General features: G+C 66.6%; 50 protein-coding genes (2 of these 50 running past the window's edge). 22 read left to right on the top strand and 28 right to left on the bottom strand.

Going from position 1 to position 55,972, the window contains the following annotated elements:
* From H681_RS25020 to H681_RS25010, 3 genes are all read left to right on the top strand, one after another.
* Positions 1-798, top strand: partial view of a LysR family transcriptional regulator gene (locus tag H681_RS25020; protein ID WP_015479694.1) — the 3' portion only. 138 nt of this gene lie to the left of the window's left edge; only the last 798 of its 936 coding nucleotides appear in the window; its start codon lies off the left edge, out of view; it ends in the stop codon at positions 796-798.
* Positions 799-991: 193 nt separating this feature from the next.
* Positions 992-1,186 (top strand): hypothetical protein, encoded by a 195-nt coding sequence (locus H681_RS25015; RefSeq protein WP_015479693.1) that lies wholly within the window; start codon positions 992-994, stop codon positions 1,184-1,186.
* Positions 1,187-1,558: 372 nt separating this feature from the next.
* Positions 1,559-2,563, top strand: coding sequence for a hypothetical protein (locus H681_RS25010; protein WP_015479692.1), 1,005 nt, complete (start codon positions 1,559-1,561; stop codon positions 2,561-2,563).
* On the opposite strand, the gene H681_RS25005 is transcribed toward H681_RS25010, so the two are convergent.
* Both H681_RS25005 and H681_RS25000 read right to left on the bottom strand, forming a co-directional pair.
* Positions 2,545-3,879: a sigma-54-dependent transcriptional regulator gene (locus H681_RS25005; RefSeq protein WP_015479691.1), complete on the bottom strand. Its 1,335-nt coding sequence runs from the start codon at positions 3,877-3,879 to the stop codon at positions 2,545-2,547. The genes H681_RS25010 and H681_RS25005 overlap by 19 nt on opposite strands.
* Positions 3,876-5,639: a sensor histidine kinase gene (locus H681_RS25000; RefSeq protein WP_015479690.1), complete on the bottom strand. Its 1,764-nt coding sequence runs from the start codon at positions 5,637-5,639 to the stop codon at positions 3,876-3,878. Before H681_RS25000 ends, H681_RS25005 begins: the two co-directional genes overlap by 4 nt.
* 104 nt (positions 5,640-5,743) lie before the next feature.
* Here H681_RS25000 and H681_RS24995 point away from each other — a divergent pair, with 104 nt between their 5' ends.
* Both H681_RS24995 and H681_RS24990 read left to right on the top strand, forming a co-directional pair.
* On the top strand, positions 5,744-6,622 hold the full coding sequence (locus tag H681_RS24995; protein ID WP_015479689.1) for an alpha/beta fold hydrolase: 879 nt from the start codon (positions 5,744-5,746) through the stop codon (positions 6,620-6,622).
* Positions 6,619-6,972, top strand: a complete 354-nt coding sequence (locus H681_RS24990) for a DUF7079 family protein (RefSeq protein ID WP_015479688.1) — start codon at positions 6,619-6,621, stop codon at positions 6,970-6,972. The genes H681_RS24995 and H681_RS24990 overlap by 4 nt, the downstream gene beginning before the upstream one ends.
* On the opposite strand, the gene H681_RS24985 is transcribed toward H681_RS24990, so the two are convergent.
* Positions 6,969-7,418 carry a DUF3301 domain-containing protein gene (locus tag H681_RS24985; RefSeq protein WP_041712774.1) on the bottom strand — a complete coding sequence of 150 codons (450 nt, stop codon included), beginning with the start codon at positions 7,416-7,418 and terminating at the stop codon, positions 6,969-6,971. The two genes, H681_RS24990 and H681_RS24985, sit on opposite strands and share 4 nt — an antisense overlap.
* Before the next feature lie 148 nt (positions 7,419-7,566).
* On the opposite strand from H681_RS24985, the gene pdxY reads away from it, so the two are divergent.
* Positions 7,567-8,436 carry a pyridoxal kinase PdxY gene (gene pdxY / locus H681_RS24980; RefSeq protein WP_015479686.1) on the top strand — a complete coding sequence of 290 codons (870 nt, stop codon included), beginning with the start codon at positions 7,567-7,569 and terminating at the stop codon, positions 8,434-8,436.
* A 154-nt stretch (positions 8,437-8,590) separates the two neighbouring features.
* Here the strand turns inward: pdxY and ybaL are convergent, their stop codons facing one another.
* The 5 genes from ybaL to H681_RS24955 all read right to left on the bottom strand — a co-directional run bounded on the left by ybaL (position 8,591) and on the right by H681_RS24955 (position 15,142).
* Positions 8,591-10,294 (bottom strand): YbaL family putative K(+) efflux transporter, encoded by a 1,704-nt coding sequence (ybaL, locus tag H681_RS24975; RefSeq protein WP_015479685.1) that lies wholly within the window; start codon positions 10,292-10,294, stop codon positions 8,591-8,593.
* A gap of 205 nt (positions 10,295-10,499) precedes the next feature.
* Positions 10,500-10,979 (bottom strand): acyl-CoA thioesterase, encoded by a 480-nt coding sequence (locus H681_RS24970; protein WP_015479684.1) that lies wholly within the window; start codon positions 10,977-10,979, stop codon positions 10,500-10,502.
* 160 nt (positions 10,980-11,139) lie between these two features.
* Entirely contained in the window at positions 11,140-11,898 is a 759-nt protein-coding gene (locus H681_RS24965) for an SDR family NAD(P)-dependent oxidoreductase (protein WP_015479683.1), read from the bottom strand.
* A 342-nt stretch (positions 11,899-12,240) separates the two neighbouring features.
* A complete protein-coding gene (locus H681_RS24960) occupies positions 12,241-13,608 on the bottom strand; it encodes a glutamine synthetase family protein (RefSeq protein ID WP_015479682.1) in 1,368 nt (455 codons plus the stop codon).
* A 139-nt stretch (positions 13,609-13,747) separates the two neighbouring features.
* A complete protein-coding gene (locus H681_RS24955; protein ID WP_015479681.1) occupies positions 13,748-15,142 on the bottom strand; it encodes an aspartate aminotransferase family protein in 1,395 nt (464 codons plus the stop codon).
* 127 nt (positions 15,143-15,269) lie between these two features.
* On the opposite strand from H681_RS24955, the gene H681_RS24950 reads away from it, so the two are divergent.
* Positions 15,270-16,055 (top strand): SDR family NAD(P)-dependent oxidoreductase, encoded by a 786-nt coding sequence (locus tag H681_RS24950; RefSeq protein ID WP_015479680.1) that lies wholly within the window; start codon positions 15,270-15,272, stop codon positions 16,053-16,055.
* A gap of 65 nt (positions 16,056-16,120) precedes the next feature.
* The gene (locus tag H681_RS24945; protein ID WP_015479679.1) at positions 16,121-16,786 is read left to right on the top strand and encodes a GntR family transcriptional regulator; all 666 of its coding nucleotides are present in this window, start codon (positions 16,121-16,123) and stop codon (positions 16,784-16,786) included.
* Positions 16,787-16,872: 86 nt separating this feature from the next.
* On the opposite strand, the gene H681_RS24940 is transcribed toward H681_RS24945, so the two are convergent.
* The 3 genes from H681_RS24940 to H681_RS24930 form a co-directional block, all read right to left on the bottom strand.
* The gene (locus H681_RS24940) at positions 16,873-17,085 is read right to left on the bottom strand and encodes a YgdI/YgdR family lipoprotein (RefSeq protein WP_015479678.1); all 213 of its coding nucleotides are present in this window, start codon (positions 17,083-17,085) and stop codon (positions 16,873-16,875) included.
* Between the two features lie 107 nt (positions 17,086-17,192).
* Complete coding sequence (locus H681_RS24935; RefSeq protein WP_015479677.1) at positions 17,193-17,594, bottom strand: SMI1/KNR4 family protein; 402 nt, start codon at positions 17,592-17,594, stop codon at positions 17,193-17,195.
* Between the two features lie 194 nt (positions 17,595-17,788).
* Positions 17,789-18,670: a Tim44 domain-containing protein gene (locus H681_RS24930; protein ID WP_015479676.1), complete on the bottom strand. Its 882-nt coding sequence runs from the start codon at positions 18,668-18,670 to the stop codon at positions 17,789-17,791.
* Positions 18,671-18,912: 242 nt separating this feature from the next.
* On the opposite strand from H681_RS24930, the gene H681_RS24925 reads away from it, so the two are divergent.
* On the top strand, positions 18,913-20,673 hold the full coding sequence (locus H681_RS24925) for a cation:proton antiporter (protein WP_015479675.1): 1,761 nt from the start codon (positions 18,913-18,915) through the stop codon (positions 20,671-20,673).
* Between the two features lie 108 nt (positions 20,674-20,781).
* On the opposite strand, the gene uvrD is transcribed toward H681_RS24925, so the two are convergent.
* Positions 20,782-22,962: a DNA helicase II gene (gene uvrD / locus H681_RS24920; protein WP_015479674.1), complete on the bottom strand. Its 2,181-nt coding sequence runs from the start codon at positions 22,960-22,962 to the stop codon at positions 20,782-20,784.
* A gap of 175 nt (positions 22,963-23,137) precedes the next feature.
* Here uvrD and H681_RS24915 point away from each other — a divergent pair, with 175 nt between their 5' ends.
* Positions 23,138-25,981, top strand: coding sequence for an EAL domain-containing protein (locus H681_RS24915; RefSeq protein WP_015479673.1), 2,844 nt, complete (start codon positions 23,138-23,140; stop codon positions 25,979-25,981).
* An 18-nt stretch (positions 25,982-25,999) separates the two neighbouring features.
* Here H681_RS24915 and H681_RS24910 read toward each other — a convergent pair whose 3' ends face one another.
* The 7 genes from H681_RS24910 to H681_RS24880 all read right to left on the bottom strand — a co-directional run bounded on the left by H681_RS24910 (position 26,000) and on the right by H681_RS24880 (position 34,096).
* Complete coding sequence (locus H681_RS24910) at positions 26,000-26,521, bottom strand: nitrous oxide reductase accessory protein NosL (protein WP_015479672.1); 522 nt, start codon at positions 26,519-26,521, stop codon at positions 26,000-26,002.
* A gap of 30 nt (positions 26,522-26,551) precedes the next feature.
* On the bottom strand, positions 26,552-27,376 hold the full coding sequence (locus H681_RS24905) for an ABC transporter permease (protein ID WP_015479671.1): 825 nt from the start codon (positions 27,374-27,376) through the stop codon (positions 26,552-26,554).
* Positions 27,373-28,287, bottom strand: coding sequence for an ABC transporter ATP-binding protein (locus H681_RS24900; protein ID WP_015479670.1), 915 nt, complete (start codon positions 28,285-28,287; stop codon positions 27,373-27,375). Before H681_RS24900 ends, H681_RS24905 begins: the two co-directional genes overlap by 4 nt.
* Entirely contained in the window at positions 28,284-29,561 is a 1,278-nt protein-coding gene (locus H681_RS24895; protein WP_041712280.1) for a nitrous oxide reductase family maturation protein NosD, read from the bottom strand. The genes H681_RS24900 and H681_RS24895 overlap by 4 nt, the downstream gene beginning before the upstream one ends.
* 59 nt (positions 29,562-29,620) lie before the next feature.
* Positions 29,621-31,531 (bottom strand): TAT-dependent nitrous-oxide reductase, encoded by a 1,911-nt coding sequence (nosZ, locus tag H681_RS24890; RefSeq protein ID WP_015479668.1) that lies wholly within the window; start codon positions 31,529-31,531, stop codon positions 29,621-29,623.
* A gap of 27 nt (positions 31,532-31,558) precedes the next feature.
* A complete protein-coding gene (nosR, locus tag H681_RS24885; RefSeq protein WP_015479667.1) occupies positions 31,559-33,706 on the bottom strand; it encodes a transcriptional regulator NosR in 2,148 nt (715 codons plus the stop codon).
* 75 nt (positions 33,707-33,781) lie between these two features.
* Positions 33,782-34,096 (bottom strand): c-type cytochrome, encoded by a 315-nt coding sequence (locus H681_RS24880; RefSeq protein WP_015479666.1) that lies wholly within the window; start codon positions 34,094-34,096, stop codon positions 33,782-33,784.
* A gap of 200 nt (positions 34,097-34,296) precedes the next feature.
* On the opposite strand from H681_RS24880, the gene H681_RS24875 reads away from it, so the two are divergent.
* The 6 genes from H681_RS24875 (at position 34,297) to H681_RS24850 (ending at position 39,921) form a co-directional block, all read left to right on the top strand.
* Entirely contained in the window at positions 34,297-35,094 is a 798-nt protein-coding gene (locus H681_RS24875; protein WP_015479665.1) for a CbbQ/NirQ/NorQ/GpvN family protein, read from the top strand.
* A complete protein-coding gene (locus H681_RS24870; protein ID WP_015479664.1) occupies positions 35,078-35,671 on the top strand; it encodes a cytochrome c oxidase subunit 3 in 594 nt (197 codons plus the stop codon). The genes H681_RS24875 and H681_RS24870 overlap by 17 nt, the downstream gene beginning before the upstream one ends.
* A complete protein-coding gene (locus H681_RS24865; RefSeq protein WP_041712278.1) occupies positions 35,668-35,916 on the top strand; it encodes a cytochrome C oxidase subunit IV family protein in 249 nt (82 codons plus the stop codon). The genes H681_RS24870 and H681_RS24865 overlap by 4 nt, the downstream gene beginning before the upstream one ends.
* A 114-nt stretch (positions 35,917-36,030) precedes the next feature.
* A complete protein-coding gene (locus H681_RS24860; protein WP_015479662.1) occupies positions 36,031-36,471 on the top strand; it encodes a c-type cytochrome in 441 nt (146 codons plus the stop codon).
* Positions 36,471-37,898, top strand: a complete 1,428-nt coding sequence (locus H681_RS24855; protein WP_167650148.1) for a cbb3-type cytochrome c oxidase subunit I — start codon at positions 36,471-36,473, stop codon at positions 37,896-37,898. The genes H681_RS24860 and H681_RS24855 overlap by 1 nt, the downstream gene beginning before the upstream one ends.
* A gap of 175 nt (positions 37,899-38,073) precedes the next feature.
* Positions 38,074-39,921: a nitric oxide reductase activation protein NorD gene (locus H681_RS24850; protein WP_015479660.1), complete on the top strand. Its 1,848-nt coding sequence runs from the start codon at positions 38,074-38,076 to the stop codon at positions 39,919-39,921.
* Between the two features lie 115 nt (positions 39,922-40,036).
* Here H681_RS24850 and H681_RS24845 read toward each other — a convergent pair whose 3' ends face one another.
* The 6 genes from H681_RS24845 to nirK form a co-directional block, all read right to left on the bottom strand.
* Complete coding sequence (locus H681_RS24845; RefSeq protein WP_015479659.1) at positions 40,037-40,219, bottom strand: hypothetical protein; 183 nt, start codon at positions 40,217-40,219, stop codon at positions 40,037-40,039.
* A gap of 3 nt (positions 40,220-40,222) precedes the next feature.
* On the bottom strand, positions 40,223-40,906 hold the full coding sequence (locus H681_RS24840) for a Crp/Fnr family transcriptional regulator (RefSeq protein WP_015479658.1): 684 nt from the start codon (positions 40,904-40,906) through the stop codon (positions 40,223-40,225).
* Positions 40,907-41,013: 107 nt separating this feature from the next.
* Positions 41,014-41,685: an iron-sulfur cluster repair protein YtfE gene (gene ytfE, locus H681_RS24835; protein WP_015479657.1), complete on the bottom strand. Its 672-nt coding sequence runs from the start codon at positions 41,683-41,685 to the stop codon at positions 41,014-41,016.
* Between the two features lie 99 nt (positions 41,686-41,784).
* Entirely contained in the window at positions 41,785-42,513 is a 729-nt protein-coding gene (locus H681_RS24830) for a Crp/Fnr family transcriptional regulator (RefSeq protein WP_015479656.1), read from the bottom strand.
* Positions 42,514-42,578: 65 nt separating this feature from the next.
* Positions 42,579-43,394 carry an SUMF1/EgtB/PvdO family nonheme iron enzyme gene (locus H681_RS24825; protein WP_015479655.1) on the bottom strand — a complete coding sequence of 272 codons (816 nt, stop codon included), beginning with the start codon at positions 43,392-43,394 and terminating at the stop codon, positions 42,579-42,581.
* Between the two features lie 66 nt (positions 43,395-43,460).
* The gene (gene nirK / locus H681_RS24820; RefSeq protein ID WP_015479654.1) at positions 43,461-44,615 is read right to left on the bottom strand and encodes a copper-containing nitrite reductase; all 1,155 of its coding nucleotides are present in this window, start codon (positions 44,613-44,615) and stop codon (positions 43,461-43,463) included.
* A 245-nt stretch (positions 44,616-44,860) separates the two neighbouring features.
* Here nirK and H681_RS24815 point away from each other — a divergent pair, with 245 nt between their 5' ends.
* Together H681_RS24815 and H681_RS24810 are read left to right on the top strand one after the other, a co-directional pair.
* On the top strand, positions 44,861-47,032 hold the full coding sequence (locus H681_RS24815; RefSeq protein ID WP_015479653.1) for a hypothetical protein: 2,172 nt from the start codon (positions 44,861-44,863) through the stop codon (positions 47,030-47,032).
* A 4-nt stretch (positions 47,033-47,036) separates the two neighbouring features.
* The gene (locus H681_RS24810) at positions 47,037-47,750 is read left to right on the top strand and encodes a DUF3142 domain-containing protein (protein WP_015479652.1); all 714 of its coding nucleotides are present in this window, start codon (positions 47,037-47,039) and stop codon (positions 47,748-47,750) included.
* Between the two features lie 110 nt (positions 47,751-47,860).
* Here H681_RS24810 and trhP read toward each other — a convergent pair whose 3' ends face one another.
* Positions 47,861-49,267: a prephenate-dependent tRNA uridine(34) hydroxylase TrhP gene (trhP, locus tag H681_RS24805; protein ID WP_015479651.1), complete on the bottom strand. Its 1,407-nt coding sequence runs from the start codon at positions 49,265-49,267 to the stop codon at positions 47,861-47,863.
* Between the two features lie 208 nt (positions 49,268-49,475).
* Positions 49,476-50,948: a glucose-6-phosphate dehydrogenase gene (zwf, locus tag H681_RS24800; RefSeq protein ID WP_015479650.1), complete on the bottom strand. Its 1,473-nt coding sequence runs from the start codon at positions 50,946-50,948 to the stop codon at positions 49,476-49,478.
* Between the two features lie 91 nt (positions 50,949-51,039).
* Here zwf and hexR point away from each other — a divergent pair, with 91 nt between their 5' ends.
* Together hexR and H681_RS24790 are read left to right on the top strand one after the other, a co-directional pair.
* Positions 51,040-51,924, top strand: coding sequence for a transcriptional regulator HexR (gene hexR / locus H681_RS24795; RefSeq protein WP_041712277.1), 885 nt, complete (start codon positions 51,040-51,042; stop codon positions 51,922-51,924).
* A 244-nt stretch (positions 51,925-52,168) separates the two neighbouring features.
* A complete protein-coding gene (locus H681_RS24790; RefSeq protein WP_015479648.1) occupies positions 52,169-52,384 on the top strand; it encodes a PA3496 family putative envelope integrity protein in 216 nt (71 codons plus the stop codon).
* Here the strand turns inward: H681_RS24790 and H681_RS24785 are convergent.
* Positions 52,338-53,273 carry a LysR family transcriptional regulator gene (locus H681_RS24785; protein WP_086009636.1) on the bottom strand — a complete coding sequence of 312 codons (936 nt, stop codon included), beginning with the start codon at positions 53,271-53,273 and terminating at the stop codon, positions 52,338-52,340. The two genes, H681_RS24790 and H681_RS24785, sit on opposite strands and share 47 nt — an antisense overlap.
* A gap of 228 nt (positions 53,274-53,501) precedes the next feature.
* Between H681_RS24785 and H681_RS24780 the strand changes: the two genes are divergently transcribed.
* Together H681_RS24780 and oadA are read left to right on the top strand one after the other, a co-directional pair.
* The gene (locus H681_RS24780; protein ID WP_015479646.1) at positions 53,502-54,917 is read left to right on the top strand and encodes an acetyl-CoA carboxylase biotin carboxylase subunit; all 1,416 of its coding nucleotides are present in this window, start codon (positions 53,502-53,504) and stop codon (positions 54,915-54,917) included.
* A gap of 11 nt (positions 54,918-54,928) precedes the next feature.
* Positions 54,929-55,972: the 5' portion of a sodium-extruding oxaloacetate decarboxylase subunit alpha gene (oadA, locus tag H681_RS24775; RefSeq protein WP_015479645.1), read on the top strand. Its footprint extends 771 nt past the window's final position; 1,044 of the gene's 1,815 nt are visible here — the first part of the coding sequence; it begins with the start codon at positions 54,929-54,931; its stop codon lies off the right edge, out of view.

Below are 55,972 nucleotides of genomic sequence, written 5' to 3'. Positions count from 1 at the left end.
CGTCTGTTGCACCGCACCACAAGGCGCCTGGCGCTGACCGAAACCGGCGAGCGCTACCTGCTGCGCTGCCGGGAAATCCTCGCCGATGTCGACGAAGCCCAGGCCGAAGCCAGCGGCGCGCACCTCAATCCGCGCGGCCGCCTGCGTGTGCACTCGCTCACCGGCCTCGGCCAGCAGCACCTGATCCCGCTGATCTCGCGCTACTGCGAGTCCTTCCCCGAGGTCTACATCGAGCTGACCCTGGCCCAGCGCCAGCCGGACATCCTCGAGGAAGGCCAGGACGTGGTGATCACCCGCGACCGCGAGCTACCCGACTCCGAGTTCGTCGCCCAGACCCTGGGCACCATCTACAGCGTGCTCTGCGCCAGCCCCGAGTACCTCAAGCGGCGCGGCACCCCGACCAGCGTCGCCGACCTGCACCAGCACCAGTGCCTGCGCCTGCAGGACCCGACCTTCCCCGAGGGCTGGGCCTTCGAGGAGGGCAACGAGGAAAGCGTGATCCGCCCGCGCGATACCTTCATGGTCAACGTCGCCGAGGCGCTGACCGGCGCCGCCGCCGCCGGCATGGGCATCTGCCTGCTGCCCAGCTACGTCGCCGCGCCCGCCCTGCGCAAGCGTTCGCTGGTGCGGGTGCTGCCCCGGCACAGCCTGCACGTGCGGCAGATCTATGCGCTGTACCCGTCGCGGCGCTTTCTCGATGCGAAGATCCGTACCTGGGTGGAGTTCCTCAAGGCGGAGCTGCCCAGGGTCTTCCAGGACGACGAAGCAGCGCTCAACGATCCCGTCAACTGGGCATAAGGCCATCTCTGACGTTGGGCGCTGGCGTGGCGGATCGTCGCAGCCGCTCTATATCGGTGTTCTCGGACGATCGGCGCGGATTGTTGCTTTTTAGGCAATGCTTTGTTGGTTAGCTAGCTATTTTTCGCCCGACTGTTGCGCCGTAACCTTTCTCCAACCCCGACCAATCGGGTGTTCAGAAAGGATCACCGTCATGTCCCGTTCGTTTTATATTGCTGCCCTGCTGTCCGTTTGCTCGCTGTCCTTCACCCAGCTGAGCTTCGCCGAAGAATCGCGCCTGATGACCGACAAGATGGTCAAGGCCAACGAAGCAGCGATTGCCCAGCAGCAGGCCCAGTCCGCCGAACAGACCGCCAAGGCCACTGCCGACAGCGACGCCGATTCCTGATCGGCCACTTCCCCCGGGAAGCCCGGTGCGTGAGCCGGACTTCTCAATGCCTTGCGCCGCATACGAGATGCGGCGTTTTTTTGCCTGCGGAATACGTCTATTACAGAAGTTGTAACAGTCTTTCCTTGGCATTGGCCTGTATTCCTGTCTGATAGGTCAATATACTTGACTCAACAGCGCTTCCTTCGGGGCTGCTGTTCCCGGCCAATGCCGGCAATCTTCCCGACGCCGATATGTGATTGCTCCGAATCGACGTCTGTCTCAAGGCCGCTGTTTTCAGCGGTCTTTTTTTATGCCTGGCAGATATCGGTGGGCCGGGCTGATAGGCTTGGGTATTCCGCGCCAACGGCCGGATTCGACAAGGATGCCGAGATGGCCACCGATAACCCCTTCGCCACACCCCATGCTCCCCTGACTGCTCCCACTGCCGTTGCGACGCCGGCCGGCAGCCAGCCTCTGCTGTTCGTCGCCGCGATGATAGTGGCGGCGGCGCTGGTGTTCTTCGGCAGCAATGCCGTGCAGTGGATCGGCGACCTGGGCAATTACCGCGAGCGCCTGCCGCAGTATCTGCCGACGATGCTGGCCAACTGGCTTGGCGGGCTGCTCTTCTATTCGGCGGCGGTCCTGTTGCTGGTCCATTACCAGCGTGAGCGCCACGGCATTGCGCGATTCCAGCCGCTGGCCGGGCTGTTGGTGGGCTTCGGCGCGGCCTATCTGATCACCACCCTGGTCGTCGGCACGGCGGTGTCCTACCTGAGCGTGTCCTTCTACCAGTGGGCTTTCGAGCAGGACACCCGGACCCTGTGGATGGTCTTCTACGGCCAGGCCAGCTCGCTGATCAACCTGACCCTGGGTTGCCTGTTGCCGCTCTGGCTGGTGCTGCGTCTCGCACGCCCGCGCTCCGAGCGGTTGGCGCCGGGACAAACCCTCGCCCTGTCCTCCTGGCAGGTGTCGCTGGGCGTGGCGCTCGGCTTCACCGCGATGACCTACAAGCTGCTCGCCGGGCTCAGCTATGGCGCGCTCTATCTGTATAGCGGCGCGGATGGTTGGCAATCGGTGCTCATGCTGTCGAGCTGCGTATTGCCCTTCGCCATCGTCATGACGGCTGTGCGGACGCGCCTGCCGTCGCAGGTTTCACGCTTCGCCGCCGGCCGGGTGCTGGCCTGCGCGCTGGTGCTGCTGGCGATGTGGGCGATAGCGATCGTGCTGGTTTCGGTCCTGGTGGCGCTCGCCGCCTACAGCTCGCTGAACGCCAGCAGCCTGCCGCTTTACCTGCTGCCGCCGGCGATCCTGCTGCTGGTGCTGCTCTGGCCGCTGGCACGCTGGTGCGCCGGCTGGTTCTTCGCCGAGCAGCCGGCTCAGTCCTCGCCCAGGTAATCCCCACGGCTCAGCCCGTGGCGCTGCATCTTCTCGTTGAGGGTGCGGCGTGGCAGGCCGAGCAGTTCCATCACCGCCTTGATGTCGCCCTTGCACTGGCCCAGCGCCTGGCGGATGCACTGCGCCTCGTAGGCTTCCATGCGTTCGAACAGGCCGTTGCCGGCGGGCTCGACGGGCGTGTCATCGCGGTCCAGGCCCAGTACGTGGCGTTCGGCGGCGTTGGCCAGTTCGCGCACGTTGCCCGGCCAGTCGTGGGCGAGCAGACGGGCCAGTTCGGTGGCGGAGAGCGGCGCGGCCTCGCGGGCGAATTTCTCGCTGGCCAGTAGCGCGTAGTGCTCGAACAGCAGCGGGATGTCTTCGCGGCGTTCGCGCAGTGGCGGCAGGCGCAGCTCGGCGACGTTCAGGCGGTACACCAGGTCCTCGCGGAAGCGTCCGGCGCGGGCTTCTTCGAGCAGGTCCGGCTTGGTCGCGGCGATCACCCGCAAATCGACCTTGATGCTCTGGTTGGAGCCCAGGCGCTCCAGCTGCTGTTCCTGCAGCACGCGCAGCAGCTTCACCTGCTGGGCCAGCGGCATGCTCTCGATCTCGTCGAGGAACAGGCTGCCGCCGTTGGAATGCTCCAGCTTGCCGATGCGTTTGCCCTGGGCGCCGGTGAAGGCGCCGCTTTCGTGGCCGAACAGCTCGGTTTCGAACAGTTGCTCGGGGATCGCCGCGCAGTTCAGCGCGACGAAGGGCTTGCCGGCGCGCGGACCGAAGTCGTGCAGGCAGCGCGCGACCAGTTCCTTGCCGCTGCCGGTGTCGCCGCGGATCAGCACATTCACCGGCGTGCCGGCCAGCGCCATGATCTGCCGGCGCAGGGACTCCATCGGCCGCGATACGCCGAGCAGGCGCGATTCGATCTGGTCCTTGAGCGCCGCCTGTTCGCGCAACTGGCGGTTCTCCTGCACCAGCCGGCGCTTTTCCAGGGCGCGGCGCAGGCTGTCGAGCAGGCGTTCGGGGGTGAAGGGCTTTTCGATGAAATCGTAGGCGCCCTGGCGCATGGCCTGTACCGCCATCGGCACGTCGCCGTGGCCGGTGACCATGATCACCGGCAGGTCGCGGTCGAGCTGCTGCAGGCGTTCGAGCAGGGCCAGGCCGTCGGTGCCGGGCATGCGCACATCGCTGATGATCACGTCGGGCAGCTCGCGCGCCACGTTTTTCAGGCACTCGTCGGCGCTGCCGCACAGGCGTACGTTGAAGCCGGAGAGTTGCAGCCATTGCTGCACGGCGTCGCGGATGGCGGCTTCGTCGTCGACGAAGAGGATGGTCTGGCTCATGCTCGGTTTTCTTCGGGGGCGGCGGGCAGGCTCAGGCGGAACAGCGCGCCGCCGGAGGGCTGGTTGGCGGCGCTCAGGCGGCCGCCGAGTTCGTGGACGATGCCGTAGGATACCGCCAGCCCGAGCCCCAGTCCTTCGCCGACCGGCTTGGTGGTGAAGAAGGGGTCGAAGACGCTGGCGAGGTTTTCCTCATCGATGCCGGGACCGTTGTCGGCCACCTCCAGGCACCAGTGGTCGCCCTCGCGGCGCAGGCTCAGGGTGATCTGCGCCTGCTCGGTGTCCGCCAGCGCATCCAGGGCGTTGCGCAGCAGGTTGACCAGCACCTGTTCCAGGCGGATCGCATCGCCCAGTATCCAGGCCGGTTCGTCCAGGCGCTGGAGGATGTCTACCTGCTCATCGCGGATGCGCACGGCGAGCAGGCGTAGCGCCTGATCCAGCACGTGGCCGAGTTCGATGCGCTCGCGCAGGCCGCCGGGGGTCTTGCGGGCGAAGGTCTTCAGGTGGCCGGTGAGCGCGGCCATGCGCTCCAGCAGTTCATCCACCCGCAGCAGCGCGGTGCGGGCGTCGTCCTGGCGGCCGGCGTCGAGCAGCAGGCGCACGCTGGCCAGTTGCATGCGCTGGGCGGTGAGCGGCTGGTTGATCTCGTGGGCCAGCGCGGCGGACATCTGCCCCAGCGCCGCCAGCTTGGCGGCCTGCACCAGGCCGTCCTGGGCGGTGCGCAGGGCGGCGGTGCGCTGTTCGACCAGACGCTCCAGTTCTTCCTGGTTGCGCTGGCGCAGGCGCGCGAGGCGGCGGCGTTGCTGCAGCCAGAGCACCAGGAACACCAGCGCCAGCCAGGCGCCGGCGGCGGCCAACCGCGCGCTGGTGACGTCGGATTGCACGCCGTGGGGATTGCGCAGCAGGTGCAGGGTCCACTCGTCTTCCGGCAGCCCGACCGATTGCCAGAGGTAGTCGCCGCTGATGTCCTGGCCGTCGACGCGGACCATGCGCGCGTGCTCGCCGAGGGTTTCCAGCGTCCGGTGCGGCAGCGCGCTGAGCGGCTGCTTGTGGTATTGGCGGGTGTCGGCCATCTCGGCGCGGGCCACGGCGTCCAGCGGCAGCAGTTCGCGGTAGCGCCAGCGCGGGTGGTTGGCGAGGAACACCACGCCCTTGCTGTCGCTCACCAGCACCACGTCCGGGGTCTGGCTCCACTGCCGCTCCAGGTCGGGGAACTCCAGCTTGACCACGATGGCGCCAAGGAAGCGGCCGTCGTCGTCGCGCAGGGCGTTGGACAGGAAGTAGCCGGGAATCCCGCTGGTCACGCCGACCGCGTAGAAACGTCCGGCGCCCTGGGCGATGGTCTGGCGGAAGTAGGGGCGGAAGCCGTAGTTGTGGCCGACGTAGCTGACCGGCAGGTTCCAGTTGCTGGCGGCCACGGCGAGGCCGGTGTGGTCCAGCAGTTCCAGGGTCGAGGAACGTGCCGCGCCGTTGATTTCCTGCAGCTTGAGGTTGAGCCGGTGCTGCAATTCGCCGGTCACCGGGCCTTGCAGGGCACGGCGCAGGTCGGGATCGAGGGCGAGCACCGCCGGAATGCTGCGGAAGCGTTCGATCAGCGTGTGCAGGGAGTTGGCGTAGAGGTCGAGCTGTTCGTCGGCCGCCTGCGCCTCGGCGAGCAATGCGCGGTGCCGCGCCTGCTCGCCCGCCCAGTACGCCGACAGCAGCAGGCCGGCCAGCAGGAGCAGGCTGATCAGGGTGAGACGAAGAGGGCGGGGAAGCGGCATGTTCGAAGCAAGTCGAGCTAGGATCGCGACGATAGCATGTTGTCGCACTGGTTCGGCGCCCGGCCGCCTCGTTACACTGCGGGCGTCCTGACGGAGACGCGCCCATGCAGTTGTTGTCCTGGACCCACGAAGGGTCCGCCGGTTTCACCCTGCGCGGTTGGCGCAGCGAGCCCAGCGGCAAGCCGCTGTTGCACTTTCTTCATGGCAACGGCTTTTGCGGCCGTGCCTATGAGCCGCTGCTCGCGCTGCTGGCGAAGGATTTCGACCTCTGGCTGTGCGATGTCCAGGGGCACGGCGATAGCGACCACGGCGGGCGTTTCCACGGTTGGAACCGCAACGCCGAGATGGCGGTGGAAGCCTTCGAGGCCGGACGCGGGCGGTTCGGCGAGGTATCGCACTACGCCTGCGGCCACAGCTTCGGCGGTGTGCTGACCAGCCTGATCCTGGGGCGCCATCCGCAACTGTTCCGCCGCGCCGTGCTGCTCGATCCGGTGCTGTTCACCCCGGCGATGATCGGCGTGATGGCGCTCTCCGAAGTGCTCGGCCTGCACAAGCGCCGCACGATGGTGCAGAAGGCCCGCGCGCGGCGCAGCCAGTGGCCGGACCGCGAGGCGGCGTATGCCGGCCTGCATGGCCGGGGCATCTTCAAGGGCTGGACCGACGCGGCGCTGTGGGCCTATGTCGAGCAGGCGATGAAGACGGTGGACGGCGGCGTCGAGCTGAAATGCCGGCCCAGCCGCGAGGCGGAGATCTTCGCCTCCTTCCCCAAGCGCCTGTGGTCGTCGCTGAACAAGGTGGTGACACCGACCCAGGTGCTGTTCGGCGAACGCACCTATCCCTTCGTACCCAAGGCCGCGGCGCGCTGGTGCGCGAGCAACCCGGCGGTCAGCGCGCAATGCGTCGATGGCGGGCACTGCTTCATGCAGGAGTTCCCCGATGACAGCGCCGGGCGCGTGTCGCGCTTCCTGCTGGGCCACGAATGAACGACCCGGCCCGCGAGTCCGTCTGGCTGGCGCTGTCCGAGCTCTGGCTGGACACCGAACTGGATGAAGGCGGTCGCGCCGCCATCGCGGGCATCCTGTCGATCAGCGGATTCAGCGTGGACGAGCTGGATGCCATCTATCGCCTGGAAGTGGCACCGGTGGTCTGGTCGAACACCTGGGTGACGGCGGGAGTGTGGGATGGCTTCGATCCGGACTGGCTGTTCGAAGCCTGCCGGCGTAACCAGCAGCGGCGCCATTCGCTCTGGCACCGTGGGCGTTGCCGGTTGCTGCGGCGGGCGATGACGGCGGCGGTGGAGAAGGACTGGCGGAAGATCCGCGCGCAGCTCTAGTCGCTGACTTTCTTGTCCTGGTGCGCGCGGCGCCATTCGTCCAGGCGCACGATCTCGGCCTTGGGACGCGGTGGCGGGGTGTCGTCGAACACCGCGTCGACGATCTCGTCGTCCGCCGGGTTGAAGGTGGCGACCGGTGCAACCGTGGCGCGCGGCTCTGGCTCCATGCGGAAGGGCGCCAGCTCGATGCGGCCCAGGTGCTGGCCGAACATGCGGATGGTGCCGGCGTAACGTTCCTGACCGGTGGCGGTGAACTCGAAACCGTACTCGCGGGCCAGGCGCAGGTGGTTGCGGCCATCCCGGCGCAGGCGAATGCGTTGCAGGGCCACGGCTTCGTCGAGCAGTTCCACGCCCTCGCGCGCGCAGTGCTGCTTGGCCAGGACCAGCGCACGCTCGCGGATGCCGTGGGTGCGCCACCACCAGGCGGCCGCCGCGACAACCAGCATGAAGACGAAAAGATTGCCCAGGTCCACTTCTACTTCCTCGGGGTCGGCGCACCAGCTTACTCACTCCGCCGTCGGGCGGCGAGGGGTGGATGTTCACAGGGTGTGAATTGCGCTCCATACTGCGCCATTACTGTTGCAGGACACCGTTATGCCGCGTACTCCCCACGTTCTCGCCATCCAGTCCCACGTCGTCTTCGGCCACGCCGGCAACAGCGCCGCCGAGTTCCCCATGCGACGCGTCGGGGTGAACGTCTGGCCGCTGAACACCGTGCAGTTCTCCAACCATACCCAGTATGGCCACTGGACCGGCCAGGTGCTGCCGCCGGAGCAGATTCCCGCGCTGGTGGACGGCATCGCCGCGATCGGCGAGCTGGGCAACTGCGACGCGGTGCTCTCGGGCTACCTGGGCAGCGCGGCGCAGGGCCGCTCGATCCTCGAAGTGGTGCGCCGCATCCGCGAGGTCAATCCGCGCGCCGTGTACCTGTGCGACCCGGTGATGGGCCATCCGGAGAAGGGCTGCATCGTTGCCCCGGAAGTCGGCGAATTCCTGCTCCACGAGGCCGCCGCCGTGGCCGATTACCTGTGTCCGAACCAGCTGGAGCTGGACAGCTTCTGCGGCCGCCAGCCGACTTCCCTGGAAGACTGCGCCGAGATGGCCCGTGGCCTGCTGGTGCGCGGTCCGAAGGCGATCCTGGTGAAGCACCTGAACTACCCGGGCAAGCCGGCGGACGCCTTCGAGATGCTGCTGGTGACTCTCGACGAGACCTGGCACCTGCGCCGTCCGCTGCTGGCCTTCCCGCGCCAGCCGGTGGGTGTGGGCGACCTGACCTCCGGGCTGTTCCTCGCTCGCCTGCTGCTGGGCGACGACCTGCGCAGCGCCTTCGAATTCTGCGCGGCGGCCGTGCATGAAGTGCTGCTGGAAACCCAGGCCTGCGGCAGCTACGAGCTGGAACTGGTGCGCGCCCAGGACCGCATCGCCCATCCGCGGGTGAAGTTCGAGGCGGTGAAGCTGGGGTGATTGCGATGCAGCCGTGACGGTTTGTGCCACGGCTGTTCGCGAGCAAGCTCGCTCCTACGAAAAGCGGCTCGGACCTGACCTGTAGGAGCGAGCTTGCTCGCGAACCCGCCCAGGCACGATGACCGGCCTGGGCATCCCTCAGAAGCGTTGTGCCTCAGGCCGACTGCGGCAACTGCTCGTCGCTGACGGTCCCTTCAGTACCCTGACGCTCAACCCGCGCAACCATCCCCCGGGCGATTTCCCGTTCGCCCATGATCACCAGGTTGGCGCCGTTCTGCTCCAGGTAATCCACCTCGGCGTCGAAGTGGGCGCGGGCGATGATCTCCAGGCCCGGGTTGATCGCCCGCGCGTGGCTGGCAATCGTCCCGGCTTCGAAGCCGTTGGGGATGGCGATCAGCAGCCAGCGCGCCGAGGCGATGTTGGCCTGGACCAGCACCTCGGGATTGGCGGCGTTGCCCACCACCACGCAGAGGCCGTACTCGCGCAGTTCGGCGGCTTTTTCGCGCTTGTCCTCGATGACCACCAGCGGCACCTTGTCCTGGCGCAGGCGCTCGCTGACCAGCGCGCCGACCCGGCCGTGGCCGATGAGGATCGCGTGGTCATGCTCCAGCACCGGTGGCGGCAGGTCGGGGGCCTCCACCTGCACCACGCCCGGCTCGCTTTCGGCCTTCTGCGCCTGGCGCGCCTGCAGGCGGTCGATGGCGATGAACAGCAGTGGGTTGACCAGGATCGACAGGATCGCACCGGCCAGCACCAGGTCGCGGCCCGCCTCCGGCAGCAGCTGCAGGCTGACGCCCAGGCCGACCAGGATGAAGGAGAACTCGCCGATCTGCGCCAGGCTCGCGGCGATGGTCAGCGCGGTGCTGTTGGGATGGCCGAACAGCCGCACGATGATGTATGCCGCCACGGATTTGCCGAACACGATCACCAGGAAGGTGGCCAGCACCGGCAGCGGCTCGTGGATCAGGATGGCCGGGTTGAACAGCATGCCGACGGACACGAAGAACAGCACGGCGAAGGCATCGCGCAGCGGCAGCGAGTTCTCCGCCGCCTCGTGGCTGAGCTCGGACTCGTTGAGGATCATCCCGGCGAAGAAGGCGCCGAGGGCGAAGGACACGCCGAAGATCACCGCCGAGCCGTAGGCGATGCCCAGGGCGATGGCCAGTACGGCCAGGGTGAACAGTTCGCGCGAGCCGGTCTTGGCCACGCGCTCCAGGGCCCAGGGCACGATGCGCCGGCCGCCGAGGATCATCACCGCGACGAAGGCGGCGACCTTGCCCAGGGTCAGCAGGATCGGCAGCAGCACGCTGCCTTCGTTACCGTCGGACGTGCCGCCCAGGGAGCCGGCCAGCGCCGGCAGCAGGACCAGGGTGAGGACCATCGCCAGGTCTTCGACGATCAGCCAGCCGATGGCGATGCGGCCGCGTTTGGTGTCGATCAGCTGGCGCTGTTCCAGCGCGCGCAGCAGCACCACGGTACTGGCTACCGACAGCGCCAGGCCGAACACCAGGCCGGCGCCGAGTTGCCAGTCCATCGTCCAGGCCAGGCCCATGCCGAGCAGCGTGGCGACGCCGATCTGCACCACCGCGCCGGGAATGGCGATGGCTTTGACCGACAGCAGGTCCTTCAGCGAGAAGTGCAGGCCGACGCCGAACATCAGCAGGATCACGCCCAGTTCGGCGATCTCGCCGGACAGCGCCTGGTCGGCGACGTAACCGGGGGTGAAGGGGCCGGCCAGCACGCCGGCGAGCAGGTAGCCCACCAGCGGCGAAATGCGCAGGCGGTTGGCCAGGGCACCAAGGACGAAGGCCAGTACGAAGCCGACGGCGAGGGTGGTGAGCAGGGGAGTGTGATGCATGGTCTGGGCTCCGGGCACGCAGGGAGCAACCTGAACCGGTGGTCGCGGGTTGCTCGAAGGTGGATCACGGGGGCAAACCCGCGTACGAAAACTCTAGGCGCTGGAATGGATTCCTACATTGCTTTCACGCAAGAGTAACTGGTTGACGCAACAGATATTTTTCGCGACACACAGATTTTTTATCAAGAAATGTCGCGATTATTTGTCATTCGTCATGAATTGCCTTGTAGCGCTGCTCCAGTTCCTGGCGAATTTGCCTACGCTGCTGTGCCTGGGCGAAGCGACGTTTCTCGTCCTTGGTCTGCGGCTCCAGCGGCGGCACGACGATGGGGTTGCGACCGTCGTCCAGCGCCACCATGGTGAAGAAGCAGCTGTTGGTATGACGCACCGACTTTTCGCGGATGTTCTCGGTGACCACCTTCACGCCGATTTCCATCGAGGTGCGCCCGGTGTAGTTCACCGAGGCGAGGAAGGTGACCAGTTCGCCGACGTGGATCGGCTGGCGGAAGATCACCTGGTCCACCGACAGGGTCACCACGTAGTGGCCGGCGTAGCGGCTGGCGCAGGCATAGGCGACTTCGTCGAGGTACTTGAGCAGGGTGCCGCCGTGGACATTGCCGGAGAAGTTGGCCATGTCGGGGGTCATCAGGACGGTCATGCTGAGCTGGTGGTTGCCGGGTTCCATGCTGTTCTCTGTGGCGGATGGAGAAAGGACCCACTCTGGACGCACCGGGGTGGGGCTGGCGACACAGTTTTTTCTATACCGCTCATTGGCCGTGGACGCCAGTGGGGATCGGCAGATGCAAAACGGGCGGCCACTGGCCGCCCGTTGTGTTGGCGCCGGGTCAGCGTCCGGCGGAGAGGCCGAAGTCGATCGCCAGGTCCGCGCCGGTGATGGCTTCGGATTCCGGCTTGCACAGGTACCAGACCAGTTCGGCGACTTCTTCCGGGCGGATGAAGCGCGATGCCTTGCCCTGTGGATAATCCTTCAGCAGGGCGCGCTTGTAGCTGTCCGGGTTGCCCTGGCCGTAGCGCTCGGCCTGGTAGTCGAGCATCGGCGTGGCGATGTCCGCCGGGGAGATGGCGTTGACCCGCACGCCCGCCTCGGCCAGTTCCAGCGCCAGGGTGCGGGTGAGCATGGTCAGCGCCGCCTTGCTCGCACAGTAGGCCGCGGAGCCGCGATAGGCCTGGCGGCCGGAGTCGCTGGAGATGTTGACGATGCAGCCGTGGTTTTCCTTGAGGTACGGCGTCGCCGCCTGGCACATGTAGAAGGCGGCCTTGAGGTTCACACCCATCACCAGGTCGAAGTCGTCCTCGTTGAAGTCTTCCACCGGGCCTTCGCGCCAGACGCCGGCGGCGTTCACCAGGGCGTCGAGGCGGCCGGTGCGGGCGAGGATGTCGGAAACCAGGCTGTGGCAGTTGTCGGCGCGTCGCAGGTCGCCGACGGCGGTGGCGTCCAGCGGTACCTGGGCATTGAGCGCATGCAGGCCGGCCTTGTCCACGTCGGTCGCGGCGATGCGCCAGTGACTTTGGGCGAAACGTTTGGCGATGGCTTTTCCGAGGCCACCGGCGGCGCCGGTGATCAGTACGACAGGAGTGCTCATTGTCTACGGGTTCTCCCTGCCTGAGAGAGGACGGCGGCCGGCAGGCAGTACCGGCGGCGCCGCTTTGACCACGGAAGGCGCATCCGCGCCCCGTGCAATTACAGACCAAGAAAAGACCAGATTCTTCAGTCTGACAGGGTAAATTTTTCGTAAGGCTGTCGTGTGTCAGTGGGGCGTGGCGAACTGTGCGGTTGGCGGAGGTGGGCAACTCCCCCGCGCGCCGGCTGACCTGTAGGAGCGAGCTTGCTCGCGAACAAGCTCTGACGCGCGCACCTTCGCGAGCAAGCTCGCTCCTACAAAAGCCGCTCGGCCGTGCAGGGTTGTCTGCCCATACGCCTGCGATCACGCGTGATGCAGATACCAGCGCCAGTCCTGCTCGCCGACCTCGCCCATGAACTGGCGGAACTCTTCCCACTTGATCGCCAGGAACACCTTGAGGAACTCCTCGCCCAGCGCCTCGCGGGCCCAGTTGGAGGCCTCCAGCGCGCGCAGCGCGGTGAGCCAGTCGGTGGGCAGGAACTCGGTGGCCTGCTCGTAGCCGTTGCCGACGATGGGCGCGCCCGGGTCGATCCGTTCGCGGATGCCTTCGTGGATCGCCGCGAGGATCGCCGCCGCGGCGAGGTAGGGGTTGGCGTCGGCGCCGCAGATGCGGTGCTCGATGTGCCGGCTCTTGGCCGGGCCGCCGGGCACGCGGAACGACACGGTGCGGTTGTTCACCCCCCAGCTCTTGGCCAGCGGCGCATAGCTGTTGGCCTGGAAACGGCGGAACGAGTTGGCGTTGGGGCAGAAGATCGCCAGGGAATCCAGCAGGCGCGCCATCATGCCGCCGATGGAGTGGCGCAGCAGTTCGGTGCCGTGAATGTCTTCGCTGGCATAGAGGTTGTTGCCCTGCTCGTCGGCGAGGCTGACGTGCAGGTGCATGCCGGAGCCGGCGCGGTCGCCGAACGGCTTGGCCATGAAGCAGGCCTGCAGCCCGTGCCTGTTCGCCACGCCCTTGACCAGGCGCTTGTAGCGCACGCCTTCGTCGATGGCCTGCATGACGTCGAAGCGATGCTCCAGTGTCAGCTCGACCTGGCCCGGCGCGTACTCGGAGATCGCCGTGCGTACCGGCAATCCTTGGACTTCGCAGGCGGCATAGAGGTCGTCGAGGAACGGCTGCAACTGCTCCAGCTCATACACGCCATAGACCTGCGGCGCCTCCGGGCGGATACCGTTCATCTGCAGCGCCGGCTGCGGGCGGCCGTTGGCGTCGCGCTGCTTGTCCAGCAGGTAGAACTCCAGCTCCACCGCCATCACCGGGTGGAAGCCGTCGGCCTTGAGCCGGTCGACCACGCGGGACAGCGCCTGGCGCGGGTCGGCGGGCGTGGCGGGCAGGCCCTGGGTCGGGTGCATGCTGACCTGCAACTGGCCGGTGGGGCTGGCGCGCCAGGGTTGCAGGGTCAGGCTGCCGGGCAGCGGGTAGGTCCAGCAGTCGGCGTCGGCCACTTCCCAGACCAGCCCGGTGCCTTCGACGTCCTCGCCCTGCACGGTCAGCGCGAGGATCGAGCTGGGCAGCGGGCGGCCGTTGTCGTAGATCGCCAGCAGCTCGTCGCGATGCAGCAGCTTGCCGCGCGGGATGCCGTTGGAGTCGATGATGAAGAGTTCGATGCTGCGCACGTCCGGGTGGGCGGCGAGGAAGGCTTCGGCTTCCTGTCGATTGGCGAATTGCATGGTGGTCCTCGGTGGCGCGGTGCGCCGGGAGTATTTGCTCTTCGTAGGAGCGAGCTTGCTCGCGAACGCTCTTCTGCGAGTCCGCTGCTGGGCGGGTTCGCGAGCAAGCTCGCTCCTACCGGGTCAGGTCAGGTGTTGATCAGGCCTCACGCGCCCCGGGAATCGCCAGCAGCTCGCTGATGCCTGCATCGAGGGTCTCGATCAGGCGATCCACGTCCGCCGCGGTGGTGTCCGGGCAGCACAGGGTCATGTTGTGGAACGGCGTGATCAGGATGCCGCGGTTGATCAGGTACAGGTGCAGGGCCATCTGCAGCTCGTCGTGGAAGGCCGCTTCGGCCTCGGCGCCGGTGCGCGGGGAGACGGGGCAGAACTGGAACTCGCTGCGCGCGCCCAGCTCGGTCACCGACCACTTCAGGTCGTGCTTGGCGATCAGCGCGCGGAAGCCGTCGGCCAGGCGCCTGGCCAGCGGCAGCATGTGGTCGTAGGCCGCCTGGGTCATCACCTGTTCCAGGTTGGCGCGCATGCAGTGCATGGCCAGGGCGTTGGCCGAGAGGGTGGTGCCCATGCCGCTGTGGCCGTGGCCGTGGCTGTCTTCCCGGGCGCTCTGGCGCGAGGCGGCCATGCGTTCGGCCATCTCCGCGCTGCAACCGAAGATGCCGCAGGGCACGCCGCCGGCGATCGGCTTGCCGACCACGAAGAAGTCCGGGTCGAGGTTCCACAGCTTCGTGCAGCCACCGATGTCGGTGGAGATGGTGTGGGTTTCGTCGATGATCAGCAGCGCGCCGTACTGGCGGGTCAGCTCGCGGCACTTCTGCATGAAGCCCGGATCGGGCAGGACCATGCCGATGTTGGTCATCGCCGGCTCGCACAGCAGGGCGCAGATGTCGCCCTGGGCCAGCGCGGCCTCCAGCGCCTCGACGTCGTTGAAGGGGATGGAGCGGCTGTGCTGGGTCAGGTCGTAGGCCTGGCCGACCAGGCCGGAGCGGTGCACGGTCTTGCCGTCGCGGTAGCGCACCATCACGTCGTCGACGGTACCGTGGTAGCAGCCGTCGAACACCAGCAGGGTCTTGCGCCTGGTCACCGCGCGGGCCCAGCGCAGCACGTAGCGGTTGGAATCGGTGGCGGTGGCGGTCACCTGCCAGTAGGGCAGGCCGAAGCGCGCGGCGAGCAGTTCGCCGCAGACCACGGCGTCTTCACCCGGCAGCATGGTGGTCAGGCCGCGTGCGCCTTGTTCGGCGAGCGCGCGGGCGATCGGCGCCGGCGAGTGGCCGAACATGCTGCCGGTATCGCCCAGGCAGAAGTCCACGTAGTCATGGCCGTCCACGTCGTAGAAGCGGGCGCCCTGGGCGCGTTCGACGAACAGCGGACAGGGCGTGGACCAGTCGGCCATCCAGTGCATCGGCACACCGGCGTACAGCGACTTGTGCGCACGCTCGGCAAGGGCGACGGACTTGGGATTCTGTTCCAGGAAGCGCTGGCGCTCGCGGGCGGTGAAGAGATCCACGGCCGGTTGGGCGATTCCGCTGGCGGTCATGTTGCACACCTCGTTTGTTTTTTTGCACATCTTCTATTTGTGATCACAAAAAAGTCAATACAGGCAATTTCCAGCCTGATAATCTGCCCTGTAAATAATTCTGTGATCACAAATTGAGGTTATCCACATGGACGAATCCTCCTGGGCCGGACAGGTCGCCCTGGTCAGCGGTGCCGGCGGCGAGTCCGGCATCGGTTTCGCCGTTGCCCGCCGGTTGGCGCTCAACGGTGTGAAACTCCTGCTCAGTGCCAGCAGCGAGCGCGTCCACCAACGGGTGGAAGCGCTGCGCGCCGAGGGCTTCGAGGCGCGGGCGATGCCAGCCGACCTGACCCGCGAGGACGAGGTCCGCGCGCTCGCCGAGTGGGCGCAGGCGCAGTGGGGCCGAGTGGATATCCTGGTGAACAACGCCGGCATGGCTATGCAGGGTAGTCCGGAACCGTTCGCCGAGCTGGCGGACATGGACCTTGCGACCTGGAACCTGTCGCTGGCGCGCAATCTCTCCAGCGCCTTCCTGCTCACCCGCGCGCTGCTGCCGTTGATGCTGGCGCGCGGCTACGGACGCATCGTCAACGTCAGCTCCACCACTGGCACCCGCGGCAGCAATCCGGGCGAGTCCGCCTACAGCGCGGCCAAGGCGGGGATGCTCGGCATGAGTATGGGCCTGGCCCTGGAAGTGGCGCGGCGCGGGGTGACGGTGAACAGCGTGGCACCCGGCTGGATCGCCACCGGCTCCAGCACCGAGGAGGAAAACGCGGCCGGACGGCATACGCCGCTCGGCCGTTCCGGGCGACCGGAGGAGGTGGCGGCCGCCGTCGCCTTCCTCGCGTCTCCCGAAGCCAGCTACATCACCGGCGAAGTGCTGGTGGTGGATGGCGGCAACTGTCTGATCGAAAACAAGGGATACGCACGATGATGCACGACTGCAGCCTGACCTTCGCCCAACTGCCGGCGCCGCCGGCCGGCCGGGAGTGAATCGCGATGGCCGACAACCTTCAGCAACAGCTGTACCAGAACCTGCGCCAGGCCCTGCTGAGCGGGCGCTTCCAGCCCGGCGAGCGGCTGAAGATCCGCGACCTGGCCGAGGAATGGGGCACCAGCCCGATGCCGGTGCGCGCGGCCCTGCAACGGCTGGTGGCCGAGGGGGCGCTGGAGGGCGAGCCGCAGCGCTCGCTGCGGGTACCGGTGATGACCCGCGAACGCTACCTGCAGATCCTGCAGGTGCGGCAATCGCTGGAGGGACTGGCGGTGGAGGATGCGGCCCGGCGCCTGCGTCCGGCGGACATGGACGTGCTGCGCGCCTGTGCCGGGCGCATGGAAAGCGCGCTGAACGCCCGCGACGTCCAGGGTTATCTCGACGCCAACAGTCAGTTCCACCTCACGCTCTACAGCGCTTGCGGCAACCCGACCCTGCTGCGCATGATCGAGGCGCTCTGGCTGCAGGTCGGGCCGTTCTTCAACCGCCTGTTCACCGAGGCCGACCTGTCGCTGCGCCTGAACGATTTCCACGAAGACGCCCTGCACGCCCTGGAGCGTGGCGATGGCGCGAGCGCGCGCAAAGCCATCGAGCAGGACCTGGGCTATTGCGGCCAGTACCTGCTCAATCTGCTCGAACTGGAGAGCGGAGGACGACTGGGGGCGCGCTAGGGCCCGCAGCAAAGCAGATGGGATCGGCCAGGAGCATGGGCGCTGCGCTCATCTCTTCGCCGATCGGCGTCTCACCGTGTCGGCACTCAGGGCGTCTTGATGAAGCGGACGTTGTCCTTCTTGATCAGGATGGTTTCGCCATTGAGTTGCTCGAATTCGTAGTAGTCATTGTATTTGTCGTAATCAGAGTGATCCTTCACCAGGATTTCGCTGCCATCCTGCAGCGTCACCACGGCCTTGTCGGCGCATCCGGCGAGGCCGAGCAGCAACAGGCTGGTGAACAGGGCTTTGAACTTCATAGCGTCTCCACAACAAGGCATCGTGCCTGGCCTGGACAGCAAGGGCCGAAGGTACGGTGAGTTGCCAGTGAGACAAGCGAAGTGTCAGGAAATTCCGAAGCTTCGGTTCAGGTGTCGAGCCATACGTCGCGTGCCCAGGTCCACACCGAGTCCCAGGTTTCCTCGGTGAGTTCGCCGTCGGCCCATAGCACCACTTCGCCATCTTCGCCCACCGCATAGTAGTCGTCACCATCGGCGCAGAGCGGTACCAGCTCGCGCGGCAGGCCCATCGACCAGGCTACGGCGGCCACTTCCGGCAGGTAGGTGTGGCTGTGCGGATCGGTCACCGTGACCGGTTCCAGGCGCCCATAAATCACGTCGCTGACCTTCAGCAGAAATTCGCGAAATTCCGACGGAATGCCTATCAGCAGGGCTTCTTCGATCTCCACCAGCAGTTCTTCGTCCGGCAGTTCCAGCGGGACGGGAACCGGTTCGTTGGCTTCACGGAGCAGCTCGATCACATCTTCCACGGGCGAGGCCTCTCTACGTCTGGATAGTGGCGCGCTTTATACAGTAGTAGCCGGCACTTGGCGCAAGACCACCGCCGTGGCGGCGGCCGGACGGGCGGTTCCGTCGCTACAGCCGGGCAAGAGTGCCCTCACCCCAGCGCCCAGAAACGAAAAGGCCCGGCCAGGGCCGGGCTTTTCCAGTGTCATGCGCAGGATCAGTTCTGACGGATGCCCGCCACCAGCCAGGGCTGGTTCTCACCCTGGGCGCGCTCCATGCGCCAGCTTTCGCTGAAGGGCTCGCCCTGGTCGAAGCGCGAGGACTTCGACACGCCGCTGAAGGTCAGGGTGGCAACGGTCTTCTCGGCCTGGTCGTCGACGCCTTCGAGCTGCACGTCGAGGTTGTCGATGTAGGTGGACTGGTAGCCGTCGCCCAGGTCGGCGCGTTCCTGCTTGAGGAATTGCAGCATCTGCGGGGTGACGAACTCGGCGATCTTGTCCATCTCGTTGGCATCCCAGTGCTGCTGCAGGGACATGAAGTGTTCGCGGGCGGCGCCGACGAAACGGGCTTCGTCGAACCAGCTCGGCGCGTTGATCACCGGACGGGAGTCCATCACCGGGCGCGAGGCACCACCGAAGATCGACGGCGGAGCGGCGGGCGTTTCACGCTGCATCGGCGCATGGCCGGCCATCGCGGGCTGGTGACCCTGCTGCTGGCGGCGACGCGAGGCAATGAAGCGGAAGGCGATGAACGCGATCAGGGCGATGATCAGGATGTCGAGGAACTGCATGCCCTGGAAGCCGTCACCCATGAACATGGAGGCGAGCAGGCCACCGGCGGCGAGGCCGGCCAGCGGGCCGAGCCAGCGCGAGGCACCGCTCTTGGCAGCGGCGCCGGCAGCGCCTGCGGCGGCACCGGTCGCGGCCGGGCCGGTGGCGGTCGGGGAATTCGGGGCGGCGTTGGGTTGCGCCTGGCGGGTCTGGTGGCTCGGCGCCGAGCCCATGCTCTTGCCGCCACCGAAACGCTTGGCGGCATTGACGTCGAGGCTGAGCGTCACGGCGACACAGAAGGCCATGGCAAGGCTGAGAAAGCGCTTCATGGTTGTCATTCTCTTGGTTGGTATACGACGCGCGTCATGTTGCCGAGCATCGCGGTCCACGGCCAGCCGGATTTTGTTTCGCGCTATTGCCCTGCCCTCAGGACAGGGGATTCCCTTTCCAAATCAGTCTGTTACTGATTCTTTCAGAACCGCCATGCGGCGGGGCCCGGTGGTAGGCTTCGCTGAGCGAGGCCGTCAGCCGCGCGTTCCCCCCAGAACCCCACGCGCGAGGACCGCCGACCATGCATGCCATCGATTTCATCCAGGACCTCGCGGTGATCATGCTGATTGCCGGCTTCGTCACCATCCTCTGCCATCGCTTCAAGCAGCCGGTGGTCCTGGGCTACATCATCGCGGGCGTGATCATCGGCCCGCACACCCCGCCGTTCGCCCTGGTGCACGACGAAGAGACGATCAAGACCCTCGCCGAGCTGGGAGTGATCTTCCTGATGTTCTGCCTGGGCCTGGAGTTCTCCCTGCGCAAGCTGTTCCAGGTCGGCGCCACGGCGTTCATCGCCGCGTTCCTGGAAATCACCCTGATGATCTGGGCCGGCTTCGAGATCGGCCGGCTGTTCGACTGGAACACCATGGACTCGCTGTTCCTCGGCGCGATCCTGGCGATGTCCTCCACCACCATCATCATCAAGGTACTGGGCGACCTGAAGATGAAGAACGAGCGCTTCGCCCAGCTGATCTTCGGCGTGCTGATCATCGAGGACATCCTCGGTATCGGCATCATCGCGCTGTTCTCCGGCATCGCCGTGAGCGGCACGGTGGAGGCCGACCAGGTGTTCTCCACGGTCGGCAAGCTCAGCCTGTTCATGGTCGTCGCGCTGGTCGTCGGCATCCTGCTGGTGCCGCGCCTGCTGGCCTACGTGGCGAAGTTCGAAAGCAACGAGATGCTGCTGGTGACGGTGCTCGGCCTGTGCTTCGGCTTCTGCCTGCTGGTGGTGAAGCTGGAATACAGCATGATCCTGGGCGCCTTCCTGATCGGCGCGATCATGGCCGAATCGCGCCAGCTGATCCAGATCGAACGCCTGATGGAGCCGGTACGCGACATGTTCAGCGCGATCTTCTTCGTCGCCATCGGCCTGACCATCGACCCCAGGGTGCTGGTGGACTACGCCGCGCCAATCCTGGTGATCACCCTGGTAGTGGTCGCCGGCAAGCTGGTGTCGTGCGGCGCTGGCGCCTTTATCGCCGGCAACGACGGGCGCACCTCGATGCGCGTGGGCATGGGCCTTTCGCAGATCGGCGAGTTCTCCTTCATCATCGCCGCGCTGGGCATGAGCCTGGGCGTGACCAGCGACTTCCTCTATCCGGTGGTGGTCGGCGTGTCGGCCATCACCACGCTGCTGACGCCCTACCTGATCCGCTCGGCCGACCCGCTGGCGCTGTACCTGGGGCGCAGCCTGCCGTCGCCGATGGTGCGGGTGTTCAGCCTGTACGGCGAATGGCTGCGCAGCATCAAGCCGCGCGGCGACAAGGCGATCCTCGCCGGGATGATCCGCCGCATCCTGCTGCAGGTGGGGGTGAACCTGACCCTGGTGATCGCCATCTTCTTCGGCCTGGCCTACTTCGCCGGGACGATTTCCCAGTGGCTGGCCGATATCGTCGAGCCGGACGCGCTGCACAAGGCGCTGATCTGGGGCGCCGCGCTCTTGCTGTCGCTGCCGTTCCTGATCGCCGCCTACCGCAAGCTCAAGGCGCTGGCGATGCTGCTGGCGGAAATGGGGGTGAAGGCGGAAAGCGCCGGACGCCACACGGCCCGCGTGCGCCGGGTGATTTCCGAGCTGATTCCGCTGCTGTCGCTGGGCGGCATGATGCTGCTGCTGGCGGCGCTCAGTTCGAGCATCCTGCCGCCGGGCGAGCTGCTGGTGGTGGTGGCGCTGATCGCCGCATTGGTGATCGCAGTGTTCTGGCGCTGGTTCATCCGCGTGCACTCGCGGATGCAGGTGGCGCTGATCGAGACCTTCGAGCAGAACGGCGGCGGGCAGCATTGAGCCCCGTACTGATTGGAATGTGCTGTAGGAGCGAGCTTGCTCGCGAACCAGCTTCGCCGCGGAGGTTGGTTCGCGAGCAAGCTCGCTCCTACGAAGAGCAAAGAAGCGTCAGATCGCTTCCAGCTTCGCGTAGCCCATCATCAGCCACTTGCTGCCCTCGCTGTCGAAGTTCACCTGCACCCGGGCCTGGGCGCCGGAGCCTTCGAAGTTGAGGATCACGCCGTCGCCGAACAGCGGGTGGCGCACGGACTGGCCGAGGCTGAACGGGGTGTCGGGCACACCGGCGCCGGCGAACAGGTTGCCGCTGTACTGGTTGCCCGACAGCGGACGGCTCACCGAGTTGGACAGGCGTACTTCCTGGATCAGGCCCGGCGGGATCTCGCGGACGAAGCGCGACACCTTGTTGTAGGTCTCGCTGCCATACAGGCGGCGGGTTTCCGCGTAGGTCATGACCAGGCGCTGCATGGCGCGGGTGATGCCGACGTAGGCCAGGCGGCGTTCTTCCTCGAGGCGGCCGGGTTCTTCCAGGCTCATCTTGTGCGGGAACAGGCCTTCTTCCATGCCGGCGAGGAATACCAGGGGGAACTCCAGGCCCTTGGCGCTGTGCAGCGTCATCAGCTGGACGCTGTCCTCGAAGGCATCGGCCTGGGTGTCGCCGGACTCCAGCGCGGTGTGGTCGAGGAAGGCCACCAGCGGCGGCGTGTCCTCGTCGTCCGGGGTCTCGAAGGCGCGGGCGGCGCTGACCAGTTCCTCCAGGTTTTCCACCCGGGCCTGGCCTTTCTCGCCCTTCTCTTCCTTGTGGTAGGTGATCAGTCCGGACTGCTCGATGACGACCTGGGTCATCTGGTGCAGCGGCATGCCTTCGACCTTCACCGCGAGCAGGTCGACGGTCTCCAGGAAGCCGTTCAGCGCGCTGGCGGCGCGGCCGGCCACGGCCTTGGCGGCGATCACGTCGTTGATCGCGCGCCACATCGAGGTGCCGTTCAGGCGCGCGGCGTTGCGGATCGCCTCGACGGTCTTCTCGCCGATGCCGCGCGGCGGCACGTTGATCACCCGTTCCAGCGCGGCGTCGTCGTCGCGCAGGCGGATCAGGCGCAGGTAGGCCAGGGCGTTCTTGATCTCGGCGCGCTCGAAGAAGCGCTGGCCGCCGTAGATGCGGTAGGGGATCTTCTCCCGCAGCAGCGCCTCTTCCAGCACGCGGGACTGGGCGTTGGAGCGGTAGAGAATGGCGATTTCGCTGCGCTTGAGACCGTCCTTGCGCAGGGCGTCTTCGATCGTTTCGACGATGTAGCGAGCCTCGTCGTGCTCGTTGAAGCCGGCGTAGAGGGTGATCGGGTCGCCGTCGACGCCGTCGGTCCACAGCTCCTTGCCCAGGCGCCCGCTGTTGTTGGCGATCAGCGCGTTGGCGGCCTTCAGGATGGTCGCGGTGGAGCGGTAGTTCTGCTCCAGGCGGATGTCCTGGGCATCGTGGAAGTCGTTGGCGAAGCTCAGGATGTTCTCGATCTTCGCGCCGCGCCAGCCGTAGATCGACTGATCGTCGTCGCCCACCGCCATCAGGCTTTCGCCGCCCTTGGCGAGGAAGCGCAGCCAGGCGTACTGCACGGCGTTGGTGTCCTGGAACTCGTCCACCAGGATGTGGCGGAAGCGCCGCTGGTAGTGCTCCAGCAGGCTCGGACGGTTGCGCCAGAGGTCCAGCGAGCGCAGCAGCAGCTCGGCGAAGTCCACCACGCCGGCACGGGCGCAGGCTTCTTCGTAGGCCTGGTAGATGCTGACCATGGTCGACAGGTACAAGTCGCCGCCGGCCTGGATGTTCTGCGGGCGGTTGCCCTCGTCCTTCTGGCCGTTGATGAACCATTGAGCCTGGCGCGGCGGCCAGCGCTGCTCGTCCAGGCCCAGCTCGCGGACCACGCGCTTGACGATGCGCAGCTGGTCGTCGCTGTCGAGGATCTGGAAGTTCTCCGGCAACCCGGCTTCCTGCCAGTGCGCGCGCAGCAGGCGGTGCGCCAGGCCGTGGAAGGTGCCGACCCACATGCCGGCCGGGTTGATCCCCAGCAACTGCTCGATCCGCGCGCGCATCTCGGCGGCGGCCTTGTTGGTGAAGGTCACCGCCAGGATGCTGTGCGGCGAGGCGCGCTCCACCTGGATCAGCCAGGCGATGCGGTGCACCAGCACGCGGGTCTTGCCGGACCCGGCGCCGGCGAGCACGCGCTGGCGCCCCAGCGGCGCGGCCACGGCCTGGCGCTGCGGGTCATTGAGGGAATTGAGCAGGAGGGAGAGGTCATCGTTCATGGGACGGCATTCTACCGACGGGCGGTTTTCCCCGGCAAACCGGCCCGCCGTCCGGCGTCTTCCCGACGAAAGTTGGGAGGGCAAGCAGCCAATTGCCATCATCCTGCTTGGGTGGGGCAACCTCCTCGGGTATGCTCCGCCGACGCCTAGGCCAGAACCTACAAGAAAAACGCCTATGACTGCTTATGTAGAGCCTTCGGCGATCCCGGTGAGCCATGCCGAGATCCGCCAGCAGTACGCTCACGAAATTGCCGTCGAATGCACCCGCCTGCTCTACCAGGGCTCGCGGGTGCCGACCTTGCTCATGCTACTCAATGGCCTGGCCTGCGCCGGGTTGCTGTGGGACTACGTGCAGCCGGGGCTGCTGGCCGGCTGGCTGGTATGGCTGGTGCTGCTGGCCGTGCTGCGGCTGATCCAGGTGTCCGCCTTCAACGCCGCATCCGCCGAGCGCCAGGCCAGCCCGCACTGGCAGCGCACCTTCCTGTTCGGCGCCGGGGCCTCGGGCCTGACCCTGGCCTTCGCTGCCATCGCCCTGGTGCCGCCGGACGCCTTCCTCCAGCAATCCCTGGTGTTCGGCCTGATCGCCGCCGCGATTCTCTCCGCCAGCGTGGCCTATGCGGTCAGCCTGCCGGCTTTCCTGACCTTCGCCTTGCCCTGCCTGTTCCCGTCCATTGCCTATCTGCTGATCAGCGATAACCCGCTGCAGCAAGGCTGGGGCGTGCTCGGGGTGATCCTGCTGGCGGCGCTGCTGGTGGTGGTCTGGCAGATTCACCGGCTGGTACATGTCGGCCTGCTGCGGCGCTTCCAGGCCCAGGCCCTGGTGGCGCACCTGGAGCGCGCGAAGACGCAAACCGAGGTGCTGAACCAGGACCTGGAGCGCGAAGTCGAGCAGCGCCGCCGCGCTGAACGCGAACTCTGCCGCGCCCGCGACGCCCTGCAGGCGCGGGTGGAGGCGGGCAGCGCGCAGCTCAGCCACACCGAGGCGCGCCTGGCGCTGGCGCTGGAGGCCAGCGAGCTGGGACTGTGGGACTGGAACCTGCTGACCGACGAGGTACACCACTCGCACCTCGAGGAAATCTTCGGGCTGACCCAGGCGGCGGTGAAGAGCGTGCGCAACGACCTGCGCCCGCGCCTGCACCCCGACGACCTGCCGCTGCTGCGCCGGGCGCTGGTCGAGCACCTCAAGGGCCGTACCGACGGCTACCGCATCGAATACCGCGTGCGCCACGCCGACGGCCACTGGGTCTGGGTCGAGGACCGTGGCCGGGCGATGGAGCGCGACGCCCGTGGGCGGGTCACGCGGATGGTCGGTACCCGTTGCGACATTTCTACCCGCAAGCTGCGCGAGGAAGAGCAGCGTCTGGCCGCCACGGTGTTCGAGGCGGCCAGCGAAGGCATCATCATCCTCGACCCGAGCTACCGCCTGATCGCCCTCAACGAGGCCTTCACCCGCCTGACCGGCTATCGCCGCGAGGAGCTGCTGGGGCGCAACGCCAGCCGGCTGATGGACTCGGCGGAAACCCTGCGCCGCTACCAGGCGATCCGCACCGAACTGGAGCGCCAGGGCACCTGGCAGGGCGAACTGATCGAGACGCGCAAGAACGGCGAGCTGTACCCGCAGTGGCTGCAGCTCAACGTGGTGCGCGACGGCCGTGGCCAGGTGACCCACGTGGTCGGCTTCTTCGCCGACCTCACCGCCCGCCGCGACGCCGAGGAGCGCCTGCGCTACCTGTCGCACTACGACGAACTCACCGGGCTGGCCAACCGCACGCTGTTCAAGGAACGCCTGCACGAGGCCAGCCAGCGCGCGCGCCAGGAAGGCCGCACGGCGGCGCTGCTGCTGATCGACCTGGACCGCTTCAAGCTGCTCAACGACAGCCTTGGCCACGAAGTTGCCGACCAGTTGCTGCGGCAGATGGCGCGGCGCATGACCCAGACGGTGCCCGAGGCCGACACCATCGCCCGCCTGTCCGGCAACGAATTCGCCGTGCTGATCGATTCCTATGCCAGCCTGGCGGCGCTGGCGCGGTTGTCCAGCCGCCTGCTGGCCAAGCTGCGCACACCGATGACCGTGGGTGGCCACGAACTGGTGATCAGTGCCTCGGTGGGCATCAGCCTGCTGCCGGACAACGCCTGGGAAATCTCCGCGCTGATGAGCCAGGCGAACATGGCCATGCACCACGCCAAGCACCTGGGCGGCAACACCTTCCAGTTCTTCACCGACAACCTGCAGGCTTGCACCCTGGAGCGCCTGCAGCTGGAAACCCGGCTGCGCAAGGCCATCGACGAAGGCCAGCTGGATGTGCACTACCAGCCCAAGCTGAACCTCGCCAACGAGCGCCTGGACAGCGCCGAGGCGCTGGTGCGCTGGCGCCATCCGGAGCTGGGCATGGTGCCGCCCGGCGATTTCATCGGCCTGGCCGAGGAAACCGGATTGATCGGCGCCATCGGCGAGTTCGTCCTGCGCCGTGCCTGCCAGCAGGCCCGCGCCTGGCAACTCCAGGGCCATGAGCTGAGGGTTTCGGTGAACCTCTCGGTGCACCAGTTGCGTACCGGCAACCTGGTCGAGCTGGTGCGCGCCGTGCTCGACGAAACCGGCCTGCCGCCAAACCTGCTGGAACTGGAGCTGACCGAGAGCCAACTGCTGGACAACGTCGAGAGCGTCACCGTCACCTTCCGCCAGTTGCGCGAGATGGGCGTGAAGCTGGCCATCGACGACTTCGGCACCGGCTATTCCTCGCTCAGCTACCTGAAACGCTTCCCGGTGGACTACGTGAAGATCGACCAGACCTTCATCCGCGACCTGTCCGAGCGCGGCGAAGACGCGGCCATCACCCGCGCGATCATCGCGATGGCGCACAGCCTGGAGCTGAAGGTGGTGGCGGAAGGCGTCGAGCACCCGGAGCAGTTGCGCTTCCTGCGCGCCCACGGCTGCGACGAGATCCAGGGCTACCTGATCAGCCAGCCGCTGCCGGCGGAGGAGTGCCAGGCTCTGCTGGAGGAAAATGGCCGGCGCTGAGTGCGCCGGCCGGAGGGCTCAATGATGCGGGTGGTCGCCGGACGTGCCTTGCAGGACGCTCTGGTCGATCTCGTCGAAGCGCAGTACCCGTCCGCCCTCGGCATTGGCCATGCGCTCGGCGTCCGCGCGTTCGGCGAAGGAGGCGAGGGTGGCGCCCATGGCGCCGGGGCGTTTCACCCCGACCACGTAGAAGGCCGTAGTGGCGTCGATCAGGTGCCGGTCGTCGGGATGGTTCCAGTCGCTGCGGGCCATGTCGTGCACGTACAGGCGCGCGCCGCCGTGCTGGTTTTCCGGTTGCAGCCACCAGCCCAGCAGTTCGGCGGTGGAGCAGAACTTGTGCACCGAGCCTGGGGCCACGGCCTCGCCCTTCGGACCGGCGAAGTCGCTGATGATCATGCCGCAGACATGGCATTCGTCGCCGTTCTGGAAGGGCACCGGGGCGAGGTTGGCGGTCTGCTGGGCGGCATCGTCGCAGCCGCCGAGCAGCACGGCGAAAAGCCCGGCGGCAAGGCCGAGGCGAAGGGGGCGGGACAACAGCATGGGAGCTCCTTGAGTCAGATTGGGCTCGGGTCAGATCGGGCGCCGACGGAACAGCGCGTAGGCCAGGGCCAGCGCGGCCAGGGTCCAGGCGCACAGCGCCAGCCATAGCGCGGCGGGCGGCACGGCCAGGTCCCGGCCCAGGGTCAGGACGCCGCCCAGTTCGGAGCCGAAGCCGGGCAGGTTGATCAGGCGGTACAGGTCGGTGGGGTTGAGCAGCAGCAGCCAGGGCAGCAGGTTGGCGCTGAACTGGCCCTTGCCGATCACCAGCAGGGCCAGCAGGGCCAGATCGAACAGCAGCACGAAGAAGAACCACACGCCCAGCGCGAGGCCCGCGGCGGTGGATTTCTCGCTGACCCGGCTGCTCACGGCGTAGGCGATGGCCAGGAAGGTCCAGCCGAGCAGGCAGGACGACAGGATGAAACGGCCGAAGGACCCCAGCAACTGCGCCAGCGGGATGTCCGGGACCAGCACGGCAATGGCCAGCGCGGCGGCGGAGAAGCCCAGCAGGGTGGCAAGCCCCAGGACCAGGCCGTGCCCGAGGAACTTCCCGAGCAGCAGTTGGCCACGGCCCAGTGGGTAGGTCAGCAGCAGCATCAGCGTACCGCCTTCCTCCTCGCCGACGATGGCGTCGTAGGCCAGCAGCAGGGCGATCAGCGGCATCAGGAAGGTCGCCAGGCTGGTCAGGCTGGCCAGCGTGGACGGCAGCGAGGTGAAGCCGACCTGGCCGCTGGCGGCGGCGCCCAGCCAGGCGATGCCGACTGCGAGCAGGGCGAACAGCAGGCTGATGGCGAGCATCCAGCGATTGCGCAAGCCATCGGCCAGCTCCTTGCGGGCGATGTTCCAGAGCGGACTCATGGTTGGGCTCCCACGGCTTGGCCGGTGTTTTCCATGTGGTGGCGGTAAAGGTCTTCCAGCGACGGCGGCAGCACTTCGAGGTCGCTGACCCGCTCTTCGAGCAGCCTGCTGAGCACCTCATGCTGCCGTTCTTCGCCCACGCGCAGTTCGAGGCGCCGGTTATCCAGGGCCTCGATCGCATGGCCGGCGGCCTGCCAGCGCCGCGAGCCGTCGTCACCGGGTGTGCCGCTGAAGCGGATGCGCACCGGCAGCCCGGCGTCCCGGCGCAGTTCGGCCAGGCTGCCGACCGTTTGCAGCCGGCCCTTGGCGAGGATCGCGGCGCGGTCGATGTGCGATTCCACGCCGGGCAGCACGTGGGAGCAGAGGATGATCCCGGTGCCCTGCGCCCGCAGGCGGTCCAGCCACTGATACAGCTCGATCGTGGCGATGGGGTCGAGGCCGACGGTGGGCTCGTCGAGCAGCAGCAGTTGCGGCTGGCCGAGCATCGCCTGGGCCAGGCCAAGGCGCTGACGCATGCCTTTGGAGTAGGTCTTCACCCGGCGCCCGACGGCGTGGCTCAGGCCCACCTGCTCCAGCAGCTCGTCCGCCTCGGCGGACCGTACACCCTTGAGCCGGGCGAAGTGGTGCAGGGTCTCGCGGCCGGTGAGTTGAGGGTAGAAGGTTACGTTTTCCGGCAGGAAGCCGGTTCTTCGACGCACCGCCGGGTCGTCCGGCGCCTGGCCGAAGACCCGCACCGAGCCGCGGGTCGGCTGGAGCAGGCCGAGGATCAGCTTGATCGTGGTGGTCTTGCCGGCACCGTTGTGTCCGAGCAGGCCGAGCACTTCGCCGGCGTTCAGTTGCAGGTCGAGCCCGTGCAGGGCGGTGAAGCCGCCGTAGTCGAGGGTCGCGTCATGGATTTCGACGGGCTTCATGGCTGTGGCTCCTGGTTCGGCGCCCGCATCAGCGGGAAGCTGTCACGCACGCCGGGTGGGCGGGTGACCGGGAAGGCGCGCTGCACCCAGCGCAGCAGTTCGATGGCCGGGCTGGTCATCAGCAGTTGCACCTGCGGGTACATCCACAGCAACTGGTCGACCTTGTCGTTGGGCTCGTAGGCGACGTCGCCGACGCCGTCGGCGTTGCGGTCCCAGCCCAGGTAGTCGCTCCAGTAGTTGCCGTGACCGTCGGCCGACCATTCCTGCTGCCGGTTGGCCACGTACTTGACCTGCTGGCGGTTGCCGATGAAGGCGTTGCCGCTGATGCGGTTGTCCTCGGAGCCGGCGGTCAGGTGAATGCCCAGGGCGCTGCTTTCGAAGCGGTTGTTCTCGATGCGGTTGAACAGCGAGTTGTAGATGAACAGGGCCTTGCCCTCGGCCCCGGCGATCATCGCGTCGCCGCCGCCATCGCCGCTGCGGACGCTTTCCACGCGGTTGTCGGTGAGGGTGGAGTAGGTGATGTAGTTCATCAGGATGCCGTAGTTCTGGTCGTCCACCGAGCGGTTGCCGACCACGGTGAGGTGGTGGCTCTGCATCAGCGCGTAGCCGGTGCGCGTATGCCGGGTCAGGTTGCCGATCACGCGGCTGTTGTTGGTGAACATGTAGTGCACCCCGTAACGCAGGTCCTCGAAGCGGTTGTCTTCGATGGCGCTGTCGTTGGAGGTGTCGATGTACACGCCATCGCGGGTCTGGTGCACCTGGTTGCCGCGCACCAGGGCGTTCTTCACCGCGTAGAGGTGGATGCCGTTGCCACGGTCCTGGGAGCGCACGCTGGGGTCGCCCTGGATGCGGTTGTCGAGGATCTGGACGTCCTGGGTGGCGTCGAGCCAGATACCGAAGCCGATGCCCTGCAGGTCATTGCCGCGGACGATCGTGCCGGTGGCGATCTTGTCGACGAAGATCGCTGCGTCCATGTCCGTCAGGTTATGCCCCCAGTTGCGCAGGGTGCAGCCTTCGATGGTGACGCCGGGTACCCGGACATGCAGCGTGCTGCCCTGGCCCTGGCCGTCGATCAGTGCGCCAGGCGCGCAGCGCAGGTGCAGCGGCTGGTCGATGGTGAAGTTGCCGGTGTAGTTGCCGGCCGGCAGGGTGCGGATATCCCCGTCGGCCTGCAGTGGTAACTGCTCGATGGATTGCGGCTGCGCCTGGGCGCCCGCCGCGAAAAACAGTAGCGGCCACAGCAACAGGGCTAGGCTTGGCCTCGTGGGTAACATGCAATACCTTCTCATCAATGGCCCCGCCGGCGGCTGCCGGCGGGGCCAGGGGCCTGGAATCAGGCCTTTTCCACCATCATGCGGCCGACCATTTCCATGTGCAGCGCATGGCAGAACCAGCTGCAGTAGTACCAGTACAGGCCGGGCTTGCCGGCGGTGAAGGTGATGGAGGAGGTCTGCTGCGGGCTGATCTCCATGCTCACGCCGTGGTTGACCATGACGAAGCCGTGGCTGACGTCCTCGATCTCGTCCAGGTTGGTGATGGTGACGGTGACTTCGTCGCCCTGTTTCACGGTGAACTCGGTGAGGCCGTAGGCGGGGGCGGACGAGGTCATGTAGACGCGCACCTTCTTGCCGTCGCGGATGACCTTGTTGTCCTGCATCAGGTCGATGCCGTCGCGCTTGGCGATCGCCACGGTCTCGGCGAAGAACGGATCGTTGCGGTCCCAGATCTTGCGGGTCTTGATCTGGTCGCGGCGGGCCAGGATGCAGTCATGCGGCTCGGCGAAGGTGGGGCCGTCGTGCACCAGCTTCATCTCGTCGCCGGAGATGTCGATCAGCTGGTCGTTCTCCGGGTGCAGCGGGCCGGTGGGCAGGAAGCGGTCCTTGGAGAACTTGCTCAGCACGACGACCCACTTGCCGTCCGCCTCGCTGGTTTCGGTCAGCGACGCGTGGTTGTGGCCCGGTTGGTAGTGCACGTCGAGCTTCTGTCGGATGTAGTCGACCTTCTCGCCCTTGTAGGCGCGGCGGGCGTCTTCCAGGTTCCATTTGACCAGCTGGCTGTCGATGAACAGCGTGGTGTAGGCGTTGCCGCGACCGTCGAAGGTGGTGTGCAGCGGGCCCAGGCCCAGTTCCGGCTCACCGACCACCACGTCGCGCGGATCCTTGAGCTTGCCGGCGAACAGGTCGGGCAGCTTGTCGATGGCGATCATGGTGCAGGTGGGGGAGAGCTTGCCGTTGGCGATGAAGTACTTGCCGTCCGGCGAGGTGTTGAGGCCGTGGGGGTTCTTCGGCACCGGGATGTAGCGGGTGACGACGCTGTCCTTGCCGTCCTTCTTGCGGCCATCGACCACCGGCACCTTGCTGTCGCCCAGGGTGATGAAGCGCTTGGCCTTGATCTCCTTCTCGATGGCGGGAATATCGAACACCACCACCCAGTCGCGCTCGTTGCGCATCATGCCGGCCAGGTCGGTGGCCTTCTCCGAGTTGTAGCAGGTGGAGGCGGCGAAGCGGCCGGTGTAGTCCATGTCGCTGTTGTCGAGGTTGCCGTCGACGATGACCTGCCAGGCCACTTCCATCGTCTCGGCATCGACCGCGTTGTACATGGTGAAGGCGTTATCCCCGGTGATGTCGAAGCTCGACCCGTCGTTGGGGTGCGGGATGATGAACTCGGCGTTGCAGAGCACGTATTTGGTGTGCGGCACCTTCTGCAGGCGCAGGCCGTGGATGGCCTGCACGTTGGGGATGGTGGTGATCTTGTCGCACTTCATGATGTCCAGGCGGATACGCGCGACGCGGCTGTTGGCCTTGTCGTTGATGAACAGGTACTTGCCGTCGTACTTGCCGTCGGTCATCGAGATGTGCGGGTGGTGACAGTCGCCGTTCTGGAAATGCGCGCTGTCGCCGAGGACGCGCTTGCTCTCGTTGGTCAGGCCCCAGCCGGTGGCCGAGTCGACGTTGAACACCGGGATGCGCATCAGTTCGCGCATCGACGGTACGCCCAGTACCCGCACTTCACCCTGGTGGCCGCCGCTCCAGAAGCCGTAGTACTCGTCCAGCTCGCCGGGGGCGATATGGATGGAGTTCTGCTTGGCGGACTTGGCCGCCTCGGCCCAGGCCTCGCGCGAGGTGAAGGCTCCCATCGAACCCGCGGTCACCAGCGCAGCTGCGCCGGTCACCGCGGAAGCGCCGAGGAATCCACGCCGGCTGAGCCCGGTGGTCTCGTCGTGCTGCTGTTTCTTGTCAGTCATGTTCTGCTCCTTCCTTAAGGCAAATGGTCAGATCTGTTGCACCGCAATCAGCTGGTCGTCGTCGCTGGCGGCCGCGCGCTTGCCGCGCTTCTTGCGCTTGTTCACCAGCGGCGGGCACTTGTTCTCGTTGTGGTAGGTCATCTGGCAGTCGAGGCAGTAGTGGCACTCGTTGGCGTTGATCCGGCCATCGGGATGGATGGCCTGGATCTCGCATTCCTTGGCGCACAGCTGGCATGGCTGGCCGCACTCCTTGCGCCGCTTGAGCCAGTCGAACAGGCGCGCCTTGCCGGGGATCGCCAGGGCGGCGCCCAGCGGGCAGACGTAGCGGCAATAGACCTTGCGGGTGAACAGGTTGATGACCAGCAGCACGGCCACGTAGGCCACGAACCACCACTGGCGGTCGAAGTGCAGGGTGATGGCGGTCTTGAAGGGCTCGACCTCGGCGAAGCGCTCGGCGGTGGACAGCGACTCCAGGGAGAGGCCGAACAGCACCAGCAGGACGATGTACTTGATCGCCCAGAGCCGCTCGTGGACGGCGAAGGGCAGCTCGTACTGCGGAACCTTCAGCTTGCGCGCGGCCTCGTTGAGCAGCTCCTGCAGGGCCCCGAACGGGCACAGCCAGCCGCAGAACACGCCACGGCCCCAGAGCAGGATGCTGGCGGCGGTGAAGGTCCAGAGGATGAACAGCACCGGGTCGATGAGGAACAGTTCCCAGCGGAAGCCTTCGAACAGCGAGTGGACGAAGGTCAGCACGTTGACCACCGAGAGCTGCCCCAGGCAGTACCAGCCGATGTAGGTCAGGGTGAACAGCAGGTAGCCGCGGCGCAGCCAGTGCAGCAGTTGCGGGCGGCGGGTCAGGTTGTCCTGCAGGAACAGGATCACCGCGAGCAGCCCCAGGGCGCTGAGCAGCACGCCGATCTGGAAGCTCTTCTGGTACCAGACGCGCAGCCACATCGGGCGCTTGGCGTCTGCCAGCGCTTCCAGTTCCGCGGCGGTCGGCTGCGGCCGGTCGAGATAGGACTCGGGCGTCTGGTAGCCCAGGTCGAAGGTGGTGAACAGGCTGTCCACCGGGCCGGTCTGGCGGCGCACCAGCAGTTCCAGGTCCCACGGGGTGCCGGGGTCGAAGCGCTGCGCGGCGCGGACGATGAAGATCGCCATCTCGGCGAAGTGCGGCATGCCCTCGGCGTAGGTGTCCGACAGGCGCTGGTAGTCGAGGTCGCGGAAGCTGAGGATGTCGCCGAACTGGCGGACCTGCACCCGGTCGAAGATGCCGCCGCGCACGTAGCCCGAGCCCTTGAACGAATACTGGCCGTTGCCCAGCACGACGACCGCATGCTCGCCGGGTTTCAGCGATTCGCGCAGCTCGTTGTACTGCTTCTCGCCCAGCAGGTTGCGGCCGATGCTGGGCGCATCGAGCAGGGCGGTATAAAGGTCGATGAAGGTTTCTTCGCGCTGCTGCGCATCGTGGGCCTGGCCGACCTTCTCGGCGGCGGTGCCCTTGAAGGCGTCGTCGATCTGTCCGCGGGTCAGCTTCAGCTGGCGGATGGCGCCGTTGCCCAGCAGCTCGCTCCAGCTCGCCGGTTGATAGGCGTCGTCGCGGACGATCGCCGGCTTGGGCCGTACCTGGCCGTCGTCCTTGATCAGCTTGAGCGACACCGCCACGGTGCGGGCGGCGCGCATGATGATCTCATTGACCACCATGACGGTCACGGTGGCGCCGGCCACGGCATCCACGGTGACGGTCTGCGGATCGCCGGAACGGCCCACGGCGACCCGCTGGTCGGCGCGCAGTCCGGAATAGCCGGCGGTGAAGGCGTGCAGTTTCTCTTCGGGAATGCCGATCAGCAGGATCGGCTCATGGTGTTCGAGGACGTAGCTGTCGCGGATCACGGCCTGCGGATCGAGGATCACCTGGACGTTGATCGGCTTGCCGGAATACGCGGGAATGCGGGTGACGCGGATGCTCTGGAAGGCATAGCCGAGGAGCTTGTCGCCCTGGGACAGGCGCCGTACGCCGTATTCCCCCTCGGGTTCGCCGATGTGGTCGACCTGGGGGAACACCTGCAGGATGCGGGTTCGTTCCAGGTCGCTGAGGTCGGCGCCTTGGGCGGCCAGACTGGCCATGAGCAACAGCCAACCGAGCACTGTCCCGAACAGATTGCGAACGCCGAACATGGGGCCTCCTTCCTCCACTTACCGTGTTGAACCGAATCGCGCCAAGGCCGGTGGCGCCGGCCCTGGACGGGGGGATTACTTGAGCGTGACGATCCATTCCGCGAGGGTCTTGGCTTCCTCCGGGCTCACCGCGTTTGGCGGCATCGGGATCGGCCCCCAGTTCCCCTTGCTGCCGGTCTTGATGCTGTTGGTGATGTGGGCGACGCCATCGCCCTGTGCGCCGTACTTGGCCGCGACGTCGTGGAAGGCCGGTCCCACCAGCTTCTTGTCGACGGAGTGACAGGCCACGCAGGCCTTGGCCTTGAACAGCTCTTCGCCGGTGCTGGCCATGACGGCTGTGGTTGGGACCAGCAGCCCGCCGAACAGCAGGGCAACCAGGGCTTTGTTCATGAATGCTTCTCCTCACAGGTTGACGCCCCCAGGGCGCCGATCGTTTTCGCCGGCGTCCTGCCCGGCGTTTGCGGCGATTCTAGGAGGGGGCGTGCGGCATCGGCTTGATGCCGATCAAGAACTTAAGGCGCTGTGCTTGAGGCATGGGACCGCAGTGGCTAGCGTGCCCAGCCATAGCTTTGACGGAGAACCCCAACGCCATGAACGCCCCCGCCCAGAACATTCCGCCGCTCTTCTACCAGGCGACCGGCAACGAGGTGGCGCTGTTCACCGAGGCCGCCGCGCATGGCATGCCGGTGCTGATCAAGGGCCCGACCGGCTGCGGCAAGACCCGCTTCGTGCAGCACATGGCCCAGCGCCTGAACCTGCCGCTGTACACCGTGGCCTGCCATGACGACCTGTCGGCGGCGGACCTGGTCGGTCGCCACCTGATCGGCAGCGACGGCACCTGGTGGCAGGACGGCCCGCTCACCCGCGCGGTGCGCGAGGGGGGCATCTGCTACCTGGACGAAGTGGTGGAGGCGCGGCAGGACACCGTGGTGGTGCTGCACCCGCTGGCGGACGACCGCCGCGAGCTGTTCATCGAGCGCACTGGCGAATCCCTGGTGGCGCCGCCGGGCTTCATGCTGGTGGTGTCCTACAACCCCGGCTATCAGAACCTGCTCAAGGGCATGAAGCCCAGTACCCGCCAGCGCTTCGTCGCCCTGCGCTTCGATTACCCGACGCCGGAAGTGGAAGCCGGAATCATCGTCCGCGAGGCCGGCGTCGCGCCGGAGCTGGCGCAGCGTCTGGCGCAACTGGGCGTGGCCCTGCGCCGGCTGGGTCGGCAGGAGCTGGAGGAAGTCTGTTCGACGCGCCTGCTGGTGCTGACCGCGCGTCTGCTCAATGCCGGCGTGGCGCCGCGCGATGCCTGTCGCGCCGGGTTGGCCGAACCGCTGTCGGACGATGAAGCCACGGTCGCCGCGTTGATGGATCTGGTCGATGTCCACTTCGCCTGAGGTCGCCGTCAGCACCCGGCGCCTGCCGGGCGACCTGGCGATGTGGTTCTTCATCCTCGCCGAGCTGACCGTCTTCGCCATCCTGATCATCGTCTTCGCCGTGGCCCAGTACCTGGACGTCGAAGGTTTCCGCGCGGGCCGCGCGGAGCTGGACCTGTCCACGGCCCTGGCGCTGACCCTGACCCTGCTCACCGCCGGCTTCTGCGCGGCGCTGGCGGTGGAACAGGTGCGCCACCGGCGCCAGGGGCGCGCGGCGGCCCTGCTGGGCGCCGCGCTGCTGCTGGGGCTGGCGCATGTGGTGTTGAAGTCCGGCGAGTATTACCACCTCGCTACCCGCGGGCTGGACCTGGAGTACAGCACCTTCTTCACCCTGTTCTGGCTGATCACCGGCTTCCACTTCCTGCACGTCTGGCTCGGGCTGGTGATCATCGGCTGGATGATGCTGCGCTGCCTGCGCGGGGCCTACCGCAACGAGGCGCTGGGCGGGCTGGAGTCCGGTGCGCTGTACTGGCACATGGTCGATCTGGTCTGGGTGGTGTTGTTCCCGTTGGTCTACGTATTGGCGCCCGGATCATGAGGACATTGCTCATTGCCTGGCTGCTGATGCTGCCCATGTCCGTCGCCGGGGTCTGGCTGGGCCACCGCGCGCCCGACGCGTTACTGCCGGTGGCGGTGATCCTCCTGCTCGGCCTGGGCAAGGCCTGGCTCATCGCGCTGCGCTTCATGGAGCTGAACCGTGGCCCTCGGCTATGGCAATCGCTGCTGCTCGGTTGGCCGCTGGCAATCACCGGCGTGATCCTGGCGCTTCACGCAACGCACTGATTTTCTTCAAGAAAAATACCTGACTAGAAGCATTGGTCTTTCTTGATTGCCATCAAGCGGATTCGCCAGGCTCCCTTCCTAGAATGGCAACGGACCGTGACCTAGGAGGGCCCCATGTCAGAGACATTCACCAAAGGTATGGCGAGGAACATCTACCTGGGAGGAGGCGTGTTCTTCTTCCTGGTGTTCCTCGCCCTCACCTATCACACAGAGAAGAAGTTCCCCGAACGCACCAACCAGAGTGAGCTCACCGAGTCGGTGGTGCGCGGCAAGCTGGTATGGGAGCAGAACAACTGCGTGGGTTGCCACTCGATCCTCGGTGAAGGCGCCTACTTCGCGCCGGAGCTGGGTAACGTCGCGGTCCGCCGTGGCGGTGACGCGGCCTTCGGCAGCTTCCTCGCCGCCTGGATGAAGATGCAACCGCTGGGCGTGCCCGGCCGCCGGCAGATGCCGCAGTTCCACCTGAGCGATCAGGAGGTCACCGATCTCGCCGCGTTCCTGCTGTGGACATCGAAGATCGACACCAACAAATGGCCGCCGAACAAGGAGGGTTGATCATGAACCCGGGCAATCCCTATCTGAAATTCGCTTCGCAGTCGGTGGCCAAGCCGTACTTCGTGTTCGCCCTGATGCTCTTCGTCGGGCAGATCATCTTCGGCCTGATCATGGGCATGCAGTATGTGGTCGGTGACTTCCTGTTCCCGGCGATCCCGTTCAACGTCGCCCGGATGGTGCACACCAACCTGTTGATCGTCTGGCTGCTGTTCGCCTTCATGGGCGCGGCCTACTACCTGATCCCCGAGGAAGCCGACCGCGAGCTGTACAGCCCGAAACTGGCCATCCTGCTGTTCTGGGTGTTCGCCATCGCCGGCGTGCTGACTATCCTGGGCTACCTGCTGGTGCCCTATGCTGGCCTGGCCAAGCTGACCCACAACGAGCTGTTGCCGACGATGGGCCGGGAGTTCCTCGAGCAGCCGACGATCACCAAGATAGGTATCGTGATCGTGGCGCTGGGCTTCCTGTTCAACATCGGTATGACCATGCTCAAGGGTCGCAAGACCGCCGTCAGCGTGGTGATGATGACCGGCCTGGTGGGCCTGGCGGTGTTCTTCCTGTTCTCCTTCTACAACCCGGAGAACCTGGCCCGCGACAAGTACTACTGGTGGTGGGTCGTGCACCTGTGGGTGGAAGGCGTGTGGGAGCTGATCATGGGCTCGATGCTGGCCTTCGTGCTGATCAAGATCACCGGTGTCGACCGCGAAGTCGTGGAGAAGTGGCTCTATGTGATCATCGCGATGGCCCTGATCACCGGCATCATCGGCACTGGCCACCACTTCTTCTGGATCGGCGCGCCGGGCGTCTGGCTGTGGCTGGGCTCGATCTTCTCCGCCCTGGAACCGCTGCCGTTCTTCGCAATGGTGCTGTTCGCCTTCAACATGGTGAACCGCCGTCGCCGCGAGCACCCGAACAAGGCCGCCGCGCTCTGGGCTCTGGGCACCACCGTGACCGCCTTCCTCGGTGCCGGCGTGTGGGGCTTCCTGCACACCCTGGCTCCGGTGAACTACTACACCCACGGCTCGCAGCTTACCGCCGCCCACGGCCACCTGGCGTTCTACGGCGCCTACGCGATGATCGTCATGACCATGATCAGCTATGCCATGCCGCGCCTGCGGGGCATCGGCGAAGCGCCTGACGCCCGTGCGCAGAGCCTGGAGATCTGGGGCTTCTGGCTGATGACCATCTCCATGCTGCTGATCACCCTGATGCTCACCGCCGCCGGTGTGGTGCAGGTCTGGCTGCAACGCCTGCCGGCCGATGGCGCCGCCATGCCGTTCATGGCCACGGTCGACCAGTTGAAGATCTTCTTCTGGCTGCGCCTGTACTCCGGTGTCGGTTTCTTCATCGGGCTGATCTGCTACCTGCTGAGCTTCCGCCAGCGCGGCCGCGTGGCCGTTGCTTCCGGCGCGGCCCAGGTGAGCTGAACCCAACCAGTGACACGGGGCCCGTCCGCTTTGCGGCGGGCCCTTTTTTTGTATGACCCTGGCAGCAGGGTGGCTTCGAGTCACCCATCGGCACGAGTGGTTCCTTCTCCCAGAGGGAGGGGGACAGTCCGAGCGGCCTGAAACTATCTGCGCTAGCCGGTAAGGGAGTCCTCCCATGACCATCCACCTCGAAATCGAAGAAGGCTTCGGCCGCGCCTGGCACCGCTTCATCACCCGTCGCGCCAGCCCTGAGTTCGAGGACGCGGCGGTAGCCCTGGACGACGTACGACGCAGCCTGCTGTTGCTATTCCGTGGCACCGGCGGCGAGGCCGGCGTCGGCGTGGAGGCGGCCAGCGCCCGCGAACTGTTGGTACGCCGCAGCCTGCTGCAGCAGGTAGCCGGCACCTGCCAGCAACTGCCGGTGGCCTGGTTCGACGCCGACTCCCTGCGTCTGCCCGCGCAACTGGCGGTGTTCCCCGATGCCGAGCTGAACCGCGAACTCTACCGCTGGCTGGCGCTGCTGGCCGCGCACAGTCAGCCGATGCGCCACTGGGCCCGGGACAACCAGGCCTGGACGCTCGCCGTACTTGACCGTTACCCGCTGCTGCACCCGCGCTACCGCCGGTTGGTGGATGCGCTGCTGAGCCTGCGTCCCGATCCTTCCGCGCTGCCGCCCGCCGAGGCGGCGCTGGAGCGCGCGCTGCAGCAGGCCCTGCGCGAGCCGGGCAGCCTGCAGCGGTTGCCGCGCAGCGAGAAGGCGCCCTGGCCGGTGCCGCTCTGGCTCTATCCACCGCAACGCCTGGCCGCGCCGCAGCACACCGACCTGATCGACGGCGACGAGCAGGGCCGTTCCGTCCACAGCGAGGCCAAGGGCGTGGCGCGCAAACGCGCCGAACGTACCGAGCAGGACCCTGGCCGTGGCGGCCTGCTGCTGTTCCGCCTGGAGAACCTGTTCAGCTGGTCCGAGCACGTCGAACTGGACCGTGCCGGCGACGACAGCGAAGACCTGGACGCGGCGAAGGTCGCGGACGACCTCGACCACCTCAGCATGTCCCGCCAACGGCAGAAGAAGGGCGGCGGCCTGAAGCTCGACCTGGACCTGCCGGCCGCCGATTTCGACGACATGCCACTGGGCGAGGGTATCCGCCTGCCGGAGTGGGATTACCGGCGCCAGCAACTGATCGACGATCACGTCTGCCTGCAGCCGATGCTGCCGCGCGATGCCGTGCCGGCGCCATTGCCCGACGCCCTGGCGCCCGTGGCGCGACGTCTGCGCCGGCAATTCGAAAGCCTGCGCCAGCAGCCGCAGTGGCTGCGCCGGCAACCCCAGGGCGCGGAACTGGACCTGGAAGCCTGGCTGGACTTCAGCGTCCAGCGGCGCCTGGGTACCTGCAGCGAGCCCGGGCTGTTCATGGAACACCGGCAGACCCGTCGCGACCTGGCGTGCCTGCTGCTGGCGGACCTGTCGATGTCCACCGACGCGCACATCGACAACGACCACCGTGTCATCGACCTGATCAGCGACAGCCTGCTGCTGTTCGGTGAGGCGCTGCAGGCGGTGGGCGATCGCTTCGCGCTGTACGGATTCTCGTCGCTGCGCCGGCACCAGGTGCGCCTGACCCAACTGAAGACTTTCGACGAGCGCTACAACGACACCGTGCGCGGACGTATCCGCGTGCTGCGCCCCGGCTACTACACGCGCATGGGCGCGGCGATCCGCCGGGCCACGCAACTGCTGCTCGAGCGCAAGGAGCGCCAGCGCGTACTGCTGATCCTCACCGATGGCAAGCCCAATGACCTGGATCTCTACGAAGGCCGCTACGGCGTCGAGGACACCCGTCAGGCGGTGCTGGAAGCCCGTCGCGCCGGGCTGGTGCCGTTCTGCATCACCATCGACCGCGAGGCGGCGGACTACCTGCCGCACCTGTTCGGCAGCCAGGGCTATCTGCTGATCAACGATCCGGCGCAGCTGCCGGTGCGGTTGCCGCAGCTCTATCGGCAGCTCACTCGCCGGCAGGGATAACGACTGTAGGAGCGAGGGGGACGCCTAGTTCTTGCTTGCGAACCGAGCCCCGCAGCGAGGCACGTTCGCGAGCAAGCTCGCTCCTACGAAGAGCAAAAGCGCATTCGAGCGGGGCTTAGCGCGGCAGCCAGAACACCATCACCAGGCAGAACACCGTGAGCAGCGCGCAATACCAGGCGAAGCGCCGCAGCCGGCGCTGCTTCGCCAGTTCCTGATCGACCGGCAACGGCATCCCGCACTGCGGGCAGTCCGCGTGGTCCTCGGGGCTTTCGTGCTGGCAGTACAGACACTGGCGCATGGCTTACTCGAACTGTTCCAGGCGGGCGACATCGAGCACCTGCACGGTGCGCCCGCTGAGATCGATGATGTCCTCGTCGATCAGCCGTCGCAGCACGCGGGAGAAGGTTTCCGGCTGGATCGACAGGTGCCCGGCCACCAGTTGCTTGGCCATCGGCAGTTCGAAGCGGTTGTCTTCGCCGCCCTGGCGGTTCAGCTGGGTGATCAGGTAGCGCACCACACGGTGGGTGGAGTTCTTCAGCGACAGCGTCTCGATCTCGTTGATCCGCCGGTGCAGACGCACACAGAGGGTGGCGAGCAGGGAGAAGGGCAACTGCGGGTTGCTGTGCAGCAACTCCATGTAGGTGCGGTTGGCGAAGCGATAGACCTGCGTGGGCTCCAGCGCCTGGGCCGAGGCCACGTAGTTGGAGGTGTCCATCAGCATCATGGCCTCGGCGAAGGTCTGCCGGCTGCCGACGACTTCCAGTACCTTCTCCTGGCCCTCCGGGGTCAGGCGGTAGATCTTCACCGCACCGGAAATCACGAAATAGAAAGCATGGGCCGGCTCGCCCTGGAGGAACAGCTTGTCGCCTTTCTCCAGGTTGAGCAGCGTGCTGGTGGCGAGCAGCTGCTCCAACTGTTCTTCGTTGAGCACGTTGAACAGGTGGTGGCCGCACAGAATCTGGTGGTGGACGCGATGCGCGAGCATGGCGGAGCGCTCCTGGGCGGGGACAATCCTCCCAGTATGCGCGTTATTGGCCGGCAGCGTGGTGAGACAAGCTGTCACTGGCAGCCCTCCTGAGGCCCGAAGGCCGCTCAGGCCGGATGGTTGGCGCCGAGGAAAAGCAGGTTGTTCTCCAGGTGGATATGCTGCATCAGGTCTCGGCGCAGCTCTTCCAGACCGGTGTAGAGCCGGCGCCAGCTGTTGCAGCCATCGGTGGGCACGGTGAGGTCGCCGGTCAGATCGGCCAGCACCGCCAGCGACTGCGAATGCTCGTCGTGCTCATGACGCATCACGCCGATCGGCCCCTGCACGTGGGTCAGCGGAATCCCCTGGCGCAGCCAGGGGAAGAGCACGCTCTCCTCCTTGCACATATGCCATTCCAGCTCTTCCTGCATCTTCTTCAGGTGCGCGGTCAGGCCGGCCGGGCATTGCGGGTGCGCGGCATGGGTGTTCTCGACACGTTCGGCCAGCGGGATCAGCGCCGGCAGCTGCTCACGGTGGACCTTGTGGTAGCGCTCGAGGATGTGGTCGATCAACTGGTCGTTGCTGCTGAGCCGCCAGTCGGTCTGTTCGTTGGCCGACGGCAGGGCCTTGAGCTCATCGGCGATGCGCTGGGCGTCGAGGCCTTGCTCGCTGGCCGCTTCGCGCAGGCTGCGCTGCCCGGCGCAGCAGAAATCGAGCTTGTAGTCGTGGAACAGCGCGGTGCTGCCGGGCACGCTGAAGGCCAGGTCGCTGAGGGTGCGTTCGGTGAGGTTTTCGTTCATGGCAGGCCTCGGGTGGAGTGGACACGGGCGGCCGCAGTCGTCGTGGCGGCGGTGGTGGTCAGTCTAGGGAAGGGCGCGCGCGAAGCTCCTTGATTGCAGTCAAGCGCCTCCAGGCGCCGATTCCCGCTCGTCGCCGCCGGCGATCTGCATCAGTTGCTGAGGGTTGCGGACCAGCAGCTTCTGCCGCCCGCCGCGCACCAGGCCGCGGTCTTCCCAGGCGCTGAGGATGCGCGAGACGGTGTGCAGGGTGGTGCCGGTCATCTCGGCGATGTCCTGGCGGGTGACCGGAAAATCGATGCGGATGCCCTCTGCCTCCGGAGAGCCGGATTGCTGCACCAGACGCAGGACGGTGTGGGCGACCCGGCGCTCGACTTCCTCGGTGGCCAGTTCGCAGAAACGCACGTGGGCCTCCTGCAAGCGCACGCCGATGGCCTGCACGGTGTTCAGTGCGAAACCGGGATGGCGTGCCAGCAGGGGTTCCCATTGGCTGGTCGGCCAGGACAGCGCGAGGCTCTCCAGGGTGGCGCTGGCGGTGGCCGGATAGTCCCGTCGGCCGAGGGCGCGGACGAAGCCGAACAGGTCCCCCGGATTGACCAGGCGCACCAGCACGCGCTGGCCGTCGCCGGTGAGCTGGGTCGCTTTCAGGCGGCCGTGGACCAGCAGGTAGAAGGCCTCCGCTGGAGCGCCCTGCTCGAACACGGTGGTGCCGCAGCGCAGGCGCAGCACGCTGGCCTGGCGCAGGATGTCGTCCTGTTCTTCGCGACTGCTGTTGGCGAACGGCGGCAGGTTGGCCAGCCAGGCGCGGTTGAGGGAGATGTCGGTGGTCACGGCAATGATTCCCTGGGTCCCGCCGCAGCATACCTTTGAGGGTGGACGGTAGAACTTGAGGGGAATCAAGGGATGTCCCTGACCAGGCGGAAGCCGAGGTTGTCCGGCGGCTGGCCGGCGCTGCAGCCGCCGCCGCGGGCGTCGCGCACGAAATCGTTGATCGCGGCGCGGTGACGGCCTTCGGCGATGCGGATCGAGCAGAACTCCGCGCGGTGGGTCTGGGTGCCCTGGGTGTCGAGGTTGACCCGCTGGTGGCAGCTTTGCGTCCACTCCCAGACGTTGCCGCCCAGGTCCGCCACACCGAACTCGTTCAGGCCGTGGCTGCCGCGTGCCTGTGGCAGCGCCGAGGCGCTGGTGCGGGTCTCGGCCTCGAAGCGATAGCGCGCCAGCCAGCGCATGGCCGGGTTGCTGCCATCGTCGTCCTCGATGCGCAAGGCGTCGTCGGCCCAGCGCGAGCCGGCGAAGAAGGCCCACTCGCGGTCGGTGGGCAGGCGCCACGCCTGGCCGGTACGCTTCGACAGCCAGTCGGCATAGAGCTGCGCGTCCAGCAGGCTGGCGCCGGTGAGCGGCAGGTCGTCGCGCGCGGTGTCGCCGCTGTCCAGCGCCAGGCAGTCGCCGTCGGCCACGCAGCGGGCGTACTCGGCCTGGCTGACCTGGTACTTCATCACCTCGAAGCGCGGTTGCAGTTGTTCCTGCCGCGACGGTGCGTCGATGGCGCGCTTGTCCTGCCAGTAGTCGCCGGCAGGGCGGAAGTTGAAGTCGCGTGGTGCCAGCTTCACGGTTTCCGGCGCCAGTTCGGTGTCGTACTGCGGCTGCAGCAGCAGGATGGCGGCGCCGACCAGGAGCGCGACGGGTACGCCGATCAGGGTTGTCTTGCGCATGGGCTGCGATGTCCGCTCCGGGAGATAGCCGGGAAATGGCCGGCCCCTACGGGCCGGCCGCGGGTCTTACTTGATCGGCGTTGGCGGCTCGATCTGGCTCATCAGGTCGGAGTCCCACTTGCCTTCGACCTGGATGTGCGCGGCGGCGCCCAGCAGGACGGCCTCGATCAGGTTGTGGTTGAGGTAGGTGTACAGGCCCGGCTGCAGGAAGGTGTAGAGCGCAGCGCCGGCCGCGCCGCCTGGGATGAACCAGGTTTCCAGGTCTTCCTCCGGCGGGTTGTGGAACTTGCCGGTGGCCCATACGTGGTCGCCGTGGCCGCCGATCAGGTGCGGGCGGGTGTCGCGGTTGGCCTGGGAATGGATGATCAGCATGGTCTCGCCGACATTGGCGGTCAGTGCGTTCTTGCCGGTCAGCGCGCCGACCTTGCCGTTGAACACGATGTGGCTGGGGATCAGCCCCTTCATGACTTCCAGCGTGTCGTTGTAGCCTTCCATCGGCGTTGCGTAGCGCTTGAACTTGCCGTCCTTGTCGCGCGGGACGTAGTAGTCCTGCTCGCCGATGTAGACCACCTTGTCGTACTTCAGCGCCTTGCCGTCGCGGTCCTTCAGGCCATCGCGCGGCAGCACCATGATCGCGCCGTTCATGCCCGAGACCACGTGCCACGGGATCATCGCGCCGCCCGGTGCGCAGTGGTAGACGAACACGCCGGGGCGGGTCGCACGGAAGCGCAGCTTCACTTCCTCGCCGGGCTGGATGATGGTCAGCGCGCCGCCACCCAGGGCACCGGTAGAGGCGTGGAAGTCGATGTTGTGGGTCAGGGTGTTGGTGGCCGGGTTGACCAGGGTGAGCTCCAAGTAGTCGTCCTGGTGCACCACCATCATCGGGCCGGGAACCGAGCCGTTGAAGGTCATGGCGTGGATCTCGGTGCCATCGTCGTCGATGACCAGCTTCTTCTCTTCGATCACCATGCGGAACTCGACCACGCGAGGCTTGCCGCTGACGCGCTGCTCGTGTGCATGGACGAAGGGCGGGGCGACCAGATCGACCTTGACGTGCTCCAGTTTGGACAGGTCAGGTGCCGGCCCCATGTTCTTCGGCGCCGGCTCTCCGCCCCTGGCCAGGGCACGTCCGCTGCCGAGCATCGAGCCGGTAACGCCGAGCACTACCGCGCCAGCCAGCAGGGTACGCCGGGAAAGGGACATCTCTTCCTGATCATGCATAGGTACATCTCCGTAATGGACGAACTGTCGTTGAGTACAGAGATACCTGTTGGGTGGGAATCTTCTTTGAGCCGGAACAAACAAGCCCCCAGCTGGACAACGTGTCGCAGGCTCTGGCGTGCGGTAGTTCGTGTTTACAGTTTGCCGTGACGGAAGCGCGCAAGTGTGGGGAGTGCGAGGTAAGATTCGTCCCCTGAGCCAACTTTCCGCGCCCGCTGCGCGGGCCCAACGGACAAGGATTCTCCATGCGTCTGCTCACCCTACTGGCCCTGACGATTGGCTGCCTTGGCGTGCAGGAAGCGCGCGCGAGCAGCGACGACGCCTGCTACCCGAGCTGGAACCTCAAGCGCGACACGCTGGATTTGTGCAACAGCCTGCCGTTCCTGAGCCCCGGCAACGACAGCCGGATCAACCTGCAATTGCTGCTGGCCGACGACGGGCAGGCGACCATTGCGGACCGGCCGCTCTCCGATGACGAGCAGCAGCTGGGTTACGGCAAGGTGCCGTTCCCGATGGCGCGCTGGCTCGACGATGGGCTCTCCGCCGATGCCGACGGCCCGGCGAACGGCACCCAGACGTCCGCGCCGCTGGCCGACCTGGTGGCGCGCATCGGCCTGCCGGCGGACAGCCTGCCGCAGTCCGCAGACAGCTTCGCCAGCGGTGAAGGCAGCCGCTGCCGCAGCAACAACGCCGGCACCGTGCAGGACTTCCTCGGCCAGTTGCTGCTCGTCGAGGGGTTGCCGACCGACGAGCGGCAGAGCCTGGCGCGTGCGCGCCTGACTCTGCTCGGTGCCTGCCAGTGGGACGAAACCCAGCTCACCGTGATGCTGCCCGGCGACCTGAAATCCGCACAGGGCAAGGCTTTCGCCACCTACCTCAAGGGCGCGGCGGAGTTTTACAGCGGGCGCTTCGGCGAGGCGCTCAAGGCCTTCCGCGCGCTGCAGGACAGCAACCTGCCCTGGCTGCAGGAAACCGCCCGCTACATGGTCGCCCGTGGCCAGCTCAACGAGGCCCAGCAGAACGCCTTCGACGACATGGGCTACCCCGATCTGCGCAAGGTCGACAAGAACGTGCTGAAGAACGCCGAGGCGAGCCTGGGCGACTACCTCAAGCGTTATCCACAGGGCCAGTACGCTGCCTCGGCCAAGGGCCTGCTGCGCCGAGTGTATTGGCTGATGAGCGACGAGGGCCGGCTGGCCGGGGAATATGCCGAGCTGTTCGCCCGCCGCGATGCCGACCTGGGGCCGCTGATTCAGGAAGTCGACAACAAGCTGCTGGTCACCGCCCACCCGGTGGACGTCCGCGACCCGCGCCTGCTGGCCGTGCTCGACCTGATCCAGATGCGCCATCACGAGCCGAACGAGGCGCGCGCCCTGGACAGCGCCGGGCTGGCCGCGCAGAAGGAGCTGTTCGCCGCCCAGCCGGCGCTGCACGACTACCTGACCGCGGCCTACCGCCTGTACGTGGAGGAGAAGCCCGCCGAGGCGCTGAAGAGCCTGCCGCAGGAGATTCCCGAGGAACTCGACTACCTCGCCTTCAGCCAACAGGCCCTGCGCGGCTTCGCCCTGGAGGCCGGCAACGACTGGCTGGGTGCCGAGAAGCTCTGGCTGCACCTGCTGCCCCTGGTGCGCCAGCCGCTGCAGCACGACCAGCTGGAACTGGCCCTGGCGTTCAACTATGAGCGCAGCGACCGCCTGGTGAAGGTCTTCGCCGAGGGATCGCCAGTGCAGACGCCGATCATCCGCGAGATTCTTCTGCGCCACGTCGCCGGCCCCGACCTGCTGCGCCAGCAGGCGCGCTCCGCCTTGGCCTCGGTCGAGGAACGCGACACCGCGCTGTTCGCCCTGCTCTACAAGGACCTGCTGCACGGCCAGTACCAGGCCTTCATCGACGACCTCGCGCTGCTGCCCGCCGAGCCGACCAGCAAGCCGCTGGGCGCCAGCATCGGCTACCTCTACGGCAGCATGCCGCTGACGCTGTTCCAGTGGCCGGGCGGCAAGAACGACACCGGCTACGAATGTCCGGCCATCGTCGACGTGGCCCGCGACCTGCTGCAGAACCCGCGGCCGCCCAAGGCGCTGAACTGCCTGGGCGAGTTCATCCTGCGCAATGGCCTGGATGGCTTCCCGCTGGACAGCCAGCCCAGCGAACGCGAACTGGGCGGCGGCGAATCGCTGTTCCCCGGCACGGCCTACTCGCGGATGGACGGTTACCTCAAGGTCATCGCCGACAAGCAGGCGCCCGAAGACGACCGCGCCTATGCGCTGTTCCGTGCGATCAACTGCTACGCACCCAGCGGCTTCAATGGCTGCGGCAGCCAGGACATCCCCCCGTCCCAGCGCAAGCAGTGGTTCCGCACCCTCAAGAGCCAGTACGCCGCCACGCCCTGGGCGAAGGCGCTGAAGTACTACTGGTAAACCGATGCTGCGGGCTGTCGCGGTCGGGGTGGCGCTGCTCTTGGGCAGCGCCCCGGCTGGCGCGGGCGAGGTGAACGCCGCCGACCACGATGCCTTCTGGTTGTGGAGCGGCGTGGCCGCGCAGCCGGTGCTGGCCCAGGCGCGCACGCTCTACGTGCTGCAAGGGCAGGTCAGCGCGCCACGCTACCAGGACGGCCGTGCCCGGCTGATCGCCCAGGGCATCGCCATTCCGCGCCTGTCGCAGGGTGAGGTCTGGGTGGTCTACCGCGCCCATACCCTGCGCTGGCACGAGGATATCTACCGCACCCTGCTGGCCCAGCTGCGCCGCTGGCGCGCCGCCGGCAATCCGGTGGTGGGCGTGCAGATCGACTTCGACGCGCGCACCCGCTACCTGGGCGAATACGTCGATTTCCTCGAAGACCTGCGCCGGCGCTTGCCGGCCAATTGCCGGCTGAGCATCACCGGGCTGATGGACTGGGGCAGCAACGGCGCGCCGGAAACCCTCAACCGCCTGGCCGGCGTGGTGGACGAGGTGGTGGTGCAGACCTACCAGGGGCGGCAGACCATTCCCAACTATGCGGCGTACCTGCCGAAGGTGGCGCGGCTGCAGCTGCCGTTCCGCATCGGACTGGCGCAGTACGGGGAGTGGCGGGCGCCGGACTACCTGGCACGGAGTCCCTGGTTCAGGGGGTATGTGGTGTTTCTGCAGAATCCCTGAACAGGCGCGGCGTTTCCGCTCCTCTCAGGAACGAGGGGGACGCCTAGTTCTTGCTGGCGAACCGCAGTCTGCCGCTGTTCCTGCGTGTGCTTGTCCGCGATGCCTTCAGGTCAGCTCCCGCCACACCCGCAGGTGCCGCAATCGCTCCCGCAACCACCCACCGCGGCAGCAGGCTCCCGTGCATCGCGCGTGGTGCCGCCGTTCAGGTTGCGCATCAGTAGTGCGTATTGCAGGTCCAGCTCCTCGGGCGCCGGGATGTAGACGACATGGCCGTCGCCGGGCGCGACGCCAATGGATTCTCCCCGGTTGTTCTCCAGGGCGTGCAGGCGGAAGGTGCGGTTGCCGGCCGGGGTCATCAGCTCGATGCTGTCGCCCACCGCGAAGCGGTTCTTCACCCGCACCTCGGCCAGGCCGTGGCGGCGCTCGCCGGTGAACTCGCCAACGAACTGCTGGCGCTCGGACAGCGAGTGGCCGTACTGGTAGTTCTGGTACTCGTCGTGCACGTGGCGGCGCAGGAAGCCCTCGGTGTAGCCGCGGTGGGCGAGGGACTCCAGGGTGTCCATCAGGCCGAGGTCGAAGGCGCGCCCGGCGACGGCGTCGTCGATGGCCTTGCGGTAGGCCTGGGCGGTGCGCGCGACGTAGTAGTGGGACTTGGTCCGACCCTCGATCTTCAGCGAATGCACGCCCATCTGCGTCAAACGTTGCACGTGCTGGATGGCGCGCAGGTCCTTGGAGTTCATGATGTAGGTGCCGTGCTCGTCCTCGAAGGTCTCCATTAGCTCGCCGGGGCGGTTGCCCTCTTCGAGCAGGAAGATGTCCTTCGTCGGCACGCCGAGCCCCAGGGTCGGCTCGACGTTGCGAACGGCGTGGCCCAATTCGTCCTCGTGGGCGGCGTGGGTCTTGTACTCCCAGCGGCAGGCGTTGGTGCAGGTGCCCTGGTTGGGGTCGCGGCGGTTGATGTAGCCCGACAGCAGGCAGCGCCCGGAGTAGGCCATGCACAGCGCGCCATGGACGAAGACTTCCAGCTCCATGCCTGGCACCCGCTCGCGGATCTCGCCGATTTCCTCCAGCGACAGTTCGCGGGACAGGATCACCCGCTTGAGCCCCTGCTGGCGCCAGAACTCCACGCTGGCCCAGTTCACCGCGTTGGCCTGCACCGAGAGGTGGATGTCAACCTCGGGGAAATGCTGGCGAACCAGCATGATCAGGCCGGGATCGGACATGATCAGCGCGTCCGGGCCAAGGGCGAGCACCGACTCCACGTCCTGCAGGAAGGTCTTCAGCTTGGCGTTGTGCGGGGCGATGTTCACCACCACATACAGGCGCTTGCCCTGGGCGTGGGCCTCGTTGATGCCGGTGGCGAGGTTGGCGTGGTCGAACTCGTTGTTGCGTACCCGCAGGCTGTAGCGCGGCTGGCCGGCGTAGACAGCATCGGCGCCGTAGGCGAAGGCGTGGCGCAGGCTTTTCAGCGAGCCGGCGGGGCAGAGCAGTTCGGGGGAAAACGGCGTGGGGGACATGGCGGCGCAGCGGGTAGTGGGAAAAAGGCCGCCACTCTAGGAAGTCCGGGGCTTGCGCGTGCTGAGCGAGGTCAACGGAGTGCCGCTTTTCGTAGGAGCGAGGGGGACGCCTAGTTCTTGCTCGCGAACCGCCCAGCGCCGGAGCTGCCGGTAGGCTTTGTTCGCGAGCAAGCTCGCTCCTACAGGCCAGTCATGAAGCCGCAACGCATCACTCCAGCCAGCGCCGCCCTTGCAGTTCCAGCAGCGTCTGCGCCTGCTCCGGCCCGTTGCTGCCGGCCGGGTAGGGGCGCGGGCTCTGGTAGTGCTCCTGCCAGCCCTTGATGATCGGGTCGATCCAGCGCCAGGCCGCTTCCACCTCGTCGCGGCGCATGAACAGGGTCGAGTCGCCCTCGATCACGTCCAGCAGCAGGCGCTCGTAGGCGTCCCAGCGGCGCTTGTTACGGCTGAAGGCCTGGGCCAGGTTCAGGTCCAGCTCCACCGGCTCCAGTTGCATGCCCTTGCCCGGCGCCTTGGCCATCAGTTGCACGCTGATGCGCTCCTCCGGTTGCAGTCTTATCCACAGGCGGTTGGCGGTACTGGCGGCGCCGATCAGACCGTTGGGCGCCGGCTTGAACTGGATGACGATCTCCGAGCACTTCTTCGCCATGCGCTTGCCGGTGCGCAGGTAGAACGGCACGGCGGACCAGCGCCAGTTGTCGATCTCGGCCTGTACGGCGACGAAGGTCTCCGTATCGCTGTCGTTGTCGACATTTTTCTCGAACCAGTAGGCCGGAACCTCCTGTCCGCCGATGTGCCCGGCGGTGTACTGGCCGCGCACGGTCTTGTCCTGCACGTCCTGCCCGGAGATCGGTTTGAGCGCCTGGAGGATCTTCACCTTCTCGTTGCGCACCGCCTCGGCGTCGAAGCGCACCGGCGCCTCCATCGTCACCAGGCAGAGCAGCTGCAGCAGGTGGTTCTGCACCATGTCGCGCATGGCGCCGGCGTGGTCGTAGTAGGCGCCGCGGTTCTCCACGCCCAGGGTCTCGCTGACGGTGATCTGCACGTGGTCGATGTGCCCGTTGCGCCACACCGGTTCGAACAGCGTGTTGGCGAAGCGCAGGGCCATCAGGTTCTGCACGGTTTCCTTGCCCAGATAGTGGTCGATGCGGAATACCCGCGATTCGTCGAACACCTCGCCGATCGCCTGGTTGATCGCCAGCGCCGATTCCAGTGAGTGGCCCAGCGGCTTCTCCAGCACGATGCGCGCCTGCGGGCCGGCCAGGCCGGCGATCTTCAGGTTCTGCGCAATGGGGACGAACAGGCTCGGCGCGGTGGCCAGGTAATGCACCAGCACGCGGCCTTCGCTGCGCTTCAGGGCGGTTCGCAGGCGGCCGAAGTCGGCGCTCTGCGAGGCGTCGATGGACAGGTATTCCAGGCGCTGGGCGAAGCTGCGCCAGGCCTCGGTGGAGAAGTCGTTGCGCGCCACCTGGGCGCGGCAGTTGCGTTCGGCCAGGGCGAGGTAGGACGCATTGTCGCGGTTGCCTCGGGCGAGGGCGAAAATCCGCGTATCGGCCGGCAGGCGGTTCTCCCGGTGCAGGTGGTAGAGCGCCGGCAGCAGCTTGTGCAGGGCCAGGTCGCCGCTGCCGCCGAATACCAGAATGTCGCAGGAGCTGGGAAGACTAGCGCTGAGGGGCGTGTTCAAGGACTTATTCCCTGGGCTTGGCGAGTCGATTTGTAGTATAACTACAACAAGACTACAGAATTCTCAGACAATCATCACCGAGCCTACCCCTGTGAACCTTTTGCAGCACATTGCCCAGTCGCGTCATCTGCTCCGAAAGTCGGAGCTCAAGGTTGCCGATCACGTGATGCAGGATCCTGCATCGGTCATGCACAGCTCCATGGCGGACCTCGCCCACGGCGTCGGCGTCAGCGAGCCGACCATCGTGCGCTTCTGCCGCGCCATTGGCTGTAGCGGCTTCCAGGATCTCAAGCTCAAGTTGGCGCAGAGCCTGGCCGCCGGTGCCAGCTTCGGCCAGTTCTCGATCAACGAGAGCGACTCGGTGGCGGACTTCAGCCTGAAGATCTTCGACACCACCCTGCACTCGCTGATGGAAGTGCGCGAGCACCTCGACACTCATGCCCTGGAGCGCGCCATCGCGGCCATCGCCCATGCCCAGCGCGTCGAGTTCTACGGCTTTGGCGCGTCCGGCGCGGTGGCGGCGGATGCCCAGCACAAGTTCTTCCGCCTGCTGCTCTCGGCGGCGGCCTATTCCGACCCGCACATGCAGGCCATGTCGGCGGTGACCCTGAAGCCCTCGGACGTGGCGATCTGCATCTCCCAGTCCGGCCGCTCCAAGGACCTGCTGGTGACCGCCAATCTCGTCCGCGAGGCCGGCGCCACGCTGATCACCCTGTGCCCCAGCCAGACCCCGCTGGCGGACCTGGCCACGGTGAACCTGGCGGTGGACGTGCACGAAGACACCGACATCTACACCCCGCTGACCTCGCGGATCGCCCACCTGGTGGTGATCGACGTGCTGGCGATGGGCGTGGCGATGGCCCGTGGCCCGGACCTGGTCAATCACCTGAAGAGCGTGAAGCGCAGCTTGCGCAGCCTGCGTCTGTCGCCGAAAGTGGTGAAGAGCCACGAGGAACGTCCGGAAGAGGCGTCCTAAGCGCTTTTCCCTAGGTTTTTCCGTAGGAGCGAGCTTGCTCGCGAGCGTCGATCGGGACCTCCCACGGTGGGTGGTTCGCGAGCAAGCTCGCTCCTACGAAGATCAAAGGCTCCTCGCCGATCCGACAATCGGCACGACTCCGACCACTCGTCGGCGTCGCCGGCGCTTTACCGTCGCGTCGTCAAACGGTCATCCGTCGTCAGCATGCTGGCGTCTCCAGCCCTTCGGCCTTGGGAGATGCGAGATGCCCCGCCATATCGACGACACCCAGCTCCAAGTGGACAGCAAGACCCGTCGCAAGCTCGAAGACCAGCGACGCATGCAGTTCCGACGCGCCATCGAGGACCGTGCGGAGGCGCAACGCCTCGCCCTGGAAACCTCCGATTACCCCGATCTGATCGCCGTCGCCTACCTCACTTCGGCGAAGGCGGGCCGGCGAAGCGTTCGGCCAGCTGGCTGATCAGCGCCCGCTCTTCGCGGATGAAGGCGACGAACGCCTGGGCCACCGGACTCAGGCGCTTGCCGCGGGCGTGCACCAGACACCAGCTGCGGTAGAGCGGCAGCTCTTCCACCGGCAATTCGTGCAGCAGCCCGGATTGCAGTTCGCGGCTCACCGCGTGGCGCGGCAGCAGCGCCAGGCCCAGGCCCGCCAGCACCCCTTCGCGTGAACCCTCCAGCGAGGCGAATTCCAGCGTCTGCGGGAAGTGCGCGCGCTTCTGCTGGAAGTGTTCCTCGCAGGCCTTGCGCGTGCCCGAGCCCGGTTCGCGGATCAGTAGCGGGTAGGGTTCCAGGTCCTTCAGCGAGAGCTTCGCGGCGTTGCACAGCGGATGGTCCGGCGGTGCCACGGCCACAATGGGGTTGTTCAGGAAGGGCAGGAATTCCAGCGCCATGTCCTGCGGCACCAGGGACATGATCACCAGGTCGTCGCGGTTGTCCGACAGGCGCTTGATCACCTGGGCGCGGTTGACCACCGTGAGGTTCAGGCTGACGTCCGGGTGCTGCGCCTGGAAGGCGGCGAACAGATGCGGGGTGATGTACTTGGCGCTGGACTCCACCGCCAGGCGCAGCTGGCCCTGCAGCGAGCCCTTGAGGTCGGAGAGGTTCATGTCCAGCACTTCCAGGCGCTGGAAGATGTCGTTGGTGGCGCGCAGCAGGGCGTCGGCGGCATCGGTCTGGTAGAGCTTCTTGCCGATGTACTCGAACAGCGGCTGGCCGACCAGTTCTTCCAACTGGCGAATCTGCAGGCTGACCGCCGGCTGGGTCAGGGCCATTTCCTCCGCCGCCCGGCTGTAGGAACGGCTTTCGCACACCGCCCGGAAAACCTGCAGTTGGCGAAGGGTCATACGCATCAACGACTTACGCATCGATCGCGGTCTCGTGGCGGCTTTATTTTGGCAACTATAAATCATTCTTTATGGCTACCCCAATAATTATTGATTTTGGTTAATCCTCCCTCCCGCGCTAGGGTAAAAACATGCCGGAACCCGCTCCGGCCCACATATCCAGCTGCCAGTGCCGGAGCTGCCGATTGGTTTTTACGCCGGGGTCCACAAGGCCCTGGCCGAGGGAAAGCCGTAGTGATCAAGAAAATCCTGATCGCCAACCGTGGGGAAATCGCTGTCCGGATCGTGCGCGCCTGTGCCGAGATGGGCATCCGTTCGGTGGCTGTCTATGCCGACGCCGACCGCCACGCCCTGCACGTCAAGCGTGCCGACGAAGCGCACAGCATCGGTACCGATCCGCTGTCCGGTTACCTCAACCCGCGCGCCCTGGTGAACCTGGCGGTGGAGACCGGCTGCGATGCCCTGCATCCGGGCTACGGCTTCCTCTCCGAGAACGCGGAACTGGCGGAAATCTGCGTCGAGCGCGGGATCAAGTTCATCGGCCCGTCGGCGGAAGTGATCCGCCGCATGGGCGACAAGACCGAAGCGCGCCGCAGCATGATCGCCGCCGGCGTGCCCTGCACCCCCGGCACCGAAGGCAATGTCGCCGATCTGGCCGAAGCCGTCTCCGAAGCCGAGCGCATCGGCTACCCGGTGATGCTCAAGGCCACCTCCGGCGGTGGCGGTCGCGGCATTCGTCGCTGCAACTCGCGCGCCGAGCTGGAGCAGAACTTCCCCCGCGTGATCTCCGAGGCCACCAAGGCTTTCGGCAGCGCGGAAGTCTTCCTCGAGAAGTGCATCGTCAATCCCAAGCACATCGAAGCCCAGGTGCTGGCCGACTCCTTCGGCAACACCGTGCACCTGTTCGAGCGCGACTGCTCGATCCAGCGCCGCAACCAGAAGCTCATCGAGATCGCCCCCAGCCCGCAGCTCACCCCCGAGCAGCGCGCCTACATCGGCGACCTCTCCGTACGCGCGGCCAAGGCCGTGGGCTACGAGAACGCCGGCACCGTGGAGTTCCTGCTCGCCGATGGCGAGGTGTACTTCATGGAGATGAACACCCGTGTGCAGGTGGAGCACACCATCACCGAGGAAATCACCGGCATCGACATCGTCCGCGAGCAGATCCGCGTGGCCTCCGGCCTGCCGCTCTCGGTCAAGCAGGAAGACATTATCCACCGTGGTTTCGCCCTGCAGTTCCGCATCAACGCCGAAGACCCGAAGAACAACTTCCTGCCGTCCTTCGGCAAGATCACTCGCTACTACGCGCCCGGCGGCCCCGGCGTGCGCACCGACACGGCGATCTACACCGGCTACACCATCCCGCCGTACTACGACTCGATGTGCCTGAAGCTGGTGGTCTGGGCACTGACCTGGGAAGAGGCGCTGGACCGTGGCCTGCGTGCGCTGGACGACATGCGCGTGCAGGGCGTGAAGACCACCGCGGCCTACTACCAGGAAATCCTCAAGAACCCGGAATTCCGTAGCGGCCAGTTCAACACCAGCTTCGTCGAGAGCCATCCGGAACTGACCGAATACTCCATCAAGCGCACCCCGTCGCACCTGGCCATCGCCATCGCCACCGCCATTGCCGCCCACGCTGGCCTGTGAGGATCACTTCAATGACCGTTGCCAAGAAAGTCACCGTCACCGATACCATCCTGCGCGACGCCCACCAGTCGCTGCTGGCGACCCGGATGCGCACCGAAGACATGCTTCCCATCTGCGACAAGCTCGACCGGGTCGGCTACTGGTCGCTGGAAGTCTGGGGCGGCGCCACCTTCGACGCCTGCGTGCGCTTCCTCAAGGAAGACCCGTGGGAGCGCCTGCGCAAGCTCAAGGCCGCGCTGCCCAACACCCGCCTGCAGATGCTCCTGCGCGGGCAGAACCTGCTCGGCTACCGCCACTACAGCGATGACGTGGTGCGTGCCTTCGTCGCCAAGGCGGCGGTCAACGGCATCGACGTGTTCCGCATCTTCGACGCGATGAACGACGTGCGTAACCTGCGCGTCTCCATCGAGGCGGTGAAGGCCGCCGGCAAGCACGCCCAGGGCACTATCTGCTACACCACCAGCCCGGTGCACACCATCGAGGCCTTCGTCGCCCAGGGGCGCGCCATGGCGGACATGGGCGTGGACTCCATCGCCATCAAGGACATGGCCGGTCTGCTGACCCCCTATGCCACCGGCGAGCTGGTCAAGGCGCTGAAGGATGCGCTGCCGCTGGACGTGGTCGTGCACTCCCATGACACCGCCGGCGTGGCCAGCATGTGCCAGCTGAAAGCCGTGGAGAACGGCGCCGACCGCATCGACACCGCCATCTCCAGCATGGCCTGGGGCACCAGCCACCCGGGCACCGAGTCGATGGTCGCGGCCCTGCGCGACACTCCGTTCGACACCGGGCTTGACCTGGAACTGATCCAGGAAATCGGCATGTACTTCCACGCCGTGCGCAAGAAGTACCACCAGTTCGAGAGCGAGTTCACCGGCGTGGATACCCGCGTGCAGGTCAACCAGGTTCCGGGCGGGATGATTTCCAACCTGGCCAACCAGCTCAAGGAACAGGGCGCGCTGAACCGCATGTCGGAAGTGCTGGCTGAGATTCCGCGAGTTCGCGAAGACCTCGGCTTCCCGCCCCTGGTCACCCCGACCTCGCAGATCGTCGGT

Source organism: Pseudomonas sp. ATCC 13867, from assembly GCF_000349845.1.
Lineage (GTDB): Bacteria > Pseudomonadota > Gammaproteobacteria > Pseudomonadales > Pseudomonadaceae > Pseudomonas.
Note: the sequence above shows the minus strand (reverse complement) of the source record. Positions and strands in the feature narration are given on the sequence as shown.

What these genes read in the sequence shown, in the direction of transcription:
- H681_RS25015 (WP_015479693.1), top strand. Translation starts at nt 992, where the DNA reads ATGTCCCGTTCGTTTTATATTGCTGCCCTGCTGTCCGTTTGCTCGCTG.
- H681_RS25010 (WP_015479692.1), top strand. Translation starts at nt 1,559, where the DNA reads ATGGCCACCGATAACCCCTTCGCCACACCCCATGCTCCCCTGACTGCT.
- H681_RS25005 (WP_015479691.1), bottom strand. Translation starts at nt 3,879, where the DNA reads ATGAGCCAGACCATCCTCTTCGTCGACGACGAAGCCGCCATCCGCGAC.
- H681_RS25000 (WP_015479690.1), bottom strand. Translation starts at nt 5,639, where the DNA reads ATGCCGCTTCCCCGCCCTCTTCGTCTCACCCTGATCAGCCTGCTCCTG.
- H681_RS24995 (WP_015479689.1), top strand. Translation starts at nt 5,744, where the DNA reads ATGCAGTTGTTGTCCTGGACCCACGAAGGGTCCGCCGGTTTCACCCTG.
- H681_RS24990 (WP_015479688.1), top strand. Translation starts at nt 6,619, where the DNA reads ATGAACGACCCGGCCCGCGAGTCCGTCTGGCTGGCGCTGTCCGAGCTC.
- H681_RS24985 (WP_041712774.1), bottom strand. Translation starts at nt 7,418, where the DNA reads ATGCTGGTTGTCGCGGCGGCCGCCTGGTGGTGGCGCACCCACGGCATC.
- pdxY (WP_015479686.1), top strand. Translation starts at nt 7,567, where the DNA reads ATGCCGCGTACTCCCCACGTTCTCGCCATCCAGTCCCACGTCGTCTTC.
- ybaL (WP_015479685.1), bottom strand. Translation starts at nt 10,294, where the DNA reads ATGCATCACACTCCCCTGCTCACCACCCTCGCCGTCGGCTTCGTACTG.
- H681_RS24970 (WP_015479684.1), bottom strand. Translation starts at nt 10,979, where the DNA reads ATGGAACCCGGCAACCACCAGCTCAGCATGACCGTCCTGATGACCCCC.
- H681_RS24965 (WP_015479683.1), bottom strand. Translation starts at nt 11,898, where the DNA reads ATGAGCACTCCTGTCGTACTGATCACCGGCGCCGCCGGTGGCCTCGGA.
- H681_RS24960 (WP_015479682.1), bottom strand. Translation starts at nt 13,608, where the DNA reads ATGCAATTCGCCAATCGACAGGAAGCCGAAGCCTTCCTCGCCGCCCAC.
- H681_RS24955 (WP_015479681.1), bottom strand. Translation starts at nt 15,142, where the DNA reads ATGACCGCCAGCGGAATCGCCCAACCGGCCGTGGATCTCTTCACCGCC.
- H681_RS24950 (WP_015479680.1), top strand. Translation starts at nt 15,270, where the DNA reads ATGGACGAATCCTCCTGGGCCGGACAGGTCGCCCTGGTCAGCGGTGCC.
- H681_RS24945 (WP_015479679.1), top strand. Translation starts at nt 16,121, where the DNA reads ATGGCCGACAACCTTCAGCAACAGCTGTACCAGAACCTGCGCCAGGCC.
- H681_RS24940 (WP_015479678.1), bottom strand. Translation starts at nt 17,085, where the DNA reads ATGAAGTTCAAAGCCCTGTTCACCAGCCTGTTGCTGCTCGGCCTCGCC.
- H681_RS24930 (WP_015479676.1), bottom strand. Translation starts at nt 18,670, where the DNA reads ATGAAGCGCTTTCTCAGCCTTGCCATGGCCTTCTGTGTCGCCGTGACG.
- H681_RS24925 (WP_015479675.1), top strand. Translation starts at nt 18,913, where the DNA reads ATGCATGCCATCGATTTCATCCAGGACCTCGCGGTGATCATGCTGATT.
- uvrD (WP_015479674.1), bottom strand. Translation starts at nt 22,962, where the DNA reads ATGAACGATGACCTCTCCCTCCTGCTCAATTCCCTCAATGACCCGCAG.
- H681_RS24915 (WP_015479673.1), top strand. Translation starts at nt 23,138, where the DNA reads ATGACTGCTTATGTAGAGCCTTCGGCGATCCCGGTGAGCCATGCCGAG.
- H681_RS24910 (WP_015479672.1), bottom strand. Translation starts at nt 26,521, where the DNA reads ATGCTGTTGTCCCGCCCCCTTCGCCTCGGCCTTGCCGCCGGGCTTTTC.
- H681_RS24905 (WP_015479671.1), bottom strand. Translation starts at nt 27,376, where the DNA reads ATGAGTCCGCTCTGGAACATCGCCCGCAAGGAGCTGGCCGATGGCTTG.
- H681_RS24900 (WP_015479670.1), bottom strand. Translation starts at nt 28,287, where the DNA reads ATGAAGCCCGTCGAAATCCATGACGCGACCCTCGACTACGGCGGCTTC.
- H681_RS24895 (WP_041712280.1), bottom strand. Translation starts at nt 29,561, where the DNA reads ATGTTACCCACGAGGCCAAGCCTAGCCCTGTTGCTGTGGCCGCTACTG.
- nosZ (WP_015479668.1), bottom strand. Translation starts at nt 31,531, where the DNA reads ATGACTGACAAGAAACAGCAGCACGACGAGACCACCGGGCTCAGCCGG.
- nosR (WP_015479667.1), bottom strand. Translation starts at nt 33,706, where the DNA reads ATGTTCGGCGTTCGCAATCTGTTCGGGACAGTGCTCGGTTGGCTGTTG.
- H681_RS24880 (WP_015479666.1), bottom strand. Translation starts at nt 34,096, where the DNA reads ATGAACAAAGCCCTGGTTGCCCTGCTGTTCGGCGGGCTGCTGGTCCCA.
- H681_RS24875 (WP_015479665.1), top strand. Translation starts at nt 34,297, where the DNA reads ATGAACGCCCCCGCCCAGAACATTCCGCCGCTCTTCTACCAGGCGACC.
- H681_RS24870 (WP_015479664.1), top strand. Translation starts at nt 35,078, where the DNA reads ATGTCCACTTCGCCTGAGGTCGCCGTCAGCACCCGGCGCCTGCCGGGC.
- H681_RS24865 (WP_041712278.1), top strand. Translation starts at nt 35,668, where the DNA reads ATGAGGACATTGCTCATTGCCTGGCTGCTGATGCTGCCCATGTCCGTC.
- H681_RS24860 (WP_015479662.1), top strand. Translation starts at nt 36,031, where the DNA reads ATGTCAGAGACATTCACCAAAGGTATGGCGAGGAACATCTACCTGGGA.
- H681_RS24850 (WP_015479660.1), top strand. Translation starts at nt 38,074, where the DNA reads ATGACCATCCACCTCGAAATCGAAGAAGGCTTCGGCCGCGCCTGGCAC.
- H681_RS24845 (WP_015479659.1), bottom strand. Translation starts at nt 40,219, where the DNA reads ATGCGCCAGTGTCTGTACTGCCAGCACGAAAGCCCCGAGGACCACGCG.
- H681_RS24840 (WP_015479658.1), bottom strand. Translation starts at nt 40,906, where the DNA reads ATGCTCGCGCATCGCGTCCACCACCAGATTCTGTGCGGCCACCACCTG.
- ytfE (WP_015479657.1), bottom strand. Translation starts at nt 41,685, where the DNA reads ATGAACGAAAACCTCACCGAACGCACCCTCAGCGACCTGGCCTTCAGC.
- H681_RS24825 (WP_015479655.1), bottom strand. Translation starts at nt 43,394, where the DNA reads ATGCGCAAGACAACCCTGATCGGCGTACCCGTCGCGCTCCTGGTCGGC.
- nirK (WP_015479654.1), bottom strand. Translation starts at nt 44,615, where the DNA reads ATGCATGATCAGGAAGAGATGTCCCTTTCCCGGCGTACCCTGCTGGCT.
- H681_RS24815 (WP_015479653.1), top strand. Translation starts at nt 44,861, where the DNA reads ATGCGTCTGCTCACCCTACTGGCCCTGACGATTGGCTGCCTTGGCGTG.
- H681_RS24810 (WP_015479652.1), top strand. Translation starts at nt 47,037, where the DNA reads ATGCTGCGGGCTGTCGCGGTCGGGGTGGCGCTGCTCTTGGGCAGCGCC.
- trhP (WP_015479651.1), bottom strand. Translation starts at nt 49,267, where the DNA reads ATGTCCCCCACGCCGTTTTCCCCCGAACTGCTCTGCCCCGCCGGCTCG.
- H681_RS24790 (WP_015479648.1), top strand. Translation starts at nt 52,169, where the DNA reads ATGCCCCGCCATATCGACGACACCCAGCTCCAAGTGGACAGCAAGACC.
- H681_RS24785 (WP_086009636.1), bottom strand. Translation starts at nt 53,273, where the DNA reads ATGCGTATGACCCTTCGCCAACTGCAGGTTTTCCGGGCGGTGTGCGAA.